Origin of the sequence: Aeromonas sp. EERV15 (assembly GCF_900079845.1) — a bacterium.
GTDB lineage: Bacteria > Pseudomonadota > Gammaproteobacteria > Enterobacterales > Aeromonadaceae > Aeromonas > Aeromonas sobria.
In genome coordinates this window covers 57,672-115,149 of sequence record NZ_FKKY02000003.1, presented here as the reverse complement: position 1 = coordinate 115,149, position 57,478 = coordinate 57,672, and the positions used below count along the sequence as shown (strand labels likewise).

At 58.8% G+C, this 57,478-nt stretch carries 51 protein-coding genes and 1 tRNA gene (2 of these 52 only partly in view); 20 read left to right on the top strand and 32 right to left on the bottom strand.

What is annotated here, in order from left to right; genetic code table 11:
- The 3 genes from BN4575_RS03740 to BN4575_RS03730 all read left to right on the top strand — a co-directional run.
- Positions 1-600, top strand: the 3' portion of a protein-coding gene (locus tag BN4575_RS03740) for a sensor histidine kinase (RefSeq protein WP_068977196.1). It extends 435 nt beyond the left edge of the window; only the last 600 of its 1,035 coding nucleotides appear in the window; the start codon falls outside the window, past its left edge; it ends in the stop codon at positions 598-600.
- Complete coding sequence (locus BN4575_RS03735) at positions 597-1,940, top strand: sigma-54-dependent transcriptional regulator (protein ID WP_068977195.1); 1,344 nt, start codon at positions 597-599, stop codon at positions 1,938-1,940. Before BN4575_RS03740 ends, BN4575_RS03735 begins: the two co-directional genes overlap by 4 nt.
- A 143-nt stretch (positions 1,941-2,083) precedes the next feature.
- Positions 2,084-2,845: a Nif3-like dinuclear metal center hexameric protein gene (locus BN4575_RS03730; protein ID WP_068977194.1), complete on the top strand. Its 762-nt coding sequence runs from the start codon at positions 2,084-2,086 to the stop codon at positions 2,843-2,845.
- Between the two features lie 178 nt (positions 2,846-3,023).
- Here the strand turns inward: BN4575_RS03730 and purN are convergent, their stop codons facing one another.
- Together purN and purM are read right to left on the bottom strand one after the other, a co-directional pair.
- Entirely contained in the window at positions 3,024-3,662 is a 639-nt protein-coding gene (gene purN / locus BN4575_RS03725) for a phosphoribosylglycinamide formyltransferase (protein WP_068977193.1), read from the bottom strand.
- Entirely contained in the window at positions 3,659-4,696 is a 1,038-nt protein-coding gene (gene purM, locus BN4575_RS03720; RefSeq protein ID WP_068977192.1) for a phosphoribosylformylglycinamidine cyclo-ligase, read from the bottom strand. The genes purN and purM overlap by 4 nt, the downstream gene beginning before the upstream one ends.
- Positions 4,697-4,872: 176 nt before the next feature.
- Here purM and upp point away from each other — a divergent pair, with 176 nt between their 5' ends.
- From upp to hda, 3 genes are all read left to right on the top strand, one after another.
- Positions 4,873-5,499: a uracil phosphoribosyltransferase gene (upp, locus tag BN4575_RS03715; RefSeq protein ID WP_005320172.1), complete on the top strand. Its 627-nt coding sequence runs from the start codon at positions 4,873-4,875 to the stop codon at positions 5,497-5,499.
- Between the two features lie 150 nt (positions 5,500-5,649).
- Positions 5,650-6,669 (top strand): DUF2066 domain-containing protein, encoded by a 1,020-nt coding sequence (locus tag BN4575_RS03710; protein WP_068977191.1) that lies wholly within the window; start codon positions 5,650-5,652, stop codon positions 6,667-6,669.
- A 102-nt stretch (positions 6,670-6,771) separates the two neighbouring features.
- Complete coding sequence (gene hda, locus BN4575_RS03705; protein WP_068977190.1) at positions 6,772-7,473, top strand: DnaA inactivator Hda; 702 nt, start codon at positions 6,772-6,774, stop codon at positions 7,471-7,473.
- Between the two features lie 118 nt (positions 7,474-7,591).
- On the opposite strand, the gene aceA is transcribed toward hda, so the two are convergent.
- The 4 genes from aceA to BN4575_RS03690 all read right to left on the bottom strand — a co-directional run bounded on the left by aceA (position 7,592) and on the right by BN4575_RS03690 (position 11,715).
- Positions 7,592-8,905 carry an isocitrate lyase gene (gene aceA, locus BN4575_RS03700; protein WP_042022090.1) on the bottom strand — a complete coding sequence of 438 codons (1,314 nt, stop codon included), beginning with the start codon at positions 8,903-8,905 and terminating at the stop codon, positions 7,592-7,594.
- Between the two features lie 73 nt (positions 8,906-8,978).
- On the bottom strand, positions 8,979-10,586 hold the full coding sequence (gene aceB, locus BN4575_RS03695; RefSeq protein WP_068977189.1) for a malate synthase A: 1,608 nt from the start codon (positions 10,584-10,586) through the stop codon (positions 8,979-8,981).
- 688 nt (positions 10,587-11,274) lie between these two features.
- Positions 11,275-11,415, bottom strand: coding sequence for a hypothetical protein (locus tag BN4575_RS22045; protein WP_162850117.1), 141 nt, complete (start codon positions 11,413-11,415; stop codon positions 11,275-11,277).
- 223 nt (positions 11,416-11,638) lie between these two features.
- Positions 11,639-11,715, bottom strand: a tRNA-Pro gene (locus tag BN4575_RS03690).
- A gap of 243 nt (positions 11,716-11,958) precedes the next feature.
- Between BN4575_RS03690 and tadA the strand changes: the two genes are divergently transcribed.
- From tadA to BN4575_RS03645, 9 genes are all read left to right on the top strand, one after another.
- Positions 11,959-12,504 (top strand): tRNA adenosine(34) deaminase TadA, encoded by a 546-nt coding sequence (tadA, locus tag BN4575_RS03685; protein WP_042022095.1) that lies wholly within the window; start codon positions 11,959-11,961, stop codon positions 12,502-12,504.
- A 203-nt stretch (positions 12,505-12,707) separates the two neighbouring features.
- Entirely contained in the window at positions 12,708-14,945 is a 2,238-nt protein-coding gene (locus BN4575_RS03680) for an ABC transporter permease subunit (protein WP_042022097.1), read from the top strand.
- A gap of 32 nt (positions 14,946-14,977) precedes the next feature.
- Complete coding sequence (gene pstA, locus BN4575_RS03675) at positions 14,978-16,627, top strand: phosphate ABC transporter permease PstA (RefSeq protein ID WP_068977188.1); 1,650 nt, start codon at positions 14,978-14,980, stop codon at positions 16,625-16,627.
- A 132-nt stretch (positions 16,628-16,759) separates the two neighbouring features.
- A complete protein-coding gene (gene pstB / locus BN4575_RS03670) occupies positions 16,760-17,578 on the top strand; it encodes a phosphate ABC transporter ATP-binding protein PstB (protein ID WP_042022101.1) in 819 nt (272 codons plus the stop codon).
- Between the two features lie 105 nt (positions 17,579-17,683).
- Entirely contained in the window at positions 17,684-18,394 is a 711-nt protein-coding gene (gene phoU / locus BN4575_RS03665) for a phosphate signaling complex protein PhoU (protein ID WP_042022103.1), read from the top strand.
- Positions 18,395-18,585: 191 nt separating this feature from the next.
- On the top strand, positions 18,586-19,905 hold the full coding sequence (locus BN4575_RS03660) for a hemolysin family protein (RefSeq protein WP_042022106.1): 1,320 nt from the start codon (positions 18,586-18,588) through the stop codon (positions 19,903-19,905).
- Between the two features lie 18 nt (positions 19,906-19,923).
- Positions 19,924-20,466, top strand: coding sequence for a hypothetical protein (locus BN4575_RS03655; RefSeq protein ID WP_068977187.1), 543 nt, complete (start codon positions 19,924-19,926; stop codon positions 20,464-20,466).
- Positions 20,467-20,760: 294 nt separating this feature from the next.
- On the top strand, positions 20,761-21,663 hold the full coding sequence (locus BN4575_RS03650) for a homocysteine S-methyltransferase family protein (RefSeq protein WP_068977186.1): 903 nt from the start codon (positions 20,761-20,763) through the stop codon (positions 21,661-21,663).
- Between the two features lie 9 nt (positions 21,664-21,672).
- Positions 21,673-23,088: a basic amino acid/polyamine antiporter gene (locus BN4575_RS03645; protein ID WP_068977185.1), complete on the top strand. Its 1,416-nt coding sequence runs from the start codon at positions 21,673-21,675 to the stop codon at positions 23,086-23,088.
- 97 nt (positions 23,089-23,185) lie between these two features.
- On the opposite strand, the gene BN4575_RS03640 is transcribed toward BN4575_RS03645, so the two are convergent.
- Positions 23,186-24,025 carry a sterol desaturase family protein gene (locus BN4575_RS03640; protein ID WP_068977184.1) on the bottom strand — a complete coding sequence of 280 codons (840 nt, stop codon included), beginning with the start codon at positions 24,023-24,025 and terminating at the stop codon, positions 23,186-23,188.
- Between the two features lie 203 nt (positions 24,026-24,228).
- Here BN4575_RS03640 and BN4575_RS03635 point away from each other — a divergent pair, with 203 nt between their 5' ends.
- Positions 24,229-25,020: a substrate-binding periplasmic protein gene (locus tag BN4575_RS03635; RefSeq protein ID WP_068977183.1), complete on the top strand. Its 792-nt coding sequence runs from the start codon at positions 24,229-24,231 to the stop codon at positions 25,018-25,020.
- Between the two features lie 107 nt (positions 25,021-25,127).
- On the opposite strand, the gene BN4575_RS03630 is transcribed toward BN4575_RS03635, so the two are convergent.
- The 3 genes from BN4575_RS03630 to BN4575_RS03620 form a co-directional block, all read right to left on the bottom strand.
- Entirely contained in the window at positions 25,128-25,871 is a 744-nt protein-coding gene (locus BN4575_RS03630; protein ID WP_068977182.1) for an amino acid ABC transporter ATP-binding protein, read from the bottom strand.
- Complete coding sequence (locus tag BN4575_RS03625) at positions 25,855-26,814, bottom strand: amino acid ABC transporter permease (protein WP_068977181.1); 960 nt, start codon at positions 26,812-26,814, stop codon at positions 25,855-25,857. Before BN4575_RS03625 ends, BN4575_RS03630 begins: the two co-directional genes overlap by 17 nt.
- 96 nt (positions 26,815-26,910) lie before the next feature.
- Entirely contained in the window at positions 26,911-27,711 is an 801-nt protein-coding gene (locus tag BN4575_RS03620; protein WP_005334079.1) for a transporter substrate-binding domain-containing protein, read from the bottom strand.
- 511 nt (positions 27,712-28,222) lie between these two features.
- Between BN4575_RS03620 and BN4575_RS03615 the strand changes: the two genes are divergently transcribed.
- Positions 28,223-29,356, top strand: a complete 1,134-nt coding sequence (locus tag BN4575_RS03615) for a GGDEF domain-containing protein (RefSeq protein WP_068977180.1) — start codon at positions 28,223-28,225, stop codon at positions 29,354-29,356.
- A gap of 92 nt (positions 29,357-29,448) precedes the next feature.
- Here BN4575_RS03615 and BN4575_RS03610 read toward each other — a convergent pair whose 3' ends face one another.
- The 8 genes from BN4575_RS03610 to BN4575_RS03575 form a co-directional block, all read right to left on the bottom strand.
- A complete protein-coding gene (locus BN4575_RS03610; RefSeq protein ID WP_068977179.1) occupies positions 29,449-30,783 on the bottom strand; it encodes an MFS transporter in 1,335 nt (444 codons plus the stop codon).
- Positions 30,784-30,810: 27 nt separating this feature from the next.
- Positions 30,811-32,331, bottom strand: coding sequence for a signal transduction histidine-protein kinase/phosphatase UhpB (uhpB, locus tag BN4575_RS03605; protein ID WP_068977178.1), 1,521 nt, complete (start codon positions 32,329-32,331; stop codon positions 30,811-30,813).
- Positions 32,328-32,918, bottom strand: a complete 591-nt coding sequence (uhpA, locus tag BN4575_RS03600; protein WP_068977177.1) for a transcriptional regulator UhpA — start codon at positions 32,916-32,918, stop codon at positions 32,328-32,330. The genes uhpB and uhpA overlap by 4 nt, the downstream gene beginning before the upstream one ends.
- Positions 32,919-33,111: 193 nt before the next feature.
- Entirely contained in the window at positions 33,112-33,507 is a 396-nt protein-coding gene (gene rnk, locus BN4575_RS03595; RefSeq protein ID WP_068977176.1) for a nucleoside diphosphate kinase regulator, read from the bottom strand.
- Between the two features lie 245 nt (positions 33,508-33,752).
- The gene (locus tag BN4575_RS03590) at positions 33,753-34,490 is read right to left on the bottom strand and encodes a substrate-binding periplasmic protein (RefSeq protein WP_068977284.1); all 738 of its coding nucleotides are present in this window, start codon (positions 34,488-34,490) and stop codon (positions 33,753-33,755) included.
- 82 nt (positions 34,491-34,572) lie between these two features.
- On the bottom strand, positions 34,573-35,259 hold the full coding sequence (locus BN4575_RS03585; protein ID WP_068977283.1) for a hypothetical protein: 687 nt from the start codon (positions 35,257-35,259) through the stop codon (positions 34,573-34,575).
- Positions 35,260-35,331: 72 nt separating this feature from the next.
- Complete coding sequence (locus BN4575_RS03580) at positions 35,332-36,726, bottom strand: alkaline phosphatase (protein ID WP_068977175.1); 1,395 nt, start codon at positions 36,724-36,726, stop codon at positions 35,332-35,334.
- 11 nt (positions 36,727-36,737) lie between these two features.
- On the bottom strand, positions 36,738-38,135 hold the full coding sequence (locus tag BN4575_RS03575) for an alkaline phosphatase (RefSeq protein WP_068977174.1): 1,398 nt from the start codon (positions 38,133-38,135) through the stop codon (positions 36,738-36,740).
- Positions 38,136-38,458: 323 nt separating this feature from the next.
- Here BN4575_RS03575 and ylqF point away from each other — a divergent pair, with 323 nt between their 5' ends.
- The gene (ylqF, locus tag BN4575_RS03570; RefSeq protein ID WP_068977173.1) at positions 38,459-39,409 is read left to right on the top strand and encodes a ribosome biogenesis GTPase YlqF; all 951 of its coding nucleotides are present in this window, start codon (positions 38,459-38,461) and stop codon (positions 39,407-39,409) included.
- A gap of 300 nt (positions 39,410-39,709) precedes the next feature.
- On the opposite strand, the gene BN4575_RS03565 is transcribed toward ylqF, so the two are convergent.
- Positions 39,710-40,369, bottom strand: coding sequence for a YccT family protein (locus BN4575_RS03565; RefSeq protein WP_033138646.1), 660 nt, complete (start codon positions 40,367-40,369; stop codon positions 39,710-39,712).
- A 145-nt stretch (positions 40,370-40,514) separates the two neighbouring features.
- A complete protein-coding gene (gene dinG / locus BN4575_RS03560; RefSeq protein WP_068977172.1) occupies positions 40,515-42,587 on the bottom strand; it encodes an ATP-dependent DNA helicase DinG in 2,073 nt (690 codons plus the stop codon).
- A 396-nt stretch (positions 42,588-42,983) separates the two neighbouring features.
- Here dinG and BN4575_RS03555 point away from each other — a divergent pair, with 396 nt between their 5' ends.
- Positions 42,984-44,048 carry a porin gene (locus BN4575_RS03555; protein WP_068977171.1) on the top strand — a complete coding sequence of 355 codons (1,065 nt, stop codon included), beginning with the start codon at positions 42,984-42,986 and terminating at the stop codon, positions 44,046-44,048.
- 611 nt (positions 44,049-44,659) lie between these two features.
- Here BN4575_RS03555 and tyrA read toward each other — a convergent pair.
- The 12 genes from tyrA to hinT form a co-directional block, all read right to left on the bottom strand.
- Positions 44,660-45,799, bottom strand: coding sequence for a bifunctional chorismate mutase/prephenate dehydrogenase (gene tyrA, locus BN4575_RS03550; RefSeq protein ID WP_068977170.1), 1,140 nt, complete (start codon positions 45,797-45,799; stop codon positions 44,660-44,662).
- Positions 45,800-45,923: 124 nt separating this feature from the next.
- Complete coding sequence (locus BN4575_RS03545; RefSeq protein WP_068977169.1) at positions 45,924-46,997, bottom strand: 3-deoxy-7-phosphoheptulonate synthase; 1,074 nt, start codon at positions 46,995-46,997, stop codon at positions 45,924-45,926.
- Between the two features lie 365 nt (positions 46,998-47,362).
- Complete coding sequence (gene glgC / locus BN4575_RS03540) at positions 47,363-48,691, bottom strand: glucose-1-phosphate adenylyltransferase (protein ID WP_042022156.1); 1,329 nt, start codon at positions 48,689-48,691, stop codon at positions 47,363-47,365.
- Positions 48,692-48,981: 290 nt separating this feature from the next.
- Positions 48,982-49,899: a protein translocase subunit SecF gene (secF, locus tag BN4575_RS03535; protein WP_083220985.1), complete on the bottom strand. Its 918-nt coding sequence runs from the start codon at positions 49,897-49,899 to the stop codon at positions 48,982-48,984.
- 151 nt (positions 49,900-50,050) lie between these two features.
- The gene (secD, locus tag BN4575_RS03530) at positions 50,051-51,853 is read right to left on the bottom strand and encodes a protein translocase subunit SecD (RefSeq protein WP_068977167.1); all 1,803 of its coding nucleotides are present in this window, start codon (positions 51,851-51,853) and stop codon (positions 50,051-50,053) included.
- Between the two features lie 155 nt (positions 51,854-52,008).
- Complete coding sequence (locus tag BN4575_RS03525; RefSeq protein WP_068977166.1) at positions 52,009-52,443, bottom strand: hypothetical protein; 435 nt, start codon at positions 52,441-52,443, stop codon at positions 52,009-52,011.
- Between the two features lie 95 nt (positions 52,444-52,538).
- Positions 52,539-53,396, bottom strand: a complete 858-nt coding sequence (locus BN4575_RS03520) for a DUF6279 family lipoprotein (protein ID WP_068977165.1) — start codon at positions 53,394-53,396, stop codon at positions 52,539-52,541.
- A 3-nt stretch (positions 53,397-53,399) separates the two neighbouring features.
- On the bottom strand, positions 53,400-54,257 hold the full coding sequence (locus tag BN4575_RS03515; protein ID WP_068977164.1) for a phosphotransferase: 858 nt from the start codon (positions 54,255-54,257) through the stop codon (positions 53,400-53,402).
- Positions 54,247-54,843 carry a penicillin-binding protein activator LpoB gene (gene lpoB, locus BN4575_RS03510; protein WP_068977163.1) on the bottom strand — a complete coding sequence of 199 codons (597 nt, stop codon included), beginning with the start codon at positions 54,841-54,843 and terminating at the stop codon, positions 54,247-54,249. Before lpoB ends, BN4575_RS03515 begins: the two co-directional genes overlap by 11 nt.
- Positions 54,843-55,241, bottom strand: coding sequence for a YcfL family protein (locus BN4575_RS03505; protein ID WP_005334038.1), 399 nt, complete (start codon positions 55,239-55,241; stop codon positions 54,843-54,845). The genes lpoB and BN4575_RS03505 overlap by 1 nt, the downstream gene beginning before the upstream one ends.
- Positions 55,242-55,324: 83 nt before the next feature.
- Positions 55,325-56,773: a COG3014 family protein gene (locus BN4575_RS03500; protein WP_068977162.1), complete on the bottom strand. Its 1,449-nt coding sequence runs from the start codon at positions 56,771-56,773 to the stop codon at positions 55,325-55,327.
- Entirely contained in the window at positions 56,773-57,123 is a 351-nt protein-coding gene (gene hinT, locus BN4575_RS03495) for a purine nucleoside phosphoramidase (protein ID WP_068977161.1), read from the bottom strand. The genes BN4575_RS03500 and hinT overlap by 1 nt, the downstream gene beginning before the upstream one ends.
- 251 nt (positions 57,124-57,374) lie before the next feature.
- Between hinT and BN4575_RS03490 the strand changes: the two genes are divergently transcribed.
- Positions 57,375-57,478, top strand: partial view of a methyl-accepting chemotaxis protein gene (locus BN4575_RS03490; RefSeq protein WP_068977160.1) — the 5' end (the start) only. Its footprint extends 1,909 nt past the window's final position; the window shows 104 of its 2,013 coding nt (coding positions 1-104); it begins with the start codon at positions 57,375-57,377; its stop codon lies off the right edge, out of view.

Genomic DNA, 57,478 nt, shown 5'->3' with positions numbered 1-57,478 from the left:
GCCAATCTGGCCAACCGCACCCTCAAGCCGGAATCCCGCAGCCAGTTTCAGCAAAAGCTGATGGCCCGTTTGCAGGATCTGGAGAAGCAGATCAACGACATCCTGCTGTTTGCCCGCAACGGCGACAATCAGGTAGTCACCCCCATTTCGGTACAAGGGCTGCTGGCCGAAGTGCAGGCCGGTGCCGAGGCCTTTTGTGCCCAGCAGGGTTGCGAACTACACATGGAGGCACCGGAGCCGGATCTCTGCCTGCTGGCCAACAGCAGCGCGCTGGCGGGCGCCATCAACAACCTGATCGCCAATGCCCAGCAGGCGGGGGCGACGTCGCTGCTGGTCAGTGCGGTGCGCAGCGGCGCCCGGGTGGAGATGCGTATTATCGACAATGGCAAGGGGATCCCCTCTCACCAGCTTGGTCAGGTATTCGAACCCTTCTTTACCACCCGATCCCAAGGCACTGGCCTCGGTCTGGCGGTGGTGCAATCAGTAGTACGTGCCCATCAGGGGGAGGTCGGCGTGGCCTCGGTGCCCGGTGAGGGCACCTGCTTTACTCTGTCGTTCCCCCTGCATCAGCAACCGGTGCAGCTTGGAGGTGTAGCATGACACAGGCCAGAATTCTGGTAGTTGAGGATGACCATGGCCTGCGCGAAGCGCTGGTGGACACCCTGTTGCTCGGCGGTTATGAATGCCGTGAAGCAGACAGCGGCGAGCGGGCTTTGCTGATCCTCTCCCGTCAGCCATTTGACATGGTGATCTCCGATATCCAGATGGGGGGGATGGATGGCCTCACCCTGTTGGCCACCATCCGCCAGCAATATCCGCAAATTCCCGTGTTGCTGATGACCGCCTACGCCAATATCGACGGTGCAGTGCGCGCCATGCGGGAAGGGGCCATCGACTATCTGGCCAAGCCGTTCTCGCCGGAGGTGCTGCTCAATCAGGTCAGCCGCTACGTGCCCGCCCAGAAGGTGGAGAAGCGCGCCGTGGTCTACGGGGATCCCAAAACCGCCGAGCTGTTCCAGCTGGCGACCCGGGTGGCCAGAAGCGAAGCCACCGTGATGGTGACCGGCCCGAGCGGGACGGGAAAAGAGGTGCTGGCCCGTTACATTCATGACAACTCCAACCGCGCCGAGCAATCCTTCATTGCCATCAACTGCGCCGCCATTCCGGAAAACATGCTGGAGGCGACCTTGTTTGGCTATGAGAAGGGGGCGTTTACCGGTGCGGTGCAGGGGTGCCCCGGCAAGTTCGAGCAGGCGCAGGGGGGCACCCTGCTGCTTGACGAGATCACCGAAATGGATCAGGGGCTGCAAGCCAAGTTGCTGCGGGTCTTGCAGGAGAAAGAGGTGGAGCGGCTCGGCAGCCGCAAGATGATCCCGCTCGATGTGCGGGTCATCGCCACCAGCAACCGGGATGTGAAAAAGGCGGTGCAGGATGGGCTGTTTCGCGAAGATCTCTACTACCGCCTAAACGTCTTCCCGCTGCGCTGGTCAGCCTTGAGTGAGCGACCCGGCGACATTTTGCCGCTGGCGGAACACCTGTTGGCGCTCCATGCCAGTCAGCAGGGGTTGCCGACCCCACAGTTGACGGACGCCTCGCGGGAGCGACTGCTGACCCACCCCTGGCCCGGCAACGTGCGGGAGCTGGACAACGTGGTGCAGCGCGCGCTGATCCTGAGCCCGGATGGGGTCATTGATAGTGGCCACCTGATTTTGGAGGAGCTGGACGAGCAGGAGATGGAGTTTGTCAGCGTGGAGCGCAGCTATGGCGGCGATCGCCTCGGTAGCGAGCTCAAGCAGCAGGAGCACCAGATCATCCTCGATACCCTGCAAGATTGTAACGGCAGCCGTAAAGATGTCGCGGATCGGCTTGGCATCAGTCCACGGACCTTGCGTTACAAGCTGGCCCAGATGCGGGAAGCGGGGATCGACCTGCCTGCCTGAGTCCGGTAGCGATAACTGTCATCATGTGGGGGCCGTCATGGTCTTGGCGGCCCCGCTCGATTATCATGGGGCTCTTGGCGTTTGGCGCCTGAGCCCTGTTTTTATTGCTAAAGCAGGGGACCGAGCCTTAAAAAGGGACCCCTATGATCTCTCATCGCAAACTCGAAACTGTACTGAACCATCTGCTCGAACCCCACGCCATCAAGGATTACTGCCCCAACGGCTTGCAAGTGGAAGGGCGCGAGCGCATTCGTAAGGTAGTGACCGGTGTCACCGCCAGTCAGGCGCTCATCGACGCGGCAGTGGCTGCCGGGGCCGATGCCATTTTGGTCCATCACGGCTACTTCTGGAGCGGCGAACCTGCCCAGATCACCGGTATGAAGCAGCGTCGGCTCAAGACCTTGTTGACCCACGATATCAACCTGTTTGCCTACCATCTGCCGCTGGATGTCCATCCCGAGGTGGGCAACAACGCCCAGCTCGCCAAGCTGCTCGACATCAAGGTGCGCCGCGGTCTGGAGCCGTGGAACAGCAAGAGCGTTGCCATGGTGGGCAAGCTGGAGCAACCGATGAGCGGCCGCGACTTTGCCCAGCTGATTGCCGAGCGACTTGGCCGCGAACCGCTCTATTGTGGTGATACCGGTCCCGAGCTTATTCGCTCGGTGGCCTGGTGCACCGGCGGCGGTCAGAGCTACATCAATCTGGCGGCGGAGCAGGGCATCGATGCCTTTATCTCCGGTGAAGCCTCCGAGCAGACCATTCACACCGCCCGCGAGATGGGGATGCACTTCTATGCCGCTGGCCATCACGCCACCGAGCGTTACGGCGTCAAGGCGCTGGGGGAGTGGCTGGTGACCGTGCACGGGCTGGATGTGACCTTTATCGATATCGACAATCCGGTGTAAACCTGTCCACGATCTGGCTACGAAACCGTGATCAAGGCTCATGTGCTGCTCTTCACCTTGTTGACGGTTTCTCGCTGCAGGTCGTGAACAGGTTTAAGCCTGTGCCTGTGGTGGGAAAATTCAGGAAACAAAAAGGAGGCCATCGGCCTCCTTTTTCACATTTCGACAAGACGTCTGCTTACTCGCTGGCATAACCCGCGGGGCCGAGCAGGGCGCCGTCGAGCAGGGCGGCCCCCTCCAGCATCTGCAAGCGCCCTTCACAGAACCACTGCACCACCAGCGGGTAGATGCTGTGCTCCTGCGCCTGTACCCGGGCGGCCACCTCATCGGCCTCGTCCCCTTCGAAGATGGGGACGCGGGCTTGCAATATCACCGGGCCCCCATCCAGCTCTTCGGTGACGAAGTGGACGCTGGTGCCATGCTCGCTGTCACCAGCGTCAATGGCCCGCTGGTGGGTGTGCAAGCCTTGATACTTGGGCAGCAGGGAGGGGTGGATATTGAGCATCCGCCCGGCGAAGTGGTGCACCAGTTGGGCGCTCAAAATCCGCATAAAGCCGGCCAGCACCACCAGATCCGGCTGATAGTCCGCCATCAGCGCCAGCAGGGCGGTGTCATACTCCTCCCGGCTGGCAAACTGCTGCTGGGTCAGAATTGACGTCGCCACTCCCGCCTCTTTGGCGCGTACCAAGCCATAGGCGTCAGCCTTGTTGCTGATGACGCCGACCACGTCACCGGCAATCTTGCCGCTGGCGCAGTGGTCGAGGATCGCCTGCAGATTGCTGCCACTGCCGGAGATTAGGACGATGATCCGCATCATTTGATGACGACCTGCTCCTCACCATCGGCTGCCTTGGTGATATGACCGATGTGCCATGCGTTCTCGCCTTCCGCCTTGAGCAGGGTCAGTGCTTTCTCCAGCTGATTGGCAGGCAGGGCGATGATCATGCCGACGCCGCAGTTGAAGGTGCGATACATCTCAAAGCGGGTGACGTTGCCTGCCTGCTGCAGCCAGCTGAACACCGCCGGCCACTGCCAGCTCTGCTCGTCGATCACCGCTTGGGTGTTGGCGGGCAGTACGCGCGGGATGTTCTCCCAGAAGCCGCCACCAGTGATGTGGGACAGGGCGTGGATCTCGCACTCCTTGATGAGTTTGAGTACCGGCTTGACGTAGATGCGGGTCGGCTCCAGCAGGGCGTTGGCCAGGGTGGTGTCACCCAGCGGCTGATGCACGTCGGCTTTGGAGACTTCCAGGATCTTGCGCACCAGCGAGAAGCCGTTGGAGTGGGGGCCGCTGGCGGCCAGCGCGATCAGGGCATCCCCTTCACCGACCTTGGAGCCGTCAATGATTTCGCTCTTCTCAACAACACCAACGCAGAAACCGGCGATGTCGTAGTCTTCCCCTTCATACATGCCCGGCATCTCGGCGGTTTCGCCGCCAACCAGGGCACAGCCCGATTGCTCGCAACCGGCACCAATCCCGGTGACCACTGCGGCCGCGGTGTCCACGTCCAGCTTGCCGGTGGCATAGTAGTCGAGGAAAAACAGCGGCTCGGCGCCCTGTACTATCAGGTCATTGACGCACATGGCCACCAGATCGATGCCGACCGTGTCGTGTTTCTTCAGGTCGATGGCCAGCCGCAGCTTGGTGCCCACACCATCGGTACCGGAGACCAGTACCGGCTCCTTGTAGCCCGCAGGAATTTGACACAAGGCCCCAAAGCCGCCAAGACCACCCAGCACTTCAGGACGACGAGTGCGCTTGGATACGCCCTTGATACGTTCAACCAGTGCATTGCCAGCATCAATATCTACGCCAGCATCTTTGTAGCTCAGTGAGGTTTTGTCAGTCACGCGTATTCCCCGTCATGTATCGAAGTGGAGGGTAAAATTCGGGGCATATACTACCAGCGGCAGTGATAAATCAGAAAGGAAATCGTTTGCGCGTTTTTGCGCAGAAAGGCTCTACAAGTGCGGGCTTTTATTGTATGATTCCGCGATTTTTTTGCGGCGAGTTAGAGGAGACAATAATGAAAGTGGTTGAAGTCAAACACCCCCTGGTCAAACACAAGATCGGGCTAATGCGTGAAGGCGATATCAGCACCAAGCGTTTCCGTGAACTGGCCAAAGAAGTGGGCAGTTTGTTGACCTATGAAGCCACCTCTGACTTCGAAACCGAGAAGGTTACCATCGACGGCTGGAACGGGCCAGTGGAAGTTGACCAGATCAAGGGCAAGAAGGTAACTGTAGTGCCGATCCTGCGTGCCGGTTTGGGCATGATGGATGGCGTGCTGGAGCACATGCCAAGCGCCCGCGTCAGCGTGGTCGGTATCTATCGCGATGAAGAGACCCTGCAACCGGTTCCCTATTTCGAGAAGATTGTCAGCAACATCGAAGAGCGTCTGGCACTGGTTATCGATCCCATGCTGGCGACCGGTGGCTCTATGATCGCCACCATCGATCTGCTGAAGAAGAAGGGCTGCCAATCCATCAAGGTGCTGGTACTGGTTGCCGCGCCGGAAGGGATCAAGGCGCTGGAAGCAGCTCACCCCGATGTAGAACTCTACTGTGCCTCTGTCGATCAGGGCCTGAACGAGAAAGGCTACATAGTGCCGGGTCTGGGCGATGCCGGCGACAAGATCTTCGGTACCAAATAAGTTGATGTTTTAACCTGCTTCCTCATCGGGAGTGGTGATCTGAGCCGGCGTTGTGCCGGCTCTGTTGTTTGTGGCTGCTTGTGCCCGCCTTGCCGCAAGACGTGCCTTGCCGCTACCATAAGCACACGCCCCCATTTCGAGACTCTGTTGATGTTCAAACGTGTTGTGATCGCCCTCTGCTGCGGCTTGTCATTCATGGCCTCGGCCGCTCAGGTCGCCGACCTTTATCAGGGCAAGGCACCGACCAGTGGTGACATGGTAGCCGCTCAAGGGCAGGCACTGGGTCAGGTGCTGATCAAGGTAACCGGCAAGCGCGATATCCTCACCCAGCCGGTGGTTGTCAAGGCGTTGGCTGCGCCGGGTGACTATGTAAAGAGCTATGGCTATCAGGATCTGGACGCGGTCAAGTATCTGAAAGCCGAGTTCAACAGTGACAAGGTCAACAGTCTGGTCTCCGAGAGCCAGTTTGCCCTGCTGGGTCCGGCGCGGCCCCAGATGGCGATTTGGTTGGTGATGGATCAGGGCGAACGTAGCCTGCTGGCGGATCAGTCGAGCGACGGCTGGGCGCAAGCCTTGCGTGAGCAGGCCCAGATGTTGGGGCTGCCCATCAGTATTCCGCTGATGGATCTTGACGACAACATGGCGGTGAGCACCACCGATGTGTGGGGCCGTTTTGCCGATCCGATTCTGCAGGCGAGCCAGCGCTATGGCGCCGAGATGGTGGTGTTGGGCAAGCTGACACCGGAAGGTGACAAGTGGAGCATCGACTGGGGACTCTACGGGGCCAAAGCAGCTGGCGAAGTGGCCGAGCTGACCCGTGGTAACAGCAGTGGCACTCAGGCCGAGGTGGCACAAGGGTTTGCCGACACGTTAGCGGCCTGGCTGGTGAAAAACTACGGTGCCCGTATCTCGGGTCCGGCAACCAGTCAGACCCTGGTGGTGGACGGGCTCTCAGAGGTGGACAGCATGATCGCCGTGCAGAAAATGCTGCAGGGAATGGCCAGCGTCAGCAAGGTGGCGATCGGCCAGCTGGAGGGGGATCAGGTGACCTTCAACTTCACCCTGCAAGGAGATCCGGCAGAGCTGGGGCGAGCGTTGCAACTCGAGAGCCGACTGCGCAAGGTTGACGATAATGGCAGCGGTTTGCGTTACCAATGGTCGCAGCCCTGATTTTATAAGGCTTTTCCATACCGCCCGGCTTGTCCGGGCGGTTCTCTATCTGCCTTTGCGATGATACACTTAGCCACAAATGTCACAGTCAAAGCCTAACGAGTGAAGCAACCGGCCCAACTGTCTTTAGCCGTACAACTACCGGATGATGAAACCTTCGTCAGTTTTTATCCCGGCAACAATGCTCATCTGATCACCGCCCTCAAGAATGCGGCCATCGGCCAGGGATCGCCTTTCCTCTATTTTTGGGGTGCCAAGGGATCCGGGCGCTCTCATCTGCTCCATGCCACCTGTGCCGAGGTCAATGCCCGCGATGCGGCGGCGGCCTATCTCTCTCTCGATCAGTTTGAACAGCTCGATCCCAGCATGCTCGATGCCCTCGAAAGCCTGCCGCTGGTCTGTCTCGACAGTCTCGAGGCGATCGCCGGCAATGCCGTGTGGGAGCGGGCGCTGTTCGACTTCTACAATCGCTGGCAGGAGAAAGGAGAGGGGACGCTGGTGGTCACTGGCAGCAGTGCACCGCGCAAGCTGGGGTTACAGTTGCCGGATCTCGCCTCCCGTCTCGACTGGGGGGTAAGCTTTCATCTTGACGAACTGGATGATGAAGGCAAGCTCAGCGCCCTGCAACTGCGTGCCGAGCTGCGGGGCTTCAAACTGCCGATTGATGTGGGTCGTTTCCTGCTTAACCGACTTTCCCGCGACATGCGAACCCTGCTCACCACCCTCAATCAGCTCGACAACGCCTCATTTCGCGCCAAGCGCAAGCTGACCATCCCCTTTGTCAAAGAGATCCTCGAGCTCTGATCCTGCCGATATTGTACGGTTGCGTATCTGACCGACGTTTAAATGGCAGATAAATAGAAACCCCGGCTTCAGGCCGGGGTTTTGCTATTTCAAGGACTTTCTCAAAGAGTTCTGCCTATCAGTGGAACTGATCTTCTTCGGTGGAGCCGGTCAATGCGGTGACTGAGGATTGGCCACCCTGAATGACGGTGGTCACCTTGTCAAAGTAACCCGTGCCCACTTCCTGCTGGTGCGCCACGAAGGTGTAGCCACGGCTGGCGGCAGCAAACTCTGGCTCCTGCACCATTTCGACGTAGTGCTTCATCCCTTCGCCACGGGCGTACTGGTAGGCCAGCTCGTACATGTGGAACCACATGTTGTGGATACCCGCCAGGGTAATGAACTGGTACTTGTAACCCATGTCGGACAGTTCCTGCTGGAAGCGGGCGATGGTGGCATCGTCCAGATTCTTTTTCCAGTTGAAGCTGGGTGAACAGTTATAAGCCAGGATGGTGTCCGGGTACTGCGCCTTGATCGCTTCGGCAAACTTGCGCGCTTCGTCCAGATCCGGCTTGGCGGTTTCGCACCACACCATGTCGGCGTAGGGGGCATAGGCCAGACCACGGGAGATGGCCTGTTCGATACCTGCCTGCACCTTGTAGAAGCCTTCTGCGGTGCGCTCACCTGTCAGGAAGCCAGCATCATAAGGGTCGGCGTCGGTGGTCAGCAGATCCGCAGCGTTAGCATCGGTACGGGCGATCACTAGCGTGGTGGTGCCGCACACATCGGCTGCCAGACGGGCGGCAACCAGCTTTTGTACCGCTTCTTGAGTCGGCACCAGTACTTTGCCGCCCATATGGCCGCACTTCTTGACGGACGCGAGCTGATCTTCGAAGTGCACGCCAGCGGCACCCGCTTCAATCATCCCCTTCATCAGTTCAAAGGCATTCAGCACGCCGCCGAAACCGGCTTCGGCATCCGCCACGATCGGCAGGAAGTAGTCGATAAAGCCGGCATCTTGCGGGCCGACCTTGTTGGCCCACTGGATCTGATCGGCACGGGCGAAGGAGTTGTTGATGCGATCAACTACGGACGGTACCGAGTTGGCCGGGTAGAGGGACTGATCCGGGTACATGGTGGAGGACAAGTTGTTGTCCGCCGCCACTTGCCAGCCTGAGAGGTAGATCGCCTCTATGCCCGCTTTAGCCTGCTGTACCGCCTGGCCGCCAGTCAGGGCGCCGAGGCAGTTGACGTAGCCCTTTTTGGCGCTGCCATGGATCAGCTCCCACAGTTTGTCGGCGCCACGTTGGGCCAGGGTATGTGCAGGCTGCAAGCTGCCACGCAGGTTTACCACGTCTTCGGCGCTGTAGCCGCGCTTGATCCCTTTCCAGCGGGGGTTTTCTGCCCAGTCTTTCTCGATAGCCTGGATCTGTTGTTCACGGGTCAGTGCCATATCAGTTCCCTCTTTCATTGATTTCACGTTTCCATTGACTTGTTATTGGCGAGCCCCGCCCGGGGCCCGTGATTCAGAGCCGCTCGTAACCGGGCAGCGTCAGAAAATCGATCAGGGTGTCGGCGCAAGTGATCTGCTCCATCAGCTCGCTTGCCTCGGCAAAGCGTCCTGCCTGCCAGCGCTCGGTCCCTACTTCGGCTTTGACCACCTCCTGCTCCTCGGCCAGCAATTGGCGGAATAGCTCCTTGGTCACCACCTTGCCGTTGGCGAGGCTTTTGCCATGGCGGATCCACTGCCAGATGGAGGTGCGGGAGATCTCGGCGGTGGCGGCATCTTCCATCAGACCGTAGATGGGCACGCAGCCGTTGCCGTTGATCCAGGCCTCCAGATATTGCAGAGCAACGCGGATATTGGTGCGCATCCCCGCCTCGGTGCGCTCACCCTCACAGGGGGCCAGCAGGTCGGCGGCGGTGATGGGGGCATCCTGCTCACGCAGCACACCGATCTGGTTCTTGGCGCCAGCCGCGATGGTGGTGTTGAACACCTCCATCGCGGTATCGGCGAGGCCGGGGTGGGCGACCCAGGTACCATCGTGGCCGTTGTTGGCTTCGCGATCCTTGTCGGCTTTGACCTTGGCAAACACCTGTTCGTTGACGGCGGCATCCTTGGCCGGAATAAAGGCGGCCATGCCACCCATCGCCAGCGCCCCGCGCTTGTGACAGGTCTTGATCAGCAGCCGCGAGTAGGCACTCAGGAACGGCTTGTCCATGGTCACCACCTGGCGATCAGGCAGTACCCGATCCGGGTGGTTCTTCAAAGTCTTGATGTAGCTGAAGATGTAGTCCCAGCGGCCGCAGTTGAGGGCGACGATGTGATCCTTCATCTGGTAGAGCAGCTCATCCATCTCGAACACTGCCGGCAGGGTTTCAATCAGCACGGTGGCCTTGATGGTGCCACGGGGCAGACCGAACTTGTCCTCGGTCCAGGCGAATACCTCGCTCCACCAGCGCCCTTCCAGATTGCTCTGCAACTTGGGCACGTAGAAGTAGGGGCCCGAGCCTTTGGCCAGCAGTGCCTGATAGTTGTGCAGGAAATAGAGGGCAAAATCGAACAGGCCGCCGGGGATGGGCTGGCCATCGAAGGTGACATGTTTTTCCGGCAGGTGCAGACCGCGCACCCGGCAGATAAGCACGGCCGGATTGGGGTTCAGGGTATAAGCCTTTCCTTCCGGACTGGTGTAGGAGACGGTGCCGTTGACCGCATCGCGCAGATTGATCTGCCCCTCGATCACTTTATTCCAGGCGGGGGCCAGTGAATCTTCGAAGTCGGCCATGAACACTTTGACGTTGGCGTTGAGGGCGTTGATCACCATCTTGCGCTCGACCGGGCCGGTGATCTCCACACGGCGGTCTTGAAGGTCGGCAGGAATACCACGAATGGTCCAGTCACCTTCACGGATGTGGGCGGTTTCCGGCAGGAAGTCAGGCAGCTCGCCGCCATCGATACGGGCTTGACGTGCCACACGTTGTTTCAGCAATTCCCCTCTTTGGGGAGCAAAACGTTCCACCAGTTCGGAGACCAGAGCCACCGCGTCCGGCGTCAGAATTTGCGCGTATTCGGGCAGCATCTCGCCCTGGATGCGAAGGCGGGCGCTGCAGTGGGTCTGAGCCGGTGCCGACATAAGGTTCACTCCTTTGAGAATTACATTTTGAACTTACTAACTACGACTAAAGTCGAATCCCTGTTCTTGCAAACTTCCCGTAACACCGGGATAACACGATTGATAAGGTGCGAAATATTGTTGATTACGTCAACAGTTTTTTTTAAACGCTCGTTTTTGACATAAGGTTAAGTTAATGTTTTTTATCGATTTATGTGGTTGGTATAAAAGCTCTACACAGATGGTTATGCTCCTGCTTTTTCCCATCGGACAACGGCTAATTTGGGCCGTGACCCTGCCCCTCATTTCGTAACTTATTACGTAATAAAATTACAAATGCAAAAACAAATCCCGACCTTACTCCAGGCTTTGCCAAAACAGCCGTATAAAGCGTGTTTGAATATGCCATTTAGGGTTCTGCCTTTACTAATGCTGGCGAGTGAACGACTGTTTTAAACTTGCATGGGTGGGGTGGGCTCTGTTGGCTCTAGCTGTTGTAGCGATGGAAAGTGAAGCGCAATAACGTAGGTTTGTATCAGTTGTCGGGGGTAATGGCAGGGAGGTGAGGGGAATGAATGTCAGTCAATAATACTGCCATCCTTGATAGAATTAGCAGTTTGTCGTTTTTTGCTACGTCGTCGCCAAGTGGTGGAAAAAGAGACGTTAAACAGAGGGAGTACGGGAAGATTGCGCAGCCACTTGGCTGGGCTCAATAGTCATCATCCGGCTCAGCCAAGTCGATCACATCCAGCTGGATGACTCGTTCATCGTCGTTTTCGGTGTTGCAAGGGGTGTCGTGAGGAACGGAATAGAGCGGAATGGCGGGTGTGAAATCGGTGGTCTGGTTCATGCCTGGTCCTGTGTTGAACGCAAGCCGGACAGTGATCCCTTCACTGGTGTTTCTACCTCCCTGTGTTGTCTACCGGCAGAAAGGTGCGCATCTTAATGAGTTCGTCAAAAAGATTCAAGTGGTTCTGGCTGTTTTTTGTGCTTGGTGAGCAGGCATCGTCAGGAGGATAAATCGGAGGCAAAAAAATAGCCCCGTCGTTTGACTGGGCTATTCTCGGGGAAAATGGTCGGTGTGAGAGGATTCGAACCTCCGACCCTCTACACCCCATGCAGATGCGCTACCTGGCTGCGCTACACACCGACGGAGTCAGTTCGAGCTGACGGAAGGGAGTCTAATGATATGAATCTGTTGGTGCAACTCCTTTTTTATCAGTGAGATGCCAACTGCTACTTTATTGTGCAGACAAGATGTGGCTTGGGCATGAAGGGGAGATTTGGCATAATCGGCGACCCGTCGCCGCCCTGTCATAGTGGCGTTATGTACCGGTTCAGATAACCGCATGGCATGGGCGAGGGATCAGCGAATCGATATCTATAGAGAGGCATGGGCGTGAAACCAGCAGCGGTCACAGAGATACTCAGTCACACAGCACAGGATGAACAGTGGATGCGCCATGCCATGGTATTGGCCGCCCGTGCCGAAGGGATCGGCGAGATCCCGGTCGGCGCCGTGTTGGTGCTGGATGGACAGGTGGTGGGGGAGGGGTGGAACCGCTCCATCAGCGAGCACGATGCCTGTGCCCATGCCGAGGTGATGGCGATCCGGGCGGCGGGCAAGCAGCTGACGAACTACCGGCTGCTCGACACCGTACTCTATGTGACGCTGGAGCCCTGCTGCATGTGTGCCGGTGCGCTGATCCATAGTCGGGTCAAGCGGGTGGTCTATGGCGCCAGAGATCTCAAGACCGGAGCTGCCGGGTCAGTGTTCGAGATTTTGCAGGATCCGCGTCATAACCACAGGATCGAGCTGACTGGCGGGGTGCTGGCCGAGGCTTGCTCGGCCCAGCTTTCTGCGTTTTTCAAACGCCGCCGGGCTGAGAAGAAGGCAGCTAAGTTGGTGCTGCAACAATCAAACGATGTTCTTTCCTGAATGATTCAGCGGGCAGTGTTCACTGCCCGCTGATCGCTATTTTAAATATGTGTATATAAACAGTTAGTTAAGTTTGTCCTTCCTGAGATAAATCCCGCTTTTTGTGCCCCGCAATAACCTCTTTCAAACAGGCGCTCATGTAACAAAACTGTCATGTTACTGCCATATAATCCCGCCAAGCCTAGCTTACATTGAGGTTTTGCATGTCATCGGAATCGTTAAATTTGGTTATGGCGGGCAGTAGAAAACGCCGGATCAAGGACAAATTAGCCAAATATGGCGTCACCACAGGCGGAGCCCTGGTACTGGTGGCCCTGTTGCTTATCTTCTTCTATCTGCTTTATGTGGTGAAACCCATCTTCAATGGCGCCACCATGGAGCCGACTGCGTCATTTACGCTGCCCGTTGCAGGCAAGACCGCCTGGCTCGGAATGGAGGAGCAGAACGAGATCGGCTATCGCTTCAGCGATAAAGGGCTGGTCAACTTCTTCGCCCTTCAGGGAGAGGGCAAGGTCAAGATCGGGCAGTCTCTGGGGAATGGCCAGGTCACGGGTGACATCACCACAGTGACCAGTCCGGCGCCGGGCCAGAAGCTTATTGCCTATGGCTTTGCCGATGGCAAGGCGCAAGTTGTCCAACCGGCGTTCAAGGTCTCTTATCCCAACGATGTTCGGGTGATCGAGCCCAGCCTGCAATATCCTTTCGGCGAAGAGCCGGTGGTGATCGACCCGCAAGGCAAGCCGTTGCAGCAGCTGGTGTTCGAAGCCACCAAGGACAAGATGGCCACTGCCGCCGTGACCGAAGATGGTCGTGGCGTGATGACGGTGATGAGCGGTGAGGAGAACTTCCTCTCCGGCGAGGTGGAGTGGAGCTCCCAAAACTACAGCATTCCTGCTTTGCCGCGCCATGTGGATCAGCTGCTGCTGACCCCGAACCTTCGCATCTTGCTGGTGCGCGAAGGCAATCGCCTCTCTGTCTATGACATCCATAATCTCAGCGAAATATCGCTGCGTAATGTGATGGAGATTAACGCCCCCAATGCCAACGTGACCCGGGTTGAGCTGCTTTCTGGCGCCTCCTCCCTGCTAGTGGGCAACGACAATGGCATTATCTCCCAGTGGTTTGAAGTGGCGAAAGATGGCAAACGTCAGTTTACCCAAATCCGTGACTTTAAAGGCGATGGCGCTGTGGATCTGCTGACGCCAGAGCATTACCGCAAAGGCTTCGTCAGTGCCGACAAGGATGGCGCCATCAGCTTCTTCCATGCCACTGGCGAGACCAAGTTGCTGAGTGAAAAGGTCGCGGGCGGTGAGCTGTCTGCGTTGGCGATCTCTCCTCGTCACAACACGCTGCTGATGCAGCAGGGCAATACCTTCACCGTGTTTGCGGTCGAGAACGATCACCCCGAGGTTACCTGGTCTGCCCTGTGGCAAGAGGTGTGGTATGAGGGGTATCCGGAGCCGCAATATGTGTGGCAATCCACCTCTGCCAGCAACGACTTCGAAGCCAAGCTGAGCCTGGTGCCGCTGGTGTTCGGCACCCTGAAAGCCTCGTTCTACGCCATGGTGTTTGCGGTGCCGCTCGGTGTTGCCGGTGCCATCTACACCGCTTACTTCATGTCGGCGGGGTTGCGCAAATACGTCAAGCCGACCGTCGAGATCATGGCGGCGCTGCCGACCGTTATTCTCGGCTTCCTGGCCGGGCTGTGGTTAGCCCCCATCATCGAAGGGGCCTTGCCGGGCGTCATCTTGTTGCTGATATTGCTGCCGATGGGAATGCTGTTGACCGCGTTGCTTTGGCACTATCTGCCGGAGCGCGGCAAGTCATGGTTGCCGGAAGGGTGGCACGCTATCTTGCTGATCCCGGTGCTGCTGTTCATCGGTTGGGGGGCCTTTGCCTTGAGCCCGCTCATCGAGAATGTCTTTATGAACGGCGATTCGCGTATCTGGCTGACCCACGAAATGGGCATCAAGTTTGACCAGCGCAACTCACTGGTGGTCGGTATCGCCATGGGCTTTGCGGTCATCCCCACCATCTTCTCGATTGCTGAAGATGCGGTCTTCTCGGTGCCCAAGCACCTCACTCAGGGCTCGCTGGCCCTCGGTGCGACCCCGTGGCAGACCTTGAGCCGGGTGGTGATCCTCACCGCCAGTCCCGGTATCTTCTCGGCGGTGATGATGGGCTTGGGCCGCGCGGTGGGCGAGACCATGATCGTACTGATGGCTACCGGCAACACCCCCATCATGGACTTCTCCATGTTCCAGGGATTGCGTACGTTGGCTGCCAACATCGCGGTGGAGATGCCTGAATCGGAAGTGGGCAGTTCTCACTATAGGGTGCTGTTCCTCGCGGCCTTCGTCCTGTTTGTGTTCACCTTTTTCTTCAACACCCTGGCCGAGTTTGTCCGTCAGCGGTTGCGTGAAAAATACAGCTCGATGTAAGGGGCGACTCTGTAATGGACAAGGAATCGACAATGGGTAAGTGGTTTAAATCAGGGGCCCCCTGGATCTGGATGACCGGCGGCGCCGTCAGCCTGAGTCTGGTGGCGGTGCTGGGTCTGCTACTGCTAATCGGCTGGCGTGGGCTGGTCTACTTTTGGCCTCACCCCATCTATGAATGGCAACTTGAAGATGCCAGTGGCAATAAAAGTGTATTGATCGGCGAGATCAACGATCGTGAGCTGGTGCCTGTGGAGCGATTGCGCGCCGCAGGTCTGCCGCTGGAAGGGGAAGAGCGTGAGGTGTTGACCCGCTATCTGGTCAAGACCGGCAACCGCGAGTTCGTCGACCTCGATTTTCGCTGGGTGCTGGAGACCGACATCAAGTCCCAAAGCCAGCCCGCTGAGCTGACCATGGTGGAGCGTTCTACCAATGGTAACTTTTATGGTTACATCGCCTCGGTGAAAGAGGATGGGCGCGAGTTTACCGAGGATCTCCATCCTGCATTGTTGCGGATGCTGGCCCGTGCCAATTCCCTTTCCGAGCAGGCCAACGACCTGCAAAAAGGGGACATTGGCAGTATCAACTATCAGTTGGAGCGGCTGCGGCTGAAAGAGCGCAAGGCCGAGCTGGATGACAAGCTGACCGCGCAGCTCAAAGCCGAACTGGCCAGCGAGCGAAAGACGCTGAACGACCGTTATCAGGTGCTCGAGAAGGAGCTCTTCTCTCTGCGCAGCCAGGCAGACCGCGACTCGATTACCGTCAAGGATATGCGCGGCGAGCTGGTGACCATGCCGATGTCCAAGGTGCTGGATGTGGTCTGGCCCAACGATATGAACCTGATAGCCAAAGTGGGTTACTGGTTCCACCAGATCGGCAAATTCGTCTCGGACGATCCCCGTGAGGCCAATACCGAGGGGGGCGTGTTCCCGGCCATCTTCGGCACCGTGTTCATGGTGATCCTGATGGCGATCATTGTCACGCCGCTGGGAGTGGTGGCTGCGGTCTACCTGCACGAGTACGCAGGCAAGAACAGTTTGACCAAGATTATCCGGATCGCGGTGATCAACCTGGCGGGCGTGCCCTCCATCGTCTACGGCGTGTTTGGTCTGGGTTTCTTTGTCTATACGCTGGGTGGTTCACTGGATCAGCTGTTCTACCCAGAAGCGCTGCCGAGCCCGACCTTTGGTTCACCCGGTGTTATCTGGTCGGCACTGACCCTGGCGATCCTGACCCTGCCGGTGGTGATTGTCTCCACTGAAGAGGGGCTGTCCCGTATTCCCAGTACCATTCGTCAGGGGTCACTGGCGCTCGGTGCCACCCAGGCCGAGACCCTATGGCGTATCGTGCTGCCGATGGCGAGCCCGGCCATCATGACCGGCCTTATTCTGGCGATTGCCCGTGCTGCGGGGGAAGTGGCCCCCTTGATGCTGGTCGGTGTGGTGAAACTGGCGCCGACCCTGCCGATGGATGGCAACTTCCCGTACCTGCATGTGGAGCGCAAGTTCATGCACCTTGGCTTCCACATCTATGATGTCGGATTCCAGAGCCCCAACGTCGAAGCCGCACGGCCGCTGGTGTATGCCACGTCTTTCCTGCTGGTGACGGTGATCGTTGGCCTGAACTTGACGGCTATCGGTATTCGTAACCATCTGCGTGAAAAATTCCGGTCGTTGGAGCATTAATCCAGCCACCCCAGATTGATATAGCGGTAATCGATTGGCGGCAAATGTGCCTGCCGCCATCGTTACCAAGTAGGTATTCAGGTGGTTGGCATCGAGCGGTGCCAGCCACCCCAGACTGATTTGAGGTAACAGATGATCAACGTAACGACCACCGCCACCCAGCACACCGCACTGGACTTGCTGAACCTGAGCCCGCAGCAGACCGCGCTGGAGGTGAAGGATCTCAACCTGTACTACGGCAACAAGCAGGCGCTGTTCAACGTCAACATGAAGATCCCCAAAGGCCAGGTAACCGCCTTTATCGGGCCATCCGGTTGTGGTAAATCGACCCTGCTGCGCTGCATCAACCGGATGAATGATCTGGTGGATATCTGCCGCATCGAAGGGGAAATTCAACTGCATGGTCACAACATCTATGACAAGAGCGTGGATGTCTCCGCCCTGCGCCGTCAGGTGGGCATGGTGTTCCAGCGTCCCAACCCGTTCCCCAAGTCGATCTATGAGAACGTGGTGTATGGCTTGCGCCTGCAAGGGATCAACGATCGCCGTACGCTGGATGAAGCCGCCGAGCGTTCGTTGCGCGGCGCAGCCTTGTGGGAGGAGGTAAAGGATCGTCTGCACGACAACGCCTTTGGTCTTTCTGGTGGTCAGCAGCAGCGTCTGGTGATTGCCCGCGCCATCGCCATCGAGCCGGAAGTTTTGTTACTTGATGAGCCGACCTCGGCACTTGACCCGATTTCAACCCTCACCATCGAGGAGCTGATCAACGAGTTGAAAAGCCAGTTCACCGTGGTGATCGTGACCCACAACATGCAGCAGGCGGCTCGGGTGTCGGATCAGACCGCCTTTATGTATATGGGCGAGCTTATCGAGTACTCGAATACCAACACCATTTTTACTACCCCGGCCAAGAAAAAGACCGAAGATTACATCACCGGTCGTTACGGCTAAGCCGCTGGTGGCGCAATGAGTGGGATCAGTAACATGAGTATCAATAAACAGATTACCAGCCAGTTCAACGGCTAAGGCATAATCGGAGCATCAAGGATTATTTGTATGGACAATATGAACCTCAATAAACACATCTCCGGTCAGTTCAATGCCGAGCTCGAAAATGTGCGCAATCAGGTGTTGGTGATGGGAGGACTGGTAGAGCAACAACTCACCGATGCCATCGCCGCCATCCACGATCAGGATCTGGATGCCGCGCGCAAAATCGTAGCCAAAGACCATGCGGTCAATGCGATGGAAGTGGCGATCGACGAGGAGTGCACCCGCATCATCGCCAAGCGTCAACCTACCGCCTCCGACCTGCGGCTGGTGATGGCGATCATCAAAACCATCACGGATCTGGAGCGGATCGGCGATGTGGCTGACAAAATTGCCCGCATGCTGACCGATAACGCCAACAAGCCCCAGCCACCCTTGGTCTCTTTGGAGAACATGGGCCGTCGCACCATCAAGATGCTGCACGATGTGCTCGATGCCTTCGCCCGCATGGATCTGGATGCGGCGCTGGCGGTCTACAAGGAAGATGACAAGGTTGATCGGGAGTACGAGTCCATCATTCGTGAACTGATGACCTATATGATGGAAGATCCTCGCACCATCCCTCAGGTTCTCAACGTATTGTGGGCGGCACGGGCCATCGAGCGGGTCGGCGATCGTTGCCAGCACATCTGCGAATACATCGTTTACTACGTGAAAGGCAAGGATGTGCGTCATACCAAGGGAGATGACTTGGGTGCCCTGTTGGGTAAGGACTAAGCTGAAGTGAATAAAAAGGCGCGCCAAGCGCCTTTTTTTGTTGCACCTGTCCGCAGAGTAAGATAAAGCACCCAATACGCTGTTTTCTGGTAGAATAGCGCCCCTGTGTGGGTCCCGGATGGGCTCACGGTCTGGTCTCCCAGGCCCAGTTTACCGTCTTGTGCTAAGACGGGTGTAGCAATAGGTTCATCATGAGTTTTGCCGATAGTGTGTTTTTTTTAATGCTGCTGGTTGGCGGTAGTGTGTTTTTCTCCCTCTCCGAGATCTCTCTCGCCGCCTCTCGCAAGATCAAGTTGCAGGTCATGGCGGACGAAGGTAATCGCCAGGCCGAAAAGGTGCTGGCGCTGCAAGCCCAGCCGGGCAACTTTTTTACCGTGGTACAGATTGGCCTCAATACTGTCGCCATTTTGGGCGGTATTCTGGGCGAGTCAGCCCTGAACCCCGCTATCAAGCTGTTTGTCGCTCGCTTCTATCAAGGCCCCTGGCTCTCCGAGATAAGCTCGATCGTCTCTTTCGTCGTCGTTACCAGCCTGTTTATCCTGATCGCCGACCTGATGCCCAAACGCCTTGCCATGAGTATGCCGGAGCGGGTTGCCGTGGTGGTAGTGCGCCCCATGCTGCTGTGCGTGACCCTGCTGATGCCACTGGTGTGGTTCTTCAACGGCATGGCGAACGGACTGTTCCGCCTGCTGCGGGTCTCCATGATCCGCAACGACGAGATCACTTCCGACGATATCTATGCGGTGATGGATGCCGGCGCCGAGGCTGGGGTTATCCAGCGCGAGGAGCATCAGCTGATCGAGAACGTGTTCGAGTTGCAGTCCCTTGGCGTCACCTCTGCCATGACGGCCCGCGAGAGCCTGATCTACTTCACTCTGCAAGAGGGCGAAGAGAGCATCAAGGCCAAGATCGCCGAGCACCCTCACAACAAGTTTCTGGTCTGTGACCACAACCTCGACAGCATCAAGGGCTTTGTCGATGCCAAAGAGCTGCTGATCCGCGTTATCGGCGGCCAGAGCATCGATCTCATCGGTGGCAACCTGGTGCAGAACGTCATCATCATCCCCGATACCCTTAACCTCTATGAGGCGATGGAGTACTTCAAGAATCATCGTGGCGACTTTGCCGTGGTGATGAACGAGTACGCGCTGGTGGTGGGGATTGTCACCATGAACGACCTGATGAGTACCGTGATGGGCGAGTGGGCGACCCACGTGGTGGAAGAGCAGATTGTTCAGCGCGACGAAAACTCCTGGCTGGTGGACGGGGTGACCCCGATCTCGGATGTGATGCGATCGTTCGACATAGAGGCATTCCCGGAAAGCCAGAACTACGAAACCATCGCCGGTTTTATTATGTTTATGCTGCGCAAGATCCCCAAGCGTACCGACTCGGTCACCTACGCCGGTTACAAGTTTGAAGTAGTGGATATCGACAGCTACAAGATTGATCAGCTGCTGGTTACCCGGGTTGAGCCGGTGGTGGCCGAGAAGCCAGCTCAGGAATCGTAAAGGAGCGACATAAGAGTCATGAAGATGCAGTCTCATTCCCGAGTGTTTGCCTGCGCCGCGCTCGCCCTGGCACTGGGTGCCTGTAGCCAGAGTGCACCGCGCAAAGCCACAGTGGCAACCAAGCCGGTTGCTCCCCAGCCTGCTGTGGTGGTGCCGCAGCCGGATCCCGATGCGGTGGTGCAAAGCGGCATGGCAGAGCCGAGCCCGGTGTTCGATGAAGAGTATCACGGCCCGGATCAGGGCTCGCTGGAGTCAGTGACCGCCCTGTTTGCCCGCGGTTACATCGAGTCCGCCATGCGCGAGACCATGCTGGCGGCGGTGCACAACGACTATCCGCTGCTCGGCATGCGGGATGTGCGGCTAACCGATCCTGTCTCCAAATTCCTCACCTCCGAGCATGCAGCAATGACGGCCCATGACTACCTTTATGCTGGTGTGCAGCGCCGCCTCGGTCGTCCGCTCAGCCCAGCCCAGTGGGAGCAGATCTGGCGCGGCCTGCCCCAGCAGGGTCGGGTTTCCGACTGGGTCAAACAGATCAAGCGAGTGCTGGCCGGGCGTTAAGTCGCCAGCGGATCAAAATAGTGATGAGGCCACCTTCGGGTGGCCTCTTGCATTTCTGCGTTTGCCCAGCTGGTCGCATGCTGATTTCTGCTGATACTGATTGCCGCCAATGGTGCTTTGTTTTATCTTGTTTTGGACATCTAAACATCTATATGTTTTTATGGCTGAATTATGAAGGTGCTTCACCAGGATGAAGCCGGACGATCTGCAGCGATTCAGCGCGAAACCGCAGATCAACAAAACAAACAGATAAACACGCAAATAAACAACGCACATAACAAAGAGACACGACAGATGGAAACCAGGGAATTGTGGGTGCTGGATGGGGGCATGGGGCGCGAGCTGGCACGGCGGGGGGCACCGTTTCGTCAGCCAGAGTGGTCGGCGCTGGCCTTGATGGAGGCGCCAGAGACGGTGCGCGAAGTGCATCAGGCCTATGTGGCGAGCGGAGCCCGGGTCATCACCACCAACAGCTATGCGCTGGTGCCGTTCCATATCGGCGATGAACGTTTCTTTGCCGAAGGGGAGGGGCTGGCAGCTCTGGCTGGCCAACTGGCCCGTGAGGTGGCTGACGATCAGAAGGGCGCCGTGCAGGTGGCGGGTTCCTTGCCGCCGCTGTTTGGCTCTTACCGCGCCGACCTGTTCAAGGCGGACAAGGTGAGCGAGCTGGCCATGCCGCTTATCCGGGCGCTGACGCCCCATGTGGATATCTGGCTGGCCGAGACCATGAGCCTCATCGCCGAGCCACTGGCCCTGAGAGCGCTGCTGCCGGAAGATGGCAAGCCGTTCTGGGTCTCTTTCACTCTGGAAGATGAGGCGCCGGGCCACGAGCCTCTACTTCGTTCCGGCGAGCGGGTGGCCGATGCGGTTACTGCGCTGGTGGCGGTCGGGGTTGATGCCATCCTGTTCAACTGCTGCCAGCCCGAGGTGATCGAGGGGGCCCTCGAGGTTGCCCGCGCCCGATTGCAGGCGCTGGGCCGCGCTGATATTCGCCTCGGTGCCTATGCCAACGCCTTCCCGCCACAGCCCAAAGAGGCCACTGCCAACGATGGGCTGGACGAGATCCGCGCCGATCTGGGGCCGCTGGATTATCTCGGCTGGGCCGAACGCTGGCGCGCAGCCGGCGCCAATCTGATCGGCGGTTGCTGCGGCATCGGCCCCGAGCATATTCAGGCGCTGAGCAGCCGGTTGCGCTAAGGAGCACCCATGAAAGAGAGCAAAATTGGGCTCTGGTCCCTCACCGCGCTGGTATTCAGCTCCATGGTGGGGGCGGGGATTTTCAGCCTGCCCCAGAACATGGCCGAGGTAGCGGGGGCGCGTGCCGTGTTAATCGGCTGGGGCGTGACCGGGGTAGGCATAGTGGCGCTCGCCATGAGTTTTCTCTATCTGTCGCGGCTCAGGCCGGATCTTGACGGCGGCATCTACAGCTACGCTCGCGCCGGTTTTGGCGAACTGGTGGGCTTTTTCTCCGCCTGGGGCTATTGGCTGTGCGCCACCATCGGTGTGGTGGGCTATCTGGTGATCGCCTTTGCGGCGCTGGGCAGCTTTGTCGATACCCCCGAACAGATCTGGTTTGGTGATGGCAATACATTGGCGGCTTTTGTCGGCGAGTCCTGCATCCTCTGGGCGGTGCACCTGCTGGTGGCCCGTGGCGTGCAGCAGGCGGCGCTGTTCAATCTGGTGGCGACCCTGGCCAAGAGCCTGCCGCTGCTGCTGTTTATCCTGTTCGCCTGCTACTGGTTCGACCCGGTCACCTTCGCGGCGGATCAACAGGGCAGCACCCTGGCGATACCGGTCTCCGAGCAGGTGCGCAACACCATGCTGATCACCCTCTGGGTCTTTACCGGTATCGAGGGGGCTGCCGTTTTGTCGGCCCGCGCCAGAAACCGGCGGGATGTGGGCACTGCCACCGTACTTGGTGTCGTGTTGGCGCTGCTGCTCTATGTGCTTATCTCGGTGCTGGCGCTGGGGATATTGAGTCGGCCCGAGCTGGCGGCGCTGCCCAACCCCTCCATGGCAGGGCTGATGGCCCAGATGACCGGCTCCTGGGGTAAGCTGCTGATAAGCTCCGGCCTTATCGTCTCTGTGCTCGCCTCCTACGTGAGCTGGACCCTGTTCTCGGCCGAGGTGCCGTTCAGCGCGGCCCGACATGGCGCATTTCCTGCTATCTTCCGGCGTCAGAACCACAACGGGACGCCTATCGCATCGCTCTGGCTCACCAGTCTGACGGTGCAGACATGCCTGCTGCTGGTGTGGCTGCTCGGCAAGGGCTACACCAGTTTGCTGCTTATCTCCACCTCGATGATCCTGGTGCCCTACCTGCTGATCGGTCTGTTTCTGCTCAAGCTCTCGTTCAGCAGGAAGGGGGAGTGTGGGCAGGGCCGAAGCCTGATGCGGGCGGTGGCGCTGGTGTCGAGCGGTTACGGCTTCTGGCTGCTCTATGCAGCCGGGGTGGAGTATCTGCTGCTCTCTTTGCTGCTCTACGGGCCGGGCCTGCTGCTGTTTCTCTACAGCCGCCGTCAGCTGGGGGCGGATCTGCGCCTGAGCGGCCGCGAGCGATGGCTGGCCGGAGTGACCTTGCTGAGCCTGATCCCCGCCGTCTGGTCGTTCGCCCATTTTTGACATCGAAGATGTGACTGACCATAAAAGAGAGCGCCACAGTGGCGCTCTCTTTTTATCAGGGACTTGTTATCCGGGAGTTGCTATGCGGGGCGAAGGCCTAGCGGCTGGCAGGCCCGGCCGGTTTGCCAAACAGCACGGCGAGTTTTTGTCGCCACGGCAGGCCACGGGCGTCGCGCAGCATGTCACGCCACTCGTGGAAGGTGAGGGTGAGGGGGTTGAAGCTGTGGATCGGTTTGGTGATGCCAAAGCGGCACGGTTCGGCCGGATCTTCCTCGACAAAGGTGCCAAACAGTCGATCCCAGATGATCAGCACCCCGGCGAAGTTGCGGTCTATGTACTTGGCGTTGCTGGCGTGGTGCACCCTGTGGTGGGAGGGGGTGTTGAAGATCCACTCAAGCCGGCCAAGCTTGCCCACCACCTGGGTGTGGACGAAGAACTGAAAGCCCAGGCTCAGTAGCACGGTGGCGACCACCGCCTCGGGCGGGAAGCCGATGACAATCATCGGGATCCAGAACAGCCACATGCCGGAGACCGGATACATCAGGCTCTGGCGAAAGGCGGTGGAGAGATTGAGCCGCTCCGAGCTGTGATGCACCACGTGGGAGGCCCACAACCAGCGCACATGGTGGCTGGTGAAGTGGAACAGCCAGTAGCAGAGATCCTGCAGCAGGAACAGTAGTAGCACGCTCCAGAAGGTGAGCTCGATATCGAATAGCCGCCAGCCCCAGAGGGTGTCATACAGATAAACGATGGCGATGGCCGCCAGTGCATCGCCCCCCTGATGCATCAGGGCCAGCGCGGCGTTGGCGAACAGATCCCGCCACTGGTAGGTGGCAGTGGGGAAGGCGGCGCCATGTTTGCGCAGGTAGAGCATCTCCCAGCCGATGAAAGCCAGAAAAATCGGGGAGAGGTAGAGCAGAAGCAGTTGCACATCCATAAGCGGCCATCCATTCAGAGCAATTGCTCTCCAGCATAAAGGATGGTTTTAATATTTCATTAACATTTTATCGGCGCGGGTGCTGGTACATGTCGGGGCGCTGGCTGGCGGGGTCGCCGTGACTGAAAGTTGCAACGGGTGCTCAGGAAATGACATGGGCTGGCTATGCTTGATGCAGGCTGTGTTGCAGGAGTATCGGGCTTATGCGCTTATGGATTTGTTTATTGCTGGTATTTTGTACCGGCATTCACGCCAAGACCCGAGTCGAGATCCTGGCGGATTCTGCCTATCCCCCCTACTCCTGGCAGGAAGGGGATGATGTGAAAGGCATTTATGCCGACATCATCCGCGAGGTGACCGCCTCCATGAGTGACTATGAGGTGGTGCTCAAGCCCATGCCGTGGCGGCGGGGCCTGAGCATGGTGGAGCAGGGCTCAGCCTTTGCCATCTTTCCGCCCTACTACCTGCCCGATGCCCGCCCCTATATCTGGCCCTACTCCCAGCCGATGTTGGATGAAGAGCTGGTGGTGATGTGCGGTGCCAGTGTGGCTGCCAATACCCCGCAGGCCAGGTTTCCGCTCGACTATCACGGTTTGCGCTTTGGTATGAACGCCGGTTTTGCCGTCGGCGGCGATGCCTTTTGGCAGGCGGTAAAAGAGAAGCAGATCGACGTGGAGGAGGTGAAAAGCAATCGGGAGAACCTGCTCAAGATTGTCCGCGGCCGGGTCGATTGCACCATCAATGATCGCCTCTCCCTGCTCTATGAGTTGCTCAACATGATAAAGGCCGAGCAGCTGGCGGTGGCCGATATGTCCCTGCTCAAACAGGGGCCGGTGCTCAGCAAGGAGCAGGGGTTTCTCGGATACAGCCGCAAGGGGGAGTACCCCTACAAACAGGCCTTTATCGACCAGTTTGACAAGGAGCTCTATCAGCTCAAAAAACGTGACGGGGTGAAAGTGATCGTGGAGCGCTATCTGGGAAAGTCCCCGCGCTGAGCCGATGAGATGGGCACTCGGGTTCAGCTGGGTTAAGCCTGCTCAGCGTGACACACAAGCAGAGGGACCTTGCGGTCCCTCTTCGTTTATCCAGCAGAGCATGTTGGCTACAGCACCTGACTCAGGAACTGGCGCAGACGCTGCGAGGGGGGATTGTCGAAGAAATCGGCCGGTTTTTCATCCACCAGCAGTTCGCCACTCTCCATAAAGAGCACCCGATCCGCCACCTCGCGGGCAAAGCCCATCTCGTGGGTCACCACCACCATGGTCATCCCCTCGCGAGCCAGCCCCTTCATCACATCCAGCACTTCCCCCACCATTTCGGGGTCGAGCGCACTGGTCGGCTCGTCAAACAGCATGATGCGTGGCTGCATGGCGAGCGCCCGGGCAATGGCCACCCGCTGTTGCTGACCGCCGGAGAGCTGGGAGGGATAGCTGGCGGCTTTCACCGACAATCCCACTTTCAGCAGCAGCGACTTGGCCCTGTCTTCGGCCTCGCGGCGCGACAGGCCGCGTACCTTCTGCGGAGCGAGGCAGATATTATCCAGCACCGTCAGGTGGGGGAAGAGGTTGAAGGACTGGAACACCATGCCCACCTCTTCCCGCAGCTTGTTGACATCGCCCGGCTCGGTCAGGCAGATACCGTCGACCACAATATTGCCGTCGTTGATGGTCTCCAGCTGGTTGAGGGTGCGCAGGAAGGTGGATTTGCCCGAGCCACTGGGGCCGACGATCACCACCACTTCCCCTTCGGCCACCTCGGTGCTGACATTTTTCAGGGCATGCACTTCGCTGCCGTAGAACTTCTCTACGCCGGTCGCTTTGATGATGGGATCAGTTGCTTTTCGCATATTTCACCTCGAGACGGCGTACCAGAAAAGAGAGGGTGCCGGTGAGCACCAGATAGAGCAGGGCCACGGTGAACCATACCTCGAACGGGCTGAAGGTGGAGCTCACCACCTCGCGCCCCGCCTTGGTCAGATCGGTGATGGAGATGACCGAGACTAGCGAGGAGTCCTTGATCAGGTTGATGAACTGGCCTGCCAGCGGTGGCAGCACCCGCTTGAACGCCTGCGGCAGGATGACATAGCGCATGGTCTGGGCGGAGGTCATACCCAGGCTGCGGCCCGCCTCCATCTGCCCCTTGTGGATGGAGCTGATACCGGCGCGGACGATCTCCGCCACATAGGCACCGGTAAAGACCGCCAGTGCCGCGACCCCGGCGGTGAAGCGATCGAGGTTCAGCACGGTGCCGATAAAGAAGTAGACGATAAAAATCTGCACCAGCAGCGGCGTGCCGCGGATGAGCTCAACGTAGGTGACCGCCAGATTGCGCAGGGCGGGATTGGGGGAGAGGCGCGCCAGCCCGGCCAGGGTGCCGAGCATGATGGCGAAGAGGCCCGCTACCAGCGAGAGCTTGACGGTGACCCAGACGCCCCAGGCGATGGGGCCTGCGGTCCAGCTCAGTTGGGTGTCGAGGGTATCGCCACGAAAAACGGTATCCCCTTCGGCGACTTGTACGCCAGTGCTGGCGATGGCTTGCCGCACATTGGGGTCGAGATCGTCTTGCAGGAACAGCTTGCCCTTCTCGGCCTCGCTGGTGCCCGCTATCACGGTGCCGTCAAATTCGGCGACATTCTTCTGCTCAGCCTGATAGGCGATGTATTGAGGAATGCGTTCCCAGCGCCAGGTGTAATCCACTGACTGGACAGCCTTATAGATGCCGAATACGGCAACCAGCAGCATCAGCAGGAAAACCCCATGCCAGAGCAGCTGATTGGGCTGTTTTTCCATCTGTCTTGTCGGTTTGGGTGTGTGCACAGTCACAACCTCTTCTCGTTATTGTGTGGGGTGTTGCGAGAGGGGGCGGCAAGGCGCCCCCTTTTGAGGTTATTTGAGCTGATTCAGCCAGGCGTTGGATTCGAACCACTTCTTGTAGAGACGGTCGTAGCTGCCATCGCCCTTGATCTGGCGCAGGTAGTTGTTGAACCAGTTGAGGGTGTCCTGATCCCCTTTGCGGATGGCCCAGGCCAGCGGCTCGAAGGTGAACGGCTTGTCGAGGTGCACCACGGCGCCCTGATTTTGGGAGGCAAAAATAGCGTTGTAGGGCAGGTCATAGACGAACGCATCGACCTTGCCGTTGATCACTTCCAGCTTGGCGTCATCCTGGGTTTCAAACTGCAGCAGGGTAGCTTTGGGGATGAGGCGCTTGACTGCCTGTTCGCCGGTGGTGCCGAGCTTGACCGCGATCTTGTATTTCGGGTCGTTGAGGTCGGTGAAGGATTTGATTTCGCCCGCCTTCTCTTTGCGCAGGACTATGGTCTGGCCGACCACGATGTAAGGGTCGGCGAAGTTGACCCGCAGATTGCGCTGGGGAGTGACGGTCATGCCGCCCATGATGACGTCGAACTTGTTGGTCAGCAGCGCCGGAATGATGCCATCCCAGGCGGTGTTGACGAACTCGACCTTCACGCCCATCTCTTTGGCGACCATCTTGGCGAGATCCACATCAAAGCCGATGTATTGGCCCTGCTTGTTGGTCATCTCGAAGGGTTGATAGCCAGCATCGAAGCCGACTCGCAGCACGCCGCGTTCGAGCACGGCATCCAGGGTGGAGGTGGGGGCTGGGGTCGGGGCCGCCGTGGCGATCCCGCAAAACAGCAGGGTAGAAAGAATCAGTTTTTTGATCATAAGTGACGTCTCTGTCGGTGGTGTGTTCGGCCTTGAACCTGATCCCGTGCGACTCCGTGGCACAAGAGACTGCTGCATCCGGCAACAGGCAAGACAGGATGAATGTCTTGTGCGGGACAAAAGCCCCATATGAGATGCTATGAATAGTGGTTGAGTGAAAAATGTACCAAAAACAGATTGTGTCAGAAGACTCAACAGGTTAGAGACATTTATTGCTCATGGCTTCATTCATAAAATCACACGAAAACAACATATCTATCTAATGGGGTGGGTTCAAGCCCAAATTATGCTTAAGACATTTTGTTACACAGCGAGGGGCTCGCATGTGGCCTTAGTCTGGTTGTTCTCATTAGCGGGTATGAATCGAGCATCTGGTGACGGCATGGCGATAGTGATATGGCAGCGCGAAAACAGGTGAACTGGATGTTTTTATTGTGAAAACGGTCAGGGGCCTCTGGGTCTTGGCAAACGCTTCTCATATACTCAGTTACCCTCTCTGCATGGCTTTGGTATGGACGCCTCACTACTGCTCAAGCTGGATATTTTTACTTTGATGATCATGGCCTTATGTGGCTATTGTCTCGGTTTCCTCACTCTCACCATCATTCGTGTTACCCACAACGATATTCCCGGCGTCGGGGTCTGGTGGTGGTCCAGCCTGTTTGCCATGCTGGGTCAGGCGGGATTCGCCAGTCTGCTGCTGACCCCCACCCCCTATGGCTCCTGGGTTGGCAATGTCTTCCTGATTTTTCATGTGTTGTTGCTGCTGGTCGCCCAGCGCTGCTTCTTCCGTCAACCGCCCGGCTGGCGTGCCTGCTGGGGATTTATCCTGCTATTTGCCATCATCATGACCTGGTCGGTCGCCATCGATGGCCGGATTGCGGTGCGGGTGATGATCAGCAGCGCCACCTTCCTCGGGCTCAGTACGCAGATCATCTGGCAGCTCTGGCGTCACGGCCGACCCGATTATCAGGTGGCGGTCTGGGTGCTGATTGGCCTGCATCTGGTGCTGATTGCCATGACCCTGATGCGGATGTTTGCCGTTTGGGGCGAGGTGATCGAAAGCCCGTTCCAGCGCCAGTTGTTCAACGTGTTGCCCTATGTCTCCATGTTGGTGGGCAGTTCCATGCTCACCTTCGGGGTGCTGCTGCTCTGCAACCAGCACCGGGCGCTGGAGTTGCGCTATCAGGCCAGTCATGACCTGTTGACCGGGTTGTTCAATCGCCGTGGTTTTATGGAACGTCTGGCCCGGGGACGGCCCGCACCGCAGGGGGCGCTGGTGGTGCTCGATCTGGATGACTTCAAGCAGATCAACGATCGGTATGGTCATGAGGTGGGCGATCGGGTGCTGGAGCGGGTCGGGCTGGTGCTGCGCGAGCGGGAGGGCGTGTTGGCCGGTCGCTTTGGTGGCGAGGAGTTTGTGCTGCTGTTTCGCCATGCCACCGCAGAGGAGGCGAGCGCCCATTGCCAGTCACTGCTGGTTCAGCTTGCGGCCAGCGAGGTGGAGGGGATCCATATCACCGTAAGCATGGGGGTCGCTCACTGGCAGGGGGAGTGGCACTTTGACCGCCTGTTTCGCCGCGCGGACGATGCCCTCTATCGGGCCAAGCGGGAAGGGAAGAACCGAGTCTGTCAGGCTGCCTGATGCAGGGATAGATTCAAGGATAAAAGCAGGGCGCGGTGATCCGCGCCCTGGCTGTTTCCGCTTGCCGGATCTGGCTTGTCAGCTGCCACCCGCTACTCTGAATTCGCTTGAGCTGTTCTCGGTGCTTGCGCCTTGAGGAAGGGGAGCAGCAGCAGGGCCGAGACGCCCGCCGCGACCGAGATCACCACGAAGAAGCCGTTCCAGTGCCAGATCTCCATCACCTTGGCCAGCGGATAACCCGACAGCGCCGCTCCCATATAGGCAAACAGGCCGACAAAGCCGGTGGCCGCCCCCGCCGAGTTTTTGTGGGAACACTCCGCCGCCGCCATGCCGATCAGCATCTGGGGGCCGAACACAAAGAAGCCGATGGTGAAGAAACAGGCCGCCTGCATCACATAGCTGAAGAAAGGCATAAGCCACAGCGACCCCACCGCCAGCAGGATCCCCACCGCAAAGATAAGGTTCATCGGGCCGCGGTTGCCATTGAACAGCTTGTCCGATCCCCAACCCGCCACCAGGGCGCCGATAAAGCCCCCCACCTCGAACATGGAGATGGCCGAGTTGGCGCTCATCAGATTGAAGCCGCGCTGCTCGGTCATATAGAGATTGCCCCAGTCATTGATGGCGGTGCGCACCACATAGACCAGCACGTAACAGCAGGCGAGCAGCCAGATATAGGGGTTGCCCAACACATATTTACTCAGGATCTGGCGGTGGGAGAGCCCCGCATCCTGGGTCTGCTGGGCCAGCTCCATGGCATCATTTCGCCACTCGCCCACTGTCGGCAATCCCATGGCGCTCGGGGTATCCCGCAGCCGCCAGCAGAGGAACAAGCCCGCGACGATGGCGATAAGGCCGGGCACTATCATGCCGTAGCGCCAGCCATGCTGCAGGGCGATGGTGCTGACGATGAGGGGGATCAGCGCCCCCCCCACGTTGTGGGCGGTGTTCCAGGCTGACCACCAGACCCCGCGCTCGGTGCGCGAATACCAGCTGGTGAGCAGCTTGGAGCAGGGGGGCCAGCCCCAGCCCTGGAAGAAGGCGTTGGCGACCCAGAGGGCGGCAAACATCCAGAGTGCCGACGAGAGGCCGAACAGGATATTGATGACGCCGGTGGCCATCAAGCCGATCCCCATGAAGTAGCGCGGATTGGCGCGGTCACTGATGATGCCGGAGAAAAACTTGGAGCAGCCGTAGGTGAGATAGAACAGGGTCCACAGCATGCCGATGTCGGACTTGTCCAGCATGCCGCTCGCCAGCATGTCCGGCATGGCGAAGTTGAAGCTCTTGCGGGTGAAGTAGAACACCGCATAGCCCAGATACATGGTCAGCAGCAGGTGCAGTCGCCAGTGGCGATAGGTGGCGTCGATCTCGGCCTGATCCCGGATAAGGGGTTGGGGCGGCGCGCTTCTCATAAAACTCAGCACAGGCTTGCCCTCTGGTGATGATGGTGATCAGCCATGACTCTCCTCCCGTTTGCGACTGGGCAGGTTGACCGTCAGTTGGGTGCCGTGGATGCAGGAGAGTTGCAAACTGCCGCCGAGGGCCTGTACCCGCTCGCGAATGCCGAGCAGGCCATAGCCCTGTTGCGGGCGACTCTCCGGCAGGCCGCGGCCATCATCTTCCAGCACCAGTTGCAGCTGCTCGCCGCTGGCCCGGGCGCGAATGGTGACCGAGTGGGCATTGGCATGTTTGACCACGTTGTTGAGCCCCTCCTGACAGACCCGAAACAGGGTGACCCGCTGGGCATCGGAGAGATCGCCATCCGCCAGCTGCCACTCCAGTCGGGTGACGATACCGTGACGTTCCAGCTCCAGCTCCCGCAGCAGGGCGCGTACTGCCTGCTCCAGGGTCATGTCGTCGAGCTGGCGTGGGCGCAGCCGCCCGAGCAGGCCGCGCACCGCATCGTAGATCCCGAGCGACAGGGTGTCGATGAGGGCACTGCTCTGACCTACACCTGCGTTATCGGGGGCGAGGCGGCGCACTATGCCAGCCTGGGTACGAATGGCGGTGATGGTCTGGCCGATATCGTCGTGCAGCTCGCGTGCTACCTCCTTGCGGATGCTCTCCTCGGTCTCCAGTAGCCGCTCGGTGAGCTGGCGATTGTGGGCAAGCTGGCGGGTTAGCGCCTGATTGAGCTCGCGCTGGCGCTGGATCCCGGCGCCGAGCAGCAGGCCGGTGAGGCTCTGGGCCAGCAGGGAGAGCAGCAGGTCGAGGGGGTGATCATGCCAGGCCTGACTGGCCAACAGGGCGATGGTGTTCATCAGGGTGGCGAGCAGCGCCCCCTGCCAGCCATAGCGCCATGCCATAGCGATGATGGGAATGGCCAGACAAAACGGGGTAAAGCGTACCAGCGAGTTGGGCAAGCCCAGTTGCAAGCCAAGGCTCAGGATAAAGAGCAGCAGATACCAGACCAGATGGCGAAAGCGCCAGTCCACTGGCTGATCCACCAGCGCAGGGCCCAGCGGCACCCAGGTGGCGCGGGTGAGGTAGTGCCAGATCAACATGCAGGTCGTGGTGAGGGTCAGGCCGCCGGTGAGGGTGAGCAGCAGGGCCGAGAGGCCATCTTCCCCCACCAGATACCAGAGCAGGGCTTGCAGCAGTGCCGCCGCCGTGACGGTGGCCAGCAGCAACAACAGTTGCTGCCAGTCGTTGGATACCTGTTGGCGGCGGGCAATCCACAGGGGCAGCAGGGTGATCACACTGCCCACGATCAGCCACTGCCAGTGGGGCAGCCCCACCTCCAGATTGAGCCAGTAGAGCAGCAGCCCTTCGCACAATAGCAGTGGCGGCCAGTAGTGGCCGGGGCTTTGCAGCAGCAGCCCCAAGCGCAGGCCGAAGGGGAACAGCAGCACCGCCAGCACCGGGCCCCCCGCCAGATGCAGGCTGATGCTCCAGAGGCAAAACCAGCCGGCGGCAAAGATGAAGCTGGCCGCCAGGGCGATGGCGACATAGCTGGCCAGACGGGAGATCACCAGCTATCCAGCATGCGGTGGGCCAGCTCGACGTTGTTGCTGACCTTGAGCTTGTCCATCAGGTTGGCGCGATGGACATGTACCGTCTTGGGGGAGAGGCCGAGCTGCTCGGCGATGGTCTTCACCTCCAGCCCCTGCGCCAGTAACTGGGCAATCTCTCGCTCCCGATTGGTGAGGGGATCCCGGCTGCTGCTGGCTAGCTTTTGGGCGATGTCCGGCGTCAGGTAGCAGCCACCCAGAGCCGCGGTACGCACGGCGGCGAGCAGCTCGTCCGGGCTGCAGCGTTTGGAGAGAAACCCCTTGGCGCCGGTTTGCAGCGCCTGCTCGATCAGCGCCGGGCTGTCGTGCACCGAGAGCATCACCACAGCCAGACCGGAGGGGAGCTGCTTGAGCAGCTCCAGCCCCGATTGGTCTGGCATCGAAATGTCGCAGACACAGACCCGCGCCCCGCTGCCGGGCAGACCGGCAAGGGCGTCACTGGCGGAGCCGAATTCGGCGACCACCTGCAGATCGGGCTCCAGATTGAGCAGTTGGGCAAAACCGGATCGGACGATCTGGTGATCGTCGATAAGGGCAATTTTTATCATGATGTCAGCCTGAAATTCGGTGCGTCATGACCATGACGCGGCCAACAAGATACCTGCCCCCCGAGTCAGGCTCAAGCAGCAGCAGAAAAAGGGGCTAAAAACCGGGGGGCAAGGTGCGCAAAGCTTGATCGGGATCAGCTGGCAAGGGCGAGCAAGCGGGCTGGTCAACAAGGGGATGACCAGCCCGGGGGACTCAGCGGTGCAGCTCGCCGGCGCGCTCCGGCTGATAGACCACCTCCAGGATCTCCACCTCGATGGTGCGACCGGCCGGCCCTGGCCAGGCGATGCCGTCGCCCACTTTCAGACCGAGCAGGGCGCTGCCTACCGGGGCCAGTATCGAAATGTTGCTCTCGTCGCCTTTGGCATCGCGCGGGTAGACCAGGGTGAGGCAGAACTCGTTGCCGCTGCTTGGCATCTTGAAGCGCACCTTGCTGTTCATGGTGACCACGTCTGGCGGCATGTCGGCCGGTTCGCGGATCTCGGCGCGGTTTAGCTCCTCTTGTAGGGCCAGGTGCTGGGGGTGGTTGCCGAGCAGTTGTTCGATACGGTCCAGATCAAGGTTGGAGATAACCAGATGAGGTTGTTTCATAAGATATTCCTTATCAATAACGCAGAGGGCCAGGCTGACTTGGGCAGACTGACCATCACACTGGGTGTTACAAAAATGGATTCAACAGGATCAATCGATTGAAAATGCCATGCCCCCAAGCGACTCGCGGCCGAAGGAGCGAGGCGGGGGCTCAGCAGGGTGTGAGCAAATGCGAAGAAATAGCGAGTATTTTCATGGGGCTACCATAACCATTCTGGTCAGCCTTGGCAACCGCGATTGAGTGACTACTCAGGAAGCTGATAGTTGTACTGGCGGATGATCCGCGCCAGCGAGCCATCACGGCGCATCCCCTCGATGGCGGCTTGCCAGCGCTGCGCCTCCTTGAAGGGGAACGCCTTGTTTGCGGCGAGAAACAGCTGGGTGTTCATCAGCACTTCCCCGCGAACCAGCTGTTGTGACGATAGCTTGTCCTGTTGTTGGGCATACAGGATGACATTCCACGCGGCGACCCAGGCATCAATGCGACCACGATGGAGTTTATGAGCGTTCAGTTGCTCATCTGCCACTGTTTCACCCTGGATCCCGACGCGCTGCTTGAGCAGATGTTGACCAAATGAGTAGCGCAGCACGCCCACATCAAGGGTGCGTAAATCGCTGCTCTTCAGCTGCGTTGGGTGAAACCGGCGATCGCTGACGATAAGAAACTGCTCATCCAGGATTGGGGTAACCCACTGGTAGAGGTGTTCTCGTTGACTGCTGCGAACGGGCGGTATCATCAACACATCCTGGCGATGAATGGTTTGGGTCAGGGCTCGTGGCAATGGCATCAGCTCGATAGTGAGCGGTTCCCCCAGTCGGCGGGCGGCTTCTTCCATGATCTCGATGGCTATGCCGCTTGGCTTACCATGGACGGACTGAATGACGTAAGGGGGCAGGTCGGCAGCTACCAGCACAATAGCCTGGACTCCGGTGTTCACCAGCATTAGCAGTAGGGTAAGCAAGGGCAGGCAGAGAGCGCGCATCAAGGTCATTAGCCAGAGTTGAATGTTCAGAGTGTAACATTCCTGTCAGCGATGTCTGTCCGCCTGCAGAGGGGTTGGGATCTCAGTCGAAGAAATCCCGCAGATCGCGCACTTCGTAATCAGCGAGTTGCTGCCAGGGGCGCTGCGCGGGCAGCTTGCGCAGGGTCACCTCCATCCGGTAGCTGCGATAGCCATCGAGGCTGGCCGATTCTACCACCAGCGGGATCTGCCACTGACTCGACCAGAGGATGCGGGTTCGTTGCTGCCCTTCGCGCTTTTCATACCAACTTGCCTGCTCGGGGGCAGCTTCATCCAGCGGTGTCATCCCCTCCAGCAGTGCCGGGTTGACGAGATGGCGGATCCGCGGCCAGTCGGGTTTGAAGGCCACCTGGCCATACTCTTCCACCGGCACCTCCACCAGCTGGTTGTGCCAGCTGTCGGCATAGCGCAACTGAAGTTCACCCCCATCACTGCGACTGACCCAGCGGGCGGCCATCTGGTGGGTAAAGTGCTTGTGGCCGGGCGTGGTGTCGTGAGTGGCGTGATAGGCACGGGCAAGGGGGAGGGGAATGAGCCGCTGGCTCCACACCTGATTGCCTACTCGCAGCCACTTCTCTTGCCAGACGCTCTCTCTGGCGATGCCATCGCTGCCGGTGACCCGGTCGTGATAGCTGATCCGGGCCGCGAGATCCGGGGGGGCATCGTCGGCATGGAGGGGGAAGGCGAGGGTGCTGCCAAGCAGCCATAACGAAAGTAAAAGTCGCATCATCATCTGTCGCTCGAAAGAGCCGGGGCACGGGCCGCTGAGTCGATTGCTCAGATGCACCCGGGCCCCCGCTGCTTACAGGCCGAGCGCCTCCCGCAGTTTGCCAAACACCTTGGTGTTATCCAGCGTGCCTTTGAAGCGGTTGCTGCCGGCGCCATCGGCGAACAGCATCACATCGCCGCCGCCGTGGGTTTCCGATACCAGCTTGACGCCGCTCTCCTGCCGGTAGTCATTGGCCATCACCTGATCGCTGGTGAGGACGGGGCGCACGGCCGTACGGTTGGGACCGTTACCGAACACCAGGGTGGTGAAGGGCTTGCCATCCACATCGTTCTGGGTCGAGCCGTCGCCATTTTTCACCAGATCCAGCACAGGGTTGCCCTTGGCGGAGTAGCCGTTGATGGTCATGGTGTGGTCATGGTCGGCGGTGACCACGATCAGGGTATTGCGGAGGTCCACTTTACCGAGCGCCGTCTTGACCGCTTCATCCAGCGCCACCGCATCGGTGAGAGATCGTTTGGCATTGGTGGCGTGCAGGGCGTGATCGATCCGGCCACCCTCGACCATCAGGAAGTAGCCCTGACTGTTCTGGCTCAGCAGATCGATCGCCTTGGCGGTCATCTCGGAGAGCGACGGCTGGGTATTGGCTGCCCCCTTGGCGACCCGATCCAGCTCGTAGTCGAGGTGGGATTTGCTGCTGAACAGACCGAGCACCTTGCCACTGGTGACCTGGGCCAGCTCGCTCTGGGTGGTGACATAGCTGTATCCCTGCGCCCTCATCTCGGCGGTCAGGTCGCGGTTGTCATTGCGACCCCCCTCGTTGCTGGCGCTGTCGTACGGGGTCCAGTGGTTGGCACCGCCCCCCATCAGTACATCGACCCCATCCCCCAGCGCCTGGTTGAAACCAGCGCCTCCCGGAACGGCCTGTGCGGCGATGTCATAAGCGGCATCCCGATGGCAGATGTGGGAGTAGGTGGCCGCCGGGGTGGCGTGGGTCAGCTCGGTGGTGGTGACGGCCCCAACCGATTTGCCTGCCGCCTTGGCCAGCTCCAGGATGGTGGGCACCGGCTTGCCGTTATCGCTGCTGCATTTGTTGTCAGTTTTGTTGCCGTTGCTGTCTTTGCCGGGGGCGACGGCTTTGGTGTCGCTGCTCATGGCGATCACCTCGTTGTTCATCTTGACCCCGGTGGTGTAGGCCGCCATTGAGGGGGCCGAGTCGGTGGTCTGAGCATCGTTGGAGAAGGTCTTGATGCGGGCAGTGCGCGGCAGTTTCATCATCTCCAGATTGCCCTCTTCCCCCACCTTGAACAGGCGGGTAGCGGTGAGCACGGTGGGCCCCATGCCATCACCGATAAAGAGAATGACGTTTTTGGCATCGGCGGCCTGTGCCTGGGAGGTTGCGCCCAGCGCACTGAACAGGGCGGCGCAGACCAGCGTGTGCTTGATGGATGTGTTCATCTGTTTGCTCATGAAAGTGCTCCTTACAGCTTGGCCGCAGCCTTGATCTTGCCGAACACGGCGGTGTTATCGAGTGAGCCGTGGAAGCTCTCCGCTCCCTGGCCGATGGCGCCGAGGAAGACATCGGTGCCGCCGTGGGTCTCGTTGCCGATCTCGCCCACCTTGACCACCACTTCCTGGTGGTAGTCATTGGCGGAGACGGTGGCATCGTCGAGCGGGGCGACGCTGCTGCGCGGGCCATCCACCCGGTTGTAGCCGTTGCCAAAACCGATGATGGTGTAGGGCATGCCGTCGCTATCCTTGCTTGGCTCGCCAGTCTCGTAGTTCTTCACCAGCCCGAGTACCCCTGGGTTGTCGGCGGTGGTCTTGCCGGTACGCTTGGCATAACCGTTGAGCACTAGCGTGTGGTCATGGTCGGCGGTGACCACGATCAGGGTGTTTTTCAGTTCTGGGTCGCTCTTTTTCACCTCGTCGATGGCAGTCTTGATGGCGTTGTCGAAGGCGAGAGTGTCCTGCAGCGCCCGCTTAGCGTTGGTGTCGTGCAGGGCGTGATCGATGCGGCCCCCTTCCACCATCAGGAAGTAACCCTTCTCCTTGCCCTTGAGCTGTTTGATGGCGGCTAGGGTCATCTGGGCCAGTGATGGCTCGCTGGCGGGGCGGTCCAGGTCATATTTCATGTGGCTGGAACCAAACAGACCCAGAAGCGGCTTGCCCGCATCGGCCTTGTTCAGCTCATCCAGATTGCTGGCAAACTGATAGCCTTTGGCCTGCATTTCGCTGATGAGGTTGCGGCCATCCTCCCGCTTGCCCTTGTCGGCTTTGGGCAGGAAGAAGCTGCTGCCGCCACCGAGCACCACATCCAGCCCCTCCTTGAGGGCGCTGTTGTAGCCTTTGCCGCCCGGCACCAGCTGGGCGGCGATATCCGCCTCCAGATCCCGGTTGCAGATATGGGCATAGGTAGCCGCCGGGGTGGCGTGGGTCACCCGGGTCGTGGTCACCACACCGGTAGCGCGGCCATCGGCTTTGGCCAGCTCCAGCAGGGTGGTTACCGGCTTGCCGGCACTCTTGCTGCAGTTGCTCTCCTGAGTGGCGTCGCTGTCCATGCTGATGACGCCGTTGTTGCTCTTGACCCCGGTCATGTAGGCGGACATGGAGGGGGCCGAGTCAGTGACCTGTGCATCGTGGGAGAAGGTCTTGATAAAGGCCATCTCTGGCAGGGTATCGATGGTCAGATCGCCCTCTTCGCCGACACCGTAGATGCGGGCCGCCGTCAGGGTGTTGAGGCCCATGCCGTCACCGAGGAAGAAGATGACGTTGGTGGGCTGGGCGGCGGGCTTGGTCGCTACCGTGTCATTGTCTGATTTGCAGCCGGCGGCCAGGGCGGCGCCGATCATCACTGCAACTCCTGCCATTTTTCTCATTGGGGTTCGCTCCTTGTAAAACCTGAGCGCAGCCTAGAGGGGGGAGATGACACTTTTACTGACTATCGGTGACGGTTGTGTGAAAAGACGATGAAAATGTTACATTATATCAATATGTTATCTATCAATTGAGCGGGTTGGTCTGCTCGTTTCCGGCAAGGTTGCTCCACCTTGGCGGTTTGCTGATTTGATCAGGTGATGGCTAGAATGACCTGTCAAAATGGGTCCGCAGCAGGTAAAATGCGCCCCCTTCGTTCGATGCCCGCGGCAGAGCGCCTGTTGTTCCATGCGCGCGCCCGCAGCCCCCACAGAGAGTAACGGATATGTCCATCAACTGGTTCCCCGGTCACATGCACAAGGCCCGCAAAGAGATTGCCGAGGTCATGCCCCAGGTCGATGTGATCATCGAGATGCTCGATGCCCGCATCCCCTTCTCCAGCGAAAACCCGCTGGTGCCCGAGCTGCGTGGTGATACCCCGGTGATCAAGGTGCTGAACAAGGCGGACTTGGCCGATCCGGCGATCACCGATCTGTGGGTGGCGCACATGGAAAAAGAGAAGGGGATCAAGGCGCTGCCGCTGACGCAACAAGAGCCGGAGAAGATCAAGCAACTGCTGACTCTCTGTCACGAGATGCTGCCGGAGCGCAATTTTGAGCTGCGCGGTGTGCGGGCGATGATCATGGGGATCCCCAACGTGGGCAAGTCCACCCTGATCAATACCCTGGCGGGGCGCATCATCGCCCGCACCGGCAACGAGGCGGGGGTGACCAAGTCCCAGCAGCGGATCAAGCTGGATAACAACGTCATCCTGACCGATACCCCAGGTTTCCTCTGGCCCAAGCTCAACCCACCCTCTTGTGGTTATCGTCTGGCCATCACAGCGGCCATCAAGGACACGGTGTTCGACTATGCCGATATCGCCATGTTCGCCGCTGACTACTTTATCAAGGCTTATCCGGAGCGGATCAAGGCGCGCTACCAGATTGACGAGTTGCCCGAGACCGAGATCGAGCTGCTGGAGATGATTGCCCGCCAACGCGCCTTCGTGCGCAAAGGGGGGCTGGCCGACCTGCACAAGGCGTCCGAGATCCTGATCAACGAGTTCCGCTCCGGCCTGCTTGGCCGCATCTCGCTGGAGACGCCGGAGATGGTGAGCGTCGAGATTGTCGAAGCCGCCGCAGAAGCCGAGCAAAAAGCCAAAGAGAAAGCGGAGCGGGAAGAGGAGCGTCAGGCCCGCGCCCGTCGCAAGTACGCCCGCAAGCGTCAGAAATAGTTATCCTCAGGCATCCCAAGCTTGCCTAGTAACGAGCGAGCTTGTGTGGCCGAGATGACGAAACAAGAAGAGGCGACCCCAGGGGTCGCCTCTGTCGTTTGGCGCGGGATAGATCTGGATATAAAGGCTGCGTGAGGCTGCGCTAGGGCGGGAAAACGTCGTCAGCCATGCAGCGATCTTGTGCGGGCGAAATGGCGATAAGAGTGAGCCACGCTGGTGAGAAACAGCATTCACCAGATGTGAAAAAGGGGAGCATGGCTCCCCTTGTTGATCCCTGTGTCCCGTAATGGGCAGATCTGATTATTGTTGCTGGATAACCCAGATCTGGAAGGCTTTGCGGGTTTCCGCATCAGCCTTGTTGTACCAGTTTTGCAATTGGGTCAGGGCTTCCGGATTGCTCTGAGCCTTGCTCGGGGCAACTGCGACCGGGGCGCTGGCTGCAGCCATCACGGCGGCAGAGGAGACGGCAACCGCTTTGGGCTGGTTGAAGGCCTTGCCCATGTTGATCAGCTCTTGCTGATAGTCACGGGTCAGTTGGAAGCCTTCCACTTTCGGCATCACGAACTGTTCGCTGCTCACTTGCTGGCCAGTGGCCTTGTCTTTCAGCGCTACTTTCTGCTCTTTGACAAACTGCTTGGCTTCGATTTCGTTGCGAGGCTGTTTGTAGTCCAGCACCAGCTGCTGATTGTCGGCTGCGGTGAAGTTGAGCACCAGTGGCTCGGCAGTCACCAGCTTGATCTCGCTGCGATTGGAGTAGTTGCCTTCAAAGGCGATCACCAACTGATGCTTGCCGGCACTAAGCGGGAAGCTGCTGGTTTTGTCGAGTAGCTTTGGGTTGATGGATTGGCCATCGAGCAGCTGCACAACATAAGGGGTGGTCACTTCCACTTGGGCATTGGCCAGGGCACTACCTGCCCACAACAGACCAGCCAGTGCCGGTACCAGAACAGTCAGTTTCATTTCATCTCCTTGAACAGTCAGGCGCATTGCCCACTGAAAACAGGGGCTCATTTTTACAGGTTTGGCCTACTGCGGCAATGGCTCTTTCAGGTGTGCGCAGTTCATGCTGTTATCCGCATCCATATCAATAAAGGCAGTGTCGACCCTACTCGATCCGCCGTGTGAACGGGGGGAGGGCGTCGAGCAGCCCCTTGCCATAACGTTTGGTCAGCAGGCGGCGGTCGAGGATGGTGACTCTCCCCCGATCGGCCTCTTTGCGAATGAGGCGGCCGCAGGCTTGAATGAGTTTGCGCGATGCCTCCGGCACCGTCAGCTGCAGGAAGGGGTTGCCACCCCGCTGCTCGACCCACTCGGCGGTGGCCTCCTCGACCGGCGAGTTGGGCACCGCGAAGGGGAGCTTGGTGATCACCAGATTGGTGAGATAGTGACCTGGCAGATCCAGTCCCTCCGAGAAGCTGCCGGTACCAAACAGAATGCTGGCCTGGCCGCCATCGCATTTTTGCTTGTGCAAGGTGAGCAGGGCGTTGCGAGAGGCTTCCCCCTGCACCAGCAGAGAGAGCCCCTTGGCGCGCAGTCCCGCCACCACTTCATTCATCTGTCGATAGGAGGAGAAGAGCACCAGGCTTGCCTCCTTGCCAGCCAGAATACGAGGCAGCACGCTGATGAGCTCGCTGGTAAAGGCCGGCGAGTTGGGTTCGTGCTCCATCTTGGGCAGGTAGAGTTCGGCCTTCTGGTATTCAAAGGGGGAACGCAGGCGCAGGTAACGGGTGCCGTCGTGCTCCTTGAGCCCTACCTGATGGCGAAAATAGCTAAATGAAGAGAGGGCGGTGAGGGTCGCGGAGACCAGCACGGCACCCAGACACTTGGACCACAGCCACTCTTCCAGCAGATAACCCACCTCAATCGGTGAGGCATGCAGCCAGATATCGCCATCGTCACTCTTGGCCATCCAGCGGGCGAGCGGGGTTTTGCCGGTCGGGACATGGCGCCCCAGCATCTCCCACAGGGCGCAGAAACTCTCCAGCCGCTGCAGATGAAAACCGCTCTCGGCCAGCAGGGGTTCAGCCTCCTTGCGGCGGAGCTCGCCATCTTTCAGCGCCTCACCGATGGCCCCCTGCATCCGGTCCAGCGCCCGCAGCGCCTTCTTGCTCGACTCCTTGAGATTCTCCGCCAGCATGGGCAGGGGATCCGGCAGCACCCCTTCGGCGAAGCGGTAGTGGGGTTCAGTGCCAAACAGCCGATCGTTGGCGCTGAGCCACTGTTCGACCGCCTTCAGATCGGGCTGGATGGAGGCCAGTGCATCCTGCAGTTTGAGCTGGGGGTCGAGCAGGCTTTCCTTATTAAGAGTCCGCGCCAGTTTTCCTGCACTTTGTACCAGCTTCTCCAGCCAGCGGCGCGAGCCTTTGACGCTGGCCGACGCCGCGCCGTGATCCCGGGCAATGGTGGGCAGGTGATGGGCCTCATCCAGTACATAGATGCACTCATCAGGGGGCGGCAGGATGATGCCACCGCCCATGGTGAGATCGGAGAGCAGCAGCGCATGGTTGACCACCAGCACATCGGCACTGTCCATGTCGTTGCGGGCCCGATGAAAGGGGCAGTGTTGATGGTGGCTGAGGGCCTTGTTACAGGTGTGGCGGTCGGCGGCGATATGCTGCCAGCAGGCGTCTGATATGGGTTCTGGCCAGTTATCTCTATCCCCGTCCCACTTACCATCGGTATAGGCCTGCCACAGGCGGGCAAAACGATCCTTGTCGCTGTCTGACGGCTTGTGCTTGCTCAAGGTACCAAAGTCGATTTCGAAGTTGGCCATCTCGACGCCACTGGCCGCTTGCTCCAGCAGGTGCTCGCAGCAATAGCGCTGGCGTCCCTTGACCAGCATAAAGCGAAACGGCAGCTCGCTGTGGCGGTGGTAAAAAGGGAGGTCCTTGTGGATCAGCTGCTCTTGCAGGGCCACGGTGGCAGTGGAGATCACCAGCTTTTTCTGGGTCAGTCGGGCCACCGGAATAGCCCCCTGAGCGTAGGAGAGGGATTTGCCGATCCCGGTACCCGCTTCGGCAACCAGGATCCGGCGCTGTTTGTCGTACTCGCCGGTCAGGGTTTTGGCTATCTCGGCCACCAGAAAGTTCTGCTCTTTGCGCGGCACAAAACCGGGTAATCCATCCGAAATCTGGCGATAGGTTTGACGAATGGTAGCTTTGAGGCGAGTCGAGAGCATGCAGGAATGGCCATTGAGGGAGTTAACAGAATGGTAAGGATACCTGTAACCCCTCCTTGAGGTCGAGGTTACTGCGATTATCACGGCAAGGTTACGCGCAGCAGACCAGGTTGGTGATTTATCAGGTGGTCAGCCCCTTTAGCATGTAAAATAGGCTGTTTGAGTCCGTTTTTTCAGCGAAATGGTTTGTAAACGTTTTCCCTTTGCTGGATGACGAGGTGAGATCTGGCTCACACTTTCGCTTTGCTGACTATGATTTCCATAAAAAGTTCCAAGTTTTTTCATTGCGGTTCAAAAAATCCGGTGCTAGTCTCGGCGGCATAGTGATGCAAAGAACATCGCTAACACAGGGAATAACAACAACTTAGTGTTTAATTACAGTAGGCATTGGAAACTATGAAAAAGACAATTCTGGCTATTGCTATCCCGGCTCTGTTTGCATCTGCAGCTAACGCCGCAGTGATCTATGACAAAGACGGTACCACTTTCGACGTATACGGCCGTGTACAGGCTAACTACTACGGTGAAAGCGATAATCCCAATGGATTGACCGAAGCTCATAAGGGCGATGCTGAACTGGTTGGTTCTTCTCGTCTGGGTTGGTCAGGTAAAGTTGCCCTGAACAACACTTGGGCTGCCATTGCCAAGACTGAATGGCAGGTTGCAGCCGAGAACAGTGATGGAAGTAGCAAGTTTCAAGCTCGTAAAATTTGGGCTGGTTTCGATGGTGGTCAAAATGGCAAAGTGATCTTTGGTCAAGATGACACAGCATTTTATGATGCTATTGCTGCAACCGATATCTTTAACGAGTGGGGATCTAACGGTAACTACTACGATAGCCGCCAAGAAGGTCAGGTCATCTACTCCAACACCTTCGGTGGTTTTAGTGGCAAGCTCTCTTATCAGACCAATGATGACACTGCAGTTAAAATTAAAGATGTTGGTGGTGACATCAAAACAACAGTATTCGACAAGGTTAAGCGTAAATATGCTTATGCCGCATCTGCCGGCTACAAGTTTGACTTCGGTCTGGGCATGAATGCTGGTTATGCATACTCCGATCTGGAAACTAACGATAAGGCCCCTGTTTATAACAGTGGTGAGAAGTCAGAGTGGGCTCTGTCCGCTAACTACGCGATTAACGGTTTCTACTTCGCCGGTATGTACACTCAAGGTACTCTTAAGAACGATACCACTGGTTACAAGGATGAAGGTCGTGGTTACGAATTGGCAGCCTCTTACAACGTAGACGCCTGGACTTTCCTGACCGGTTACAACTTCAAAGAAGGTAAGGTTGGTGCTCAAGCTGCCGGTGCCAGCTACAAGGATCAGGTTGACGAAACCCTGCTGGGTGTAGCATATGCTTTCACTCCGAAGCTGACTGCTTATACCGAGTACAAGATCCAGAGCATTGACAAGATGGATGACGAGTTCACTGTCGCTCTGCAGTACAACTTCTAATAAGTTGAACAAGAGTAATATCCTGGCTTGAGTCTTTGACCAAGCTACGAATGGCCGAGATGAACTCTCGGCCATTTTTCTTTTTTGGCGGTATCGCTGCTTCGTATTGGCGCCATGGTGAATCGCCGGATTGCTGTTTTATGGTGATATTTGGCAAACCGTTTGTGCCGGCTAATCTATCCTGCTTCCTGCTTCCTGCTTCCTGCTTCCTGCTTCCTGCTTCCTGCTTCCTGCTTCCTGCTTCCTGCTTCCTGCTTCCTGCTTCCTGCTTCCTGCTTCCTGCTTCCTGCTTATCTCTTTGATTGATTAGGTTATTGTTCTCTTTTGTGCTGTGACGTGAACTGCACCGTGTAGCTTGGTTTGACCTGTGAGTATCTGGCATCCCTTGCAAGGGGATGCGGTCTATCTGCGCTGATATGGATGGGAGCACCATGCTGGATGGTTGTGTATGGAAAGCTGGGGGCGGGCATTGAGGTCAGTCAGAGTTGGGCACTCGACGTGCAGCCGAGCGCGGCGGAAGCCAATGTTTAAATCAGTAACAAACAAAAAGGGAAGATGCTCAGGCACCTTCCCTTTTACCGTTTGTTTGGGCTCCGATGCCCCTCATGGCATCAGCCGTGTTGGCGGCGGTCGTTGGCCTGGGCCAGCAGCATGCGGCTTTCACGCAGAAACTGGTCGGCGTGTTCGCCAAAGAAACCGGAAACTTGCGAGAAGGCGTCGATAAATCCGGCTCTGTCTCCCCGCTCCAGCAGCCCCAGTGCTTCACCAAAGTTTTGGTAGTAACGGCGGATCATCGCCAGATTATGCGGTGACGACAAAATGATGTCGGCATAGAGGTGAGGATCCTGGGCAAACAGCCGCCCTACCATGGCGAGCTCCAGCCGGTAGATGGGGGAGCTCAAGGCAAGCAGGCGGTCGATGTTGGCCTGCTCCCGCGACAGGTGCCAGCCATAGGCAAAGGTGGCAAAGTGGCGCAGCGCCTGAATGAGGGTCATCGCCTCATCGTGGGCCTTGGCTTCCACCTGTTGCAACCTAGCGCCCCAGATGGTCATCTGATCCAGTAGCCACTGACTGGCAGCGGGGTCACGGCCCTGACAGCTGACAATCACCTGTTTGGCGAGGCTCGCCACATCCGGCCCGAACATGGGGTGCAGCCCCAGAACCGGCCCTTGGTGCACTGCCAGCATGTGCTCGAGCGGCGCCGCCTTCACGCTGGTGACATCCACCAGCAGGCAGTGGGCTGGCAAGTTGCCGAGCCGGTCGATGATCTGGCAGGTGATATCGATAGGTACTGCCACCATCACCAGACCGGCACCGGCGAGGATCTCGTCAGCGCGTGGCCAGTCGGCTTGCTCCAGCGTCTCGACCCGGTAGCCAGAGAGGCCAAACATCTGGCCGAACAGCCGACCAAGCTGACCCTGACCACCGATGATGACAATCTTGCCAAGGTTCGGCTTCATGCATTTGAAATGGTGTTCTTTTTCGCTGGCCGATTCGAGAATATAGGATTCGCGCATCACCCGGCGCAGCACATCCTCGATCAGATCGCCGGGTACGCCCAGCAGTTCGGCCTCGGCGCGGCGGCGGGCCAGCATGCTTGCCTCCCGATCCGGTGCATAGATGGGCAGACCGTGGCGGCTCTTCACCTCACCCACTTCTCCCACCAGCGCCAGACGGGCGGCCAGCAGATCAATCAGCTGCTTGTCCACCACATCAATTTTGTCCCTGAGGGCATTCAACTCTTCAGCCATATCCAGTCCCTGCTGGTACCGCGGGTAGTGGCACCTGGTGATTCAAGATGCAACTAGTGTATCACTGCGTGTTACAGCCAGTGATACCCAGATTGTTCAATAGGTTACGACAAGATAGCACGACTTATCGTGCAGTTCTGCTGTTGAGCGGGGTGGCCAGCTCCCGATGGCATCGATCCAGCAGCGCGGCTGTGGTGTCCCAGTCGATGCAGGCATCGGTGATGGAGACCCCGTAGCGCATCTGCTCTTTGGGCTGCTCGCTGGATTGGCTACCCTCGAACAGGTTGGATTCGAGCATCACCCCGATAATGGAGCGATTGCCCTCCTGGATCTGGTGGATGACGTTGTCGGCCACCTTGGGCTGTAAACGGTGATCCTTGCTGGAGTTGCCGTGGCTGCAATCCACCACCAGACCGGGTAGCAGGCCCGCTTTTTCCAGCGCCTCTTCCGCCAGCGACACATTGACCGAGTCGTAGTTGGGGTGCTTGCCGCCGCGCAAGATCACGTGGCCATCCGGGTTGCCCTGGGTCTGCAGCAAGGCGACCTGTCCCTGCTGGTTGATCCCCATAAAGGCGTGAGGAGAAGAGGCGGATTGCAGCGCGTTGATGGCGGTACCCAGGTTGCCGTCGGTGCCATTCTTGAAACCGACCGGCATGGAGAGACCGGAGGCCATTTCCCGGTGGGTCTGGGATTCGGTGGTACGGGCGCCGATGGCAGACCAGGAGAAGAGCTCCGCCAGGTATTGCGGGCTGATAGGATCGAGCGCTTCGGTCGCCAGCGGTAATTCGAGCTCCGCTAGCCAGCAGAGCAGTTCGCGGGCACGGTGCAGCCCCAGCTCTACATCGAAGGTGCCATCCAGATTCGGGTCGTTGATAAAGCCTTTCCAGCCGACTGTGGTGCGTGGCTTCTCAAAGTAGACCCGCATGACAATGTAGAGCGAGTCCTGATAGGCGTCATGCAGCGCTTTGAGTCTGGTTGCGTACTCCTTGGCTGCGTCCATGTCGTGGATCGAGCAAGGGCCACAGATCACCAGCAAGCGGTGATCGCGGCGGTGAATGATGTCGGCGATCGTCGCTCGTGCCCCTTGCACGAAGGCCAGCGCCTGATCGGAGATGGGTAATTTCTCCTTGAGCTGGGCAGGGGTGATCATCACTTGTTCAGACTGGATATGGATGTTGTTCAGGGGATCTCGTTGCATTGCTGGGTACCTCGCCAGCGGCGCGGCTGGTCAGTGTGTGTAATTAAATATTTACGGTGGTGCGAATTCGTTGCACGAGGCCACAAGATACCAACTCACCCTCGATATTCAAGTGTAAATGTTGATAAGTAATCATTTTTAGCCATTTTCATATGGTTATCCCATCGTTCAGGGAGTGGGGAGTGCGATGTTTACCTTTCTATGACTATGGGTCGTATTGTTTTGTTTACGGATTGGCGCTTGTATCAGCCGCATCTTCGTTGAGCTGCTACGGGGGATGTCGGTATGGGGGGGACCGCTATGGGCAAAAAAATGCGGGAGCCAGCATCTGGCTCCCGCAGTGTGATGAGAAGGGTTGGCTGGCGTTATGCCGAGACCGGCTGCTTGGCATCGGTAATGCTGTCGCTGGCCTGCTCCTGTTTAGCCAGTGCATCCAGCATGGGCTTAGTGACCAGCACGATCCCCTGCTCGGAGCGGTGGAAGCGACGGGCGTCTTCATCGGCATTCTCACCGATCACCATGCCTTCCGGCAGTTTGCATCCCTTGTCGATCACCACCCTGCGCAGTCGGCAACCGGCACCAATTTCCACGCCCGGGAAGATCACTGCCTGATCCAGGGTGCAGAAGGACTCGACCCGCACATTGGTAAAGAGCACCGAACTCAGGATAAAGGAGCCGCAGACGATGGTGCCGCCAGAGAACATGGAGTTGATGGTCATGCCGTGCTGGCCGTTTTTGTCCTGCACGAACTTGGCGGAAGGGGTCATGTTCTGGCTGGTCCAGATGGGCCAATCCTGATCGTAGATATCCAGCTCCGGGGTGACGGAAGCGAGATCCATGTTGGCCTCCCAGAAGGAGTCAACGGTGCCCACATCGCGCCAGTAGGGTTTGCGATCCGGGCTGCAGCCAACGCAAGACATCCCGAACGGATGAGCGTAGGCGGTGCCTTCACTAACCACCCGCGGGATCACATCCATGCCGAAATCGTGGTGAGATTGCGCGTTGGCAAGGTCCTCTTCCAGCAGTTGGTAGAGATACTCGGCATCGAAGATATAGACGCCCATGGAAGCCAGCGCGGTGTCAGCTTTACCCGGCATCGCCGGTGGGTTGACCGGTTTTTCGACGAAGGCGTTGATCTTGCGATCATCATCTACCGCCATTACCCCGAAGGCGCTTGCTTCACTGCGTGGCACCTCGATGCAGGCGACGGTCACTTTGGCACCCATGTTGACGTGATCCAGCAACATGGCGGCGTAATCCATCTTGTAGATGTGATCGCCAGCCAGCACCACCACATATTTGGGGGCGTGATCGCGGATGATATCCAGATTCTGGTAGACCGCATCGGCGGTACCACGGTACCAGCTCACTTCGTCAACCCGCTGCTGGGCAGGCAACAGGTCAATAAACTCGTTCATCTGATAGCGTAAAAAAGACCAGCCAGATTGCAGGTGGCGCAGCAGGCTGTGGGATTTGTACTGGGTCACGACGCCAACGCGACGAATGCCGGAGTTGATGCAATTGGAGAGTACGAAATCGATGATGCGGAATTTACCTCCGAAATGAACAGCAGGCTTCGCGCGGTTATCGGTCAATTGCTTGAGGCGACTGCCCCGCCCTCCGGCGAGAACCAAAGCCATGGTCTCGTTCAGCAACTGTCTTGATTTTGCTGTATTGGCAGGTTGTAACAACATCTCATATCCCTTTGTAGATAAATCACTACAATGTTGCCTCTTTTGAGCCCTCAAGAAAGTGCTTTCAGTCACAAAATTGCGGCTCTCTCCGTAATAAAATGACCTTTTTGTTATTAAAAATGACGGGTTGAACCGTTATTGCTTTCAATATGGTCAGTTGTCAATTGAGGCGAGCCGAGCGGTAAAGGGGCGGCGAGAGATTGGTGGGCGAGATGGAAAAAAGCCCCTGCCAATGGTTGGCAGGGGCCCGGTTAATTGAGGCCCGGTTCACCGGGCCTGATTAGCCAGGATCAGGCCGCGTTGGCCAGTGGCTCCTCACTCTTCTTCTGGTATGCCTGCGGGGTGAGACCCAGCAGCTCCTGCACGGTCGAGGCGACAGTGATGGAGGAAACTGTACCCACCAGAATGCCGGCAAACAGGGTGAAGGAGAAACCGTAGAGGGCGTCACCACCAAACAACAGCAGGGCACCCACGGTAAACAGAGTTGTGCCCGAGGTGATCATGGTGCGACTGAAGGTTGCCTTGATGGCCACATCGGAGCACTCGTGGATCCCCATCTGGGTGCGCGAGCTCAGCAGATCCCGCAGTCGGTCCGAGATGACGATGCTGTCGTTGAGGGAGTAGCCGATCACCGCCATCAAACCGGCGATGATGTTGAGGTCAAACTCGATCTGGCATAGGGAGAGCAGCCCCAGCGCCACGATGGCGTCATGCACTACCGAGAGCAGAATGCCGATGGCCTGACGCCACTCGAAGCGAAACGCCAGATAGGCAGACATTGAGATAGAGGCAACCAGCACTGCCAGCATCCCCTGCTGGAACAGCTCGGCACCCACCTGCGGGCCGACGATGGTGGTGCGCAGCAACTCAACTGGCATCCCCAACTGCTGGGTCAGCATGCTGGCGAGATCCGCTGCGGGCCAGGGCAGTTCGTGGGGGGGCAACTTGATCAGCCATTCGCCTGGTACACCTGCAGAGCTGAGTTCTACGGCACCCGCCAGCGGGGAGACCAGCATGGCATTGAGATCATGGGCCTCTTTCAGGGTCTGGATATTGAACTCCAGCAGGATCCCACCGGTAAAGTCGAGCCCCAGAGTCAGGCCATTCACCAGCAAGATGGCGATGCTGGCCACAGTCAGGGCGATAGAGGCCCACAGGCCGATATAACGCCAACGAGTCAATCCCATTGCAACGATCATTCTCAACATAATTCTCTCCTTGGCCACCCAGCATGAGGCTGTTGGCCTGTCACGACGTGTCGCAACACGTCGAGGAACATGGTTCTGCTCCGGCACGCCCCGGCCATATCAATGGCCGATGGCGCTGCCAAAGCCGCTCATCAGAGGGACAGCTGTCCCGTTACACCTTCAGGGTGCGTTCGCTGCTGCGTCCCCACAGGGGGTTGATGATGGCGCGCGTCCCCCAGATCCCGGTGATCATGCTGGAGAGCAGACCCAGAATAAGGGTGACCGAGAAGCCTTGCAGCGGACCGGAGCCGATGGAGTAGAGCACCACGGCGCAGATGAGGGTGGTGATGTTGGCATCGAAAATGGTGTGAAAGGCCGAGCGATAGCCAAAGTCGATGGCATTGGCAAGGCTGCCTCCTTCACGCAGGCGATCTTTGATCCGCTCGAAGATGAGCACATGGGTATCCACCGCCATGCCCACCGTCAGTACCAGACCGGCGATCCCCGGTAGGGTCAGCACGGCCCCCGGCAGCACCGCCAGCATCCCCACCTGCATCAACAGGTTGGCGACCAGCGCAGTGATGGCAACCCAGCCGAATTTGCGGTACCAGGCCATCATAAACAGCATCATGCCCGCCATGCCGAAGGCCAGCGCGGTGAAACCTGCCTCGATATTCTGCATCCCCAACGTGGGGCCTATGCTGCGCTCCTCCAGGATTTTTAGGGGAGCCGTGAGGGCGCCAGCGCGCAGCAGCATGGCCAGCTCTTGCGCTTCTGGCAGACTGCCAATGCCGGTGATGCGGAACTGGTTGCCAAGGGCGGTCTGGATGGTGGCGATGTTGATCACCTCGCTCTGGGCCCGCAGCTTGCCCTGGGTATTGGTCTTGTATTCGGTGAAGACGGTCGCCATCGGCTTGCCCACATGCTGGCGGCTGAACTGGTTCATCTTGCTGCCACCCAGGGTGTCGAGCACGATATTGACCTGAGGCTGGCCCATCTCGCCCATGTTGGCGCGGGCATCGACGATGTGCTCGCCGGTCAGTACCGGCTTGCGTGCCATGCCAATGGCCTGGCCGCTGCGATCGGCGATATAGAAGTGGCTGTCTGCTTTGGCTTCATAGAAGGCCAGCGAGGCGGTGGCACCGATCACCTCTTTTGCCTGCTTGGGGTTATGGACGCCGGGCAGTTCGATGCGGATACCATCCTGTCCCTGACGGACTACCGAGGCTTCGACGATGCCGAGCTCGTTGATCCGTTTCTTGAGGATCGACAGGTTTTGGGTCACGGCGTTGTTGACCAGCAGGGTGCGTTCCGCGTCACTCAGCACCAGTTTCAGGTCATTGCCGGAGCGGGTCAGCTTCCACTGATCCTGACGGGTACCGGCACTTTCCTTGATGATAGAGAGCCAGCTCTCCTGTTCGGCAACATCCGGCAGGGTCACGGCCACCGCGCCCTGTGCGCTGCGTATGACGCTGGCGCCGCGCAGGTTGGCTTCACGGAAGCGAGTACGCAGGGTATCCACCAGATTCTTGGTTTGGGTATCGATGATAAAATCCACGTCCACCCCGATCAGCAGCTGGGAGCCGCCGCGCAGGTCCAGTCCCAGCTTGATGGGATCGGCACCGAGGCGGGTGATCCAGCCCGGCGCGTTGGAGTGGAACTCCAGGGTCAGCGCCGCGCTGTCGAGGCCCTGCTGCTCCAGCAACTGCTTGGCGCGCTGCTGTTCGCCCTGGCTGGCAAAGACCAGCTCGACTCGCTCGGATTGCTCGATCACCTTGACCGGCGTCAGGTGCTTGTCGGTCAGCAGCATCTGCTGCTGGGAGGTCAGACTCTGCTGTCCGTGCAGGCCGAGGGAGGGCTGCTCACCGAAGAAGGTGGGCAGGGAGTAAAAGGTAAAGGTCAACAGCATCAACAGCAGCAGCGCGTACTGCCACTTGCTCATGCGATTGAGAACGGTGCGATTGGTTTTTCTCATGCCAAATAGCCTCTGTCAGGAGAATGGAGCGCAGGCCTGTGTCATAACGGCTCGGCCGGGCGCAAAAAAAGATGCGTTCAGAGCGGGATGGCACCGAAGTGCAGCCCGTAACAGAAGAGGAGGTGTGCGAGAAATAGCTGCCAAACCCCTCGGGGTCAGGCGGTCAGAACGCTCTGACTGAAGCGGTATTGCAGGTGTTGGCGGTGCAGGCGGTGTCGATGGATGGTGCAAAAGCGATCGCGAAAGCTGCGCTGGTGATAAATCTGGGCTGCCAGTATCAGCCAGCCGAGCAACAGCAACAGGATGGCCTGGGTAGACCAGCTCTGGATCAGCTCGTAAACCACCTCTTTGGGCTGGTCGTCACTGCGCAGGGATTGTTCCAGCCGCAGCAGGTGATTCTGATGGCTGGCGACAAACTTGATGATGCCCTCGTCGCTGTCGCTAGCCTGATTGAACACCAGAGTTTGTTGCGATTCACTGTGCGAAAAGGTGGGTAGCAGTGAGCCTTCCATCCGGGTGATGGAACAAAGCAGGGTGAGGGCGATAACCAGGGTTACCAGCACCAGTTTGGCTTTGTCGATAAGGCGCAAGCAGTGAATTCCACAAAAAGAGAGCAGGCAAGCTACCACACTCATCGGGCCAGAACAAGGTTGTGGCCCGATGAGTCCTTGATGGATGAGGCGGTTCAGCGGCCGGTCATCTGGTCAAAATCGCGTGCGTAGCCCTTGAGCAGACTGTAAAGATGAGTTCGCTGGGCGAGATCCAGTGACTGACTCATGTCGCTCAACCAGTTGACGGTGCGTTGACGCGACTGCTCGGTATAGCCGGTAAAGCGGCCATCCATCAGGCCATCCCCCTCGGCCAGCAGATCGGTCAGCTCACGGGTAAAGTCGGGACTCTGGCGCTGCTTCATCAGCCTGTCCAGCTCCCGGGTCCAGGACTCCTGAAAATCGAGCCAGGGGGGCATCAGCTCGTATTGCCACTCGGCCCACTGGGCCACCAGCGGCGCCTGTGCCGGTTTCACCTCGCCAATCCAGAACACCAGCCGCTTGTTCATCTTGTCGCGAAACTCCGCCAGCATCTGCTCTTTGGGTTGGGTGGCAAAATCGTGTTGCCGCTCCTGTTGCCGCTTGACCCGATCGGTCATGAAGCGGGCGACCTGATCGTCGCTCAGGGTGCGCGCCAGCCTGACGGCGCGGGGAATGGTGTTTTCAAGGGTGCGGGTCAGGCTCTGCTGCACCGCATCCAGATTGGTCGAGATCTGCGCCGGGGTCATGGGGCTGGCAATGGCTTTGGCCAGCGCGTCGAGATCTTTGGCGTAGCGGGGCAGCTCGTGCTGGCGGTGCCAGGCCATCAGCCCCTTCACTTCGCGGCTGAGCAGATCCTTTTGCGAGTAGGAGAGGGCAAAGTAGTCATCCAGCTGCCAGATGATGGCGGTATCGAGCCAGTAGTAGATCACCCGGGTGGAGCAGCCGGTCAGCAGCAGGCCGATCAGCAGCAGACCCCAGGTTTTCGGCTTGTGCCAGCGCACCTTGTTTATCATCTGTTACTCCAGTCGTTGCCGGTTGATGGCGATCAGGATGTCATAGTCAGGTGAATCGCCGGGTGAGGCCTGTTGTTCGGCCATCAGCAGGGCCCAGAGCAGGCCGATGTAGTCGACCCAGGGTAAAAAAGCCTCGCTCTGAAAATCGGGCCACTGCTGGCGAGGCAGTGCCTGCAGATAGTGCGCCTCCAGCACTTCGCGCCGCTCGGCGGGCCACTCATGGGTGCGCTGGATGCTGGCCAGCTCAAAGCCGGGATGCCCTGCTGCGCCATACTCCCAGTCGATGACCCAGGGTTGACTTCCCAACAAGTTAGCCGGATTGAGATCGTGGTGGCAAGGGCGCCAGCAATCATGGGGTTCACGGCTGGCGAGCAGGCCCCGCTCCAGCCCAGGCAGCCAGGGGGGAATGTGGGCCAGTCGAGAGCGATAGCCGGCCGCGTGGGCCCGCACCGCCATCACCACGGCGGGCAGCGGCAGGCGGTGCAGCTTGCGCAGCACCTCTGCCAGCAGACGGGGCTGATCGGCTGCCGCTGGCGCCGCGTGCGCCCAGTTGGACTCATCGCTCCACGCCAGCAGCATCAGGCCGCTGGCGGGATCGCCATAGTGGCAGGGCAGCGCCAGCCCTTCGGCCATCGCCCCCTGATAAAGCTGCCACTCGGTGACGCGATCGATGCCAAGACGTACCGGATCGGGGTGGCCCTGACGCAAAAAGTAACTGCGCCCCGAGGGGAGGCGCAGTCGATAGTTGCTGTTGGTCAGGCCTAACCCGAGTGGTTCCAGCAGCCCCTCCCGCCAGGGGGCGGGCAGGCTGGCCAGTAGCGGATCACTGTTGCCTGTCAGCGGGAGCCTGTTACCAGCCAAAGGTGGATTTCTTCGCCTGTTTGCGGATCTCTTTCTGATCGGCCCACAGCAGTTCGCCATTTTGCAGATCCATCAGGTTCATGGTCATCTGGTAGTAGACATCCTTCACCTTGCCATTGTCCTTGACGATGCTGGAGAGGTTGCCATAAACCATGTAGCGGGCACCGGTCTGCTTGCCCAGCCGCACCATGGAGGCTGGGTCTACCATGCCGCTGCTCTGCTGGTATTCGAGTTGCTGTTTGACGGCGGCCACCTTGCTCATGTCGACGAAGCGGAAGGTGCCAGAGCGCAGCAACTTGGTGCGGATGGTGTCAGTGATGGCTTCGGTATCGATGTGCTCGGAGGTCTTGTTACGGATGGAGTCCATAAACATCACCGGACGACCGCCTGCGGTGATCTCGCGGGTGGCCGGAGAGGCGAGCATGGAGTCCGCCATTTTGTCGGCGATGGCCTGCAGATCGCTTGAACCGTAATCGACGGTGACGGTTTCGGTTTCAGTGGGATCGCCATAACTGACGGTGGTGCTGGAGCAGCCGCCCAAGAGCAATGCAGAGGTCAATATCAGCAGGGCATGATTCATTTTCATCAGTAGGATTCCTCAATCACTTCGCGTACGTAAATCCGGTAACCTTGCGCCGCCGGGCTGGGCGCCAGGGCCGAGAGGGTGCGGGTCTGATAGCCATGCAGTTTGATGGGTGTCCAGCCGCGGCCATCGCTGGCGACCTCCTGACCGGCCTCATCATACCAATAGAAGATATATTGCAGCTTGTTATCGCCGCGCTGGGTGCTGGCGGCGGCCACATTGACCTGCAGCAGGCCATTTTGCTGGCGGCGGCTCAGCTCGGTCAGGGTGACGTTGACGTTTTGATGCTGCTCCAGCGTGGGAGCACCGCCCGCCGGGCCATAGAGCGCTACGCCTGAGGTGTTGGTGGCGCAGCCGGTCAGCAGCAGCGCGAGCCCGAGGGCCAACCCGTATGCTTTCATCTTGCTCTCCTTAAATCGGGGTGAGTGGGGTAGCGCTTGAGCCTGCCCGTTAATCGTCTCGTTTATCTGCATTGGCCGTGTGTTCAAAGGGGCATCACCCGGGTGGTCAGACCGGCCCCGAGGCGCTGCACCCAGACCAGGGTGGTGCGACCCTTGTGGATGGTGAGCGGCAATTGCCGCTGCGCCGCTCCCGCGTCCATACCGGTACTGAGGGTGAGATTTACGTCACCCGCCGGCACCATCCCCTGCCAGCTCGATGCCTGAGCTGGCAGCGTCAGCCAGCTGCGGGTATCGGCCCGCTCCGAGAGGGTGTTGAAGATCCCCACCAGAATATTGCCCACATCGCCCCCCTCTTTGGCGGCGGTGTGGCGCATCTGCTCCTTGGCCACCAGTCGCAGCGCCTGACGGGTCAGCATGCCGGGCAGCCGCTCTTGCAGATCTTTGGCTGCCAGCGCCTCCAGTCGCACCAGCTCGCTGGTCTGTTCGACCCGTTTGCCGACTTCCACCGTCAGCGGTCCGGTGTCACTGGCCCGATTATCGTAATAAGGGATGGCGACGGTAAAGGTGCGAAAATCACCGCGAGAGGTGGAGATGGGCAGCGGCAGGAACAGCTCGCGCCGCGCCGGGATCAACCCATCTTCAAACAGCACCACCAGCTGGCCTTGATCTTTCGCAAGCGACGGCGCCTTGCGGCCCACCTTTTTTTCGGTCGCGCGGATCTCGTCCGGCGAGCCACGTAACCGCGCCAGTCGCAGCAAGGCATCTTGCAGGCTGCGGTTATCCGGCGCTATCTGGTAGCCGCGCTGATAATCGACCCAGGCATCGTTGAGATCCCCGGCCGCCTCATAGAGCACGGCGGAAAAATAGAAGGTGTAGGCGTTCTGAAAACCATTTTTGACCTTGCCGATCAGCCGGTCGAGATCCGGTGCGCCGCGCGACATCAGCTGGCGCATCTCACCTTCTGCCTCGGCCTCTTCGCTCTCATCCTTTGCCTTGCGCACCTCATCTGCCCGCCGCTTGAGCGCCTGCTCCTGCACCTGATTGGCGCGGCGCACCTCCACCAGGGCGCCATCGGCATCCCCCCGTTGCAGGTAGTTGAGGGCCAGATAGTGGTGCAGCATGGTGCGTTCGTAATCGGGGGTGAGATAGGCCATCGACTGGTCGTTGGTGAGCAGGCTGCCCACCTGATCGAGCCCCTGGCTCAGCCGATATTCGGCTTGGCTATCCTCCCATGACAGACGACTGTCGGCGGCGGTAAACGCCTGCTTGCTGCCGGCATCCTGACCGGCGAGCCAGGCGATGCGCCCCTCTTCCAGACGATCCAGCACAAAGGTGTCATCCCCGAGGGTGGAGTCACGCACCTCTGGCAGTGCCTCGGCGGCATGGCCCAGCAACAGCTGGTTACGCAGGGGCACCATCTGATCGGAGTAGGAGACGAACATATCCTGCCAGCGGGAGGCACAGCCCCCCAGCAACAGCAGAGAGCCGCAGAGCAGCAGGGCGCTGCGGCAGGTTGCGAGGTGGCGATTCATTACAGGCTGAGCAGCGGCCCTAGCGGCTGGCCGCCGACCAGATGCATGTGGATGTGGTAGACCTCCTGCCCGCCGTGGCGGTTGCAGTTCATGATGAGGCGGTAGCCATCTTCAGCAATGCCCGCGTCGGCGGCCAGCTTGCGGGCCACGGTGAACATCCGGCCAAGGGCCAGCTCATGTTCGGCTTCCACATCGTTGACGGTGGGGATCAGGATGTTGGGGATGATCAGGATATGGGTTTTGGCCTTGGGCTGGATATCCCGGAATGCGGTGACCAGATCGTCTTGATAAAGGATGTCGGCGGGGATCTCTTTGCGGATAATTTTGCTGAAAATGGTTTCATTCGCCATTGCTAACTCCCTTATATAAAAAAGAAAATTGAATTTTAGCCCCGAGAGGCTCCCGACAGGAGGCGAGCCGCTCCGCAAGTGTGACACAAGCCGACATTTGACACCGCCAATGCCTAATTCCCTTCAGTTACTGTTAAAAATACCGATAGCCGGAGGGACGTCATCTGCACTGCCTGTTCAGGGTGGTCTGCAGGGTATCAAAAGGACGGGGTACTCAGGCAAGGGACTTTTGCATATACAGCGGGACAATAATGAAACAAACCATGTCAAATCTCTCCATCTTGCAGCGCGTCTATCTGGGCTTCGCTATTTTAGTGGCCGTGATGGTGGCCAGTTCACTGCTCACATTTCGTAG

What these genes read in the sequence shown, in the direction of transcription:
- BN4575_RS03735 (WP_068977195.1), top strand. Translation starts at nt 597, where the DNA reads ATGACACAGGCCAGAATTCTGGTAGTTGAGGATGACCATGGCCTGCGC.
- BN4575_RS03730 (WP_068977194.1), top strand. Translation starts at nt 2,084, where the DNA reads ATGATCTCTCATCGCAAACTCGAAACTGTACTGAACCATCTGCTCGAA.
- purN (WP_068977193.1), bottom strand. Translation starts at nt 3,662, where the DNA reads ATGATGCGGATCATCGTCCTAATCTCCGGCAGTGGCAGCAATCTGCAG.
- upp (WP_005320172.1), top strand. Translation starts at nt 4,873, where the DNA reads ATGAAAGTGGTTGAAGTCAAACACCCCCTGGTCAAACACAAGATCGGG.
- BN4575_RS03710 (WP_068977191.1), top strand. Translation starts at nt 5,650, where the DNA reads ATGTTCAAACGTGTTGTGATCGCCCTCTGCTGCGGCTTGTCATTCATG.
- aceA (WP_042022090.1), bottom strand. Translation starts at nt 8,905, where the DNA reads ATGGCACTGACCCGTGAACAACAGATCCAGGCTATCGAGAAAGACTGG.
- aceB (WP_068977189.1), bottom strand. Translation starts at nt 10,586, where the DNA reads ATGTCGGCACCGGCTCAGACCCACTGCAGCGCCCGCCTTCGCATCCAG.
- BN4575_RS22045 (WP_162850117.1), bottom strand. Translation starts at nt 11,415, where the DNA reads ATGAACCAGACCACCGATTTCACACCCGCCATTCCGCTCTATTCCGTT.
- tadA (WP_042022095.1), top strand. Translation starts at nt 11,959, where the DNA reads ATGGGCGTGAAACCAGCAGCGGTCACAGAGATACTCAGTCACACAGCA.
- BN4575_RS03680 (WP_042022097.1), top strand. Translation starts at nt 12,708, where the DNA reads ATGTCATCGGAATCGTTAAATTTGGTTATGGCGGGCAGTAGAAAACGC.
- pstA (WP_068977188.1), top strand. Translation starts at nt 14,978, where the DNA reads ATGGGTAAGTGGTTTAAATCAGGGGCCCCCTGGATCTGGATGACCGGC.
- pstB (WP_042022101.1), top strand. Translation starts at nt 16,760, where the DNA reads ATGATCAACGTAACGACCACCGCCACCCAGCACACCGCACTGGACTTG.
- phoU (WP_042022103.1), top strand. Translation starts at nt 17,684, where the DNA reads ATGGACAATATGAACCTCAATAAACACATCTCCGGTCAGTTCAATGCC.
- BN4575_RS03660 (WP_042022106.1), top strand. Translation starts at nt 18,586, where the DNA reads ATGAGTTTTGCCGATAGTGTGTTTTTTTTAATGCTGCTGGTTGGCGGT.
- BN4575_RS03655 (WP_068977187.1), top strand. Translation starts at nt 19,924, where the DNA reads ATGAAGATGCAGTCTCATTCCCGAGTGTTTGCCTGCGCCGCGCTCGCC.
- BN4575_RS03650 (WP_068977186.1), top strand. Translation starts at nt 20,761, where the DNA reads ATGGAAACCAGGGAATTGTGGGTGCTGGATGGGGGCATGGGGCGCGAG.
- BN4575_RS03645 (WP_068977185.1), top strand. Translation starts at nt 21,673, where the DNA reads ATGAAAGAGAGCAAAATTGGGCTCTGGTCCCTCACCGCGCTGGTATTC.
- BN4575_RS03640 (WP_068977184.1), bottom strand. Translation starts at nt 24,025, where the DNA reads ATGGATGTGCAACTGCTTCTGCTCTACCTCTCCCCGATTTTTCTGGCT.
- BN4575_RS03635 (WP_068977183.1), top strand. Translation starts at nt 24,229, where the DNA reads ATGCGCTTATGGATTTGTTTATTGCTGGTATTTTGTACCGGCATTCAC.
- BN4575_RS03630 (WP_068977182.1), bottom strand. Translation starts at nt 25,871, where the DNA reads ATGCGAAAAGCAACTGATCCCATCATCAAAGCGACCGGCGTAGAGAAG.
- BN4575_RS03625 (WP_068977181.1), bottom strand. Translation starts at nt 26,814, where the DNA reads ATGGAAAAACAGCCCAATCAGCTGCTCTGGCATGGGGTTTTCCTGCTG.
- BN4575_RS03620 (WP_005334079.1), bottom strand. Translation starts at nt 27,711, where the DNA reads ATGATCAAAAAACTGATTCTTTCTACCCTGCTGTTTTGCGGGATCGCC.
- BN4575_RS03615 (WP_068977180.1), top strand. Translation starts at nt 28,223, where the DNA reads ATGGACGCCTCACTACTGCTCAAGCTGGATATTTTTACTTTGATGATC.
- uhpA (WP_068977177.1), bottom strand. Translation starts at nt 32,918, where the DNA reads ATGATAAAAATTGCCCTTATCGACGATCACCAGATCGTCCGATCCGGT.
- rnk (WP_068977176.1), bottom strand. Translation starts at nt 33,507, where the DNA reads ATGAAACAACCTCATCTGGTTATCTCCAACCTTGATCTGGACCGTATC.
- BN4575_RS03590 (WP_068977284.1), bottom strand. Translation starts at nt 34,490, where the DNA reads ATGCGCGCTCTCTGCCTGCCCTTGCTTACCCTACTGCTAATGCTGGTG.
- BN4575_RS03585 (WP_068977283.1), bottom strand. Translation starts at nt 35,259, where the DNA reads ATGATGCGACTTTTACTTTCGTTATGGCTGCTTGGCAGCACCCTCGCC.
- BN4575_RS03580 (WP_068977175.1), bottom strand. Translation starts at nt 36,726, where the DNA reads ATGAGCAAACAGATGAACACATCCATCAAGCACACGCTGGTCTGCGCC.
- BN4575_RS03575 (WP_068977174.1), bottom strand. Translation starts at nt 38,135, where the DNA reads ATGAGAAAAATGGCAGGAGTTGCAGTGATGATCGGCGCCGCCCTGGCC.
- ylqF (WP_068977173.1), top strand. Translation starts at nt 38,459, where the DNA reads ATGTCCATCAACTGGTTCCCCGGTCACATGCACAAGGCCCGCAAAGAG.
- BN4575_RS03565 (WP_033138646.1), bottom strand. Translation starts at nt 40,369, where the DNA reads ATGAAACTGACTGTTCTGGTACCGGCACTGGCTGGTCTGTTGTGGGCA.
- dinG (WP_068977172.1), bottom strand. Translation starts at nt 42,587, where the DNA reads ATGCTCTCGACTCGCCTCAAAGCTACCATTCGTCAAACCTATCGCCAG.
- BN4575_RS03555 (WP_068977171.1), top strand. Translation starts at nt 42,984, where the DNA reads ATGAAAAAGACAATTCTGGCTATTGCTATCCCGGCTCTGTTTGCATCT.
- tyrA (WP_068977170.1), bottom strand. Translation starts at nt 45,799, where the DNA reads ATGGCTGAAGAGTTGAATGCCCTCAGGGACAAAATTGATGTGGTGGAC.
- BN4575_RS03545 (WP_068977169.1), bottom strand. Translation starts at nt 46,997, where the DNA reads ATGCAACGAGATCCCCTGAACAACATCCATATCCAGTCTGAACAAGTG.
- glgC (WP_042022156.1), bottom strand. Translation starts at nt 48,691, where the DNA reads ATGTTGTTACAACCTGCCAATACAGCAAAATCAAGACAGTTGCTGAAC.
- secF (WP_083220985.1), bottom strand. Translation starts at nt 49,899, where the DNA reads ATGTTGAGAATGATCGTTGCAATGGGATTGACTCGTTGGCGTTATATC.
- secD (WP_068977167.1), bottom strand. Translation starts at nt 51,853, where the DNA reads ATGAGAAAAACCAATCGCACCGTTCTCAATCGCATGAGCAAGTGGCAG.
- BN4575_RS03520 (WP_068977165.1), bottom strand. Translation starts at nt 53,396, where the DNA reads ATGATAAACAAGGTGCGCTGGCACAAGCCGAAAACCTGGGGTCTGCTG.
- lpoB (WP_068977163.1), bottom strand. Translation starts at nt 54,843, where the DNA reads ATGAAAATGAATCATGCCCTGCTGATATTGACCTCTGCATTGCTCTTG.
- BN4575_RS03505 (WP_005334038.1), bottom strand. Translation starts at nt 55,241, where the DNA reads ATGAAAGCATACGGGTTGGCCCTCGGGCTCGCGCTGCTGCTGACCGGC.
- BN4575_RS03500 (WP_068977162.1), bottom strand. Translation starts at nt 56,773, where the DNA reads ATGAATCGCCACCTCGCAACCTGCCGCAGCGCCCTGCTGCTCTGCGGC.
- hinT (WP_068977161.1), bottom strand. Translation starts at nt 57,123, where the DNA reads ATGGCGAATGAAACCATTTTCAGCAAAATTATCCGCAAAGAGATCCCC.